Genomic DNA, 55705 nt, shown 5'->3' with positions numbered 1-55705 from the left:
TCTCCGCGACCGTCGGCAACCCCGAACACCTCGCGAAGTCGCTCGAATCGACCCTCATCGAGTTCGAGGAGCGACCGGTACCGATCGAGCGCCACGTCACCTTCGCCGACGGCCAGGAGAAAATGCGGATCGAGAACAAACTCGTCAGACGGGAGTTCGACACCGAGTCCTCGAAGGGGTATCGCGGCCAGACGATCATCTTCACGAACTCCCGGCGGCGCTGTCACGAGATCAGCCGGAAACTCGAGTACTCCTCCGCGCCGTACCACGCCGGGCTGGACTACGGGCGCCGGAAGAAAGTCGAGCGCCAGTTCGGCGACCAGGACCTCGCGGCCGTCGTGACGACCGCCGCGCTCGCCGCGGGCGTCGACTTCCCGGCCTCGCAGGTCGTCTTCGACTCGCTGGCGATGGGCATCGAGTGGCTCTCCGTCCAGGAATTCCACCAGATGCTCGGGCGGGCTGGCCGGCCCGACTACCACGACACGGGCAAGGTGTACGTCCTCGTCGAACCGGATTGCGCCTACCACAACTCGATGGAGATGAGCGAAGACGAGGTCGCGTTCAAACTCCTGAAGGGGGACATGGAGTCGGTGATGACCCACTACGACGAGGACGCCGCCGTCGAGGAGACCCTCGCCAACATCACCGTCGGCGGCAAGGCCGCCAAGGCGCTCAACGATCGGATGCTCGGCGACGTCCCGACGAAACACGCGATCGGGAAACTGCTCCAGTACGACTTTATCGACGGCTTCGAACCGACGCCGCTCGGGCAGGTCGTCACCGAACACTTCCTCGATCCCGGCGAGGCCTTCACCCTCCTCGACGGTATCCGAAAGGACGCCCACCCCTACGAACTGATCGCGGACCTGGAACTGCGCGACGAGGACCTGTAGTTCCGGCTGGATCCGGTTCTCGGGACTCGTCGCGAGGCCGAACCGGCGATCCGTCAGAACCCGTTTCGCTCCTGCTCGTCGTCGGAAGGGGAACGGCCGAAACTCGACGTTTTCGCCGTCCAGCACGGGCGCGAGCCCACGGCAGACCGGCACGGTTCCGTCTACTCCAGGAGCGATCGATCCCCAGCGAAAGTCTCGCTCGTCCAGTCCACGCGGCAGGATCCGGACGTGTGCCGAAAACGTCGTTCCGCCGGGGAGGACGCGATCGGAATCGACGCGAGAAAGACCGGGGCTGGATCACGCTGGCTCGGCTCGGCCGGGACAGTCCGGGTAGCCCAGCCGTTACGCGATACTCAGAAGGGTGAACATTCCCAGCGGGACGGCCACACCTATCGCGGCCGCTCCCCGGGAGATGTCCGCTTCTCGAGTGAGTCCGCCGGTGAGCAGGTACCACTGCCAGCCGGCCGTGACGAGGAAGACGGCCAGGAGAACTGGTTCCACCGGGGCCATCGCCGCCTCCAGCACAGCGACCCCTCGCTCGGGTTCGGTGATCGTCACGTCGGCAAGGGCGACGCGCAATCCGACGAGTCCGGCCGCGAGCCGAAGGAACTCCGGCAGCGCCGCCCAGCCCGCGAGTGCCAGTGTTCCCGGGAAGGACGGCGTGCCGCCCATGAACCGCCCGGCGGCGTACAGCACCACCCCGCCGACGATCCACGGGACGAACGGCCCGACCAGCGCGACCCAGAGGTAGTCGTAGACCGCCTCCCGGACCAGCGCGCCCGCATCGCGTTCGATCGTCTCCGGTTCGTCGCAGTTCTCGCCCAGGATCGAGTTCGGATCGTCCGGGTGCTGTTCGCAGATCCCTTCGGGCGGTCGATCGGGGTTGTCCATCGTTACCGTCGCATCGATCGCTCCGGCGAGCATCGATCCGACGAGCAAGATTCCACCGACGAGAGCGAGCGCGTACAGGACGACCAGCCCTGCCGCGATCGGGAGGGTTTCGGCCGGGGGCCGTTCGTCGAAGAACGTCGCCGGCGATACGAGGAGTTGCCAGAACGTGTAGCGAACAGGGACCATCGTACGCGAGTGTCTATCAGTTGTACATGAAACTCTTTCTCATCTGACTGGAACGTGACGAGACGATCGCAGTGACCAGCGCTCTCCGTCTCGATCACGTGCGCTCTCGCCGTGTCTCACTCCGTTCCGACGATCGATCGCGGCGGAGGGCCCGGATTGCGCCGGGAGGGGCGCTCAGGGGACGAAGGCGATCCCGAACAGCGACAGCAGGATCACCAGCACCGAACCGGGGACGCCGCCGATCGCCACGATCACGAGCGCGATCGGGGTGACGGCGATCGAGAGCCCGAAGACGACTTGCGCGAGGAACAACACCAGCAGTCCGACGGCCGCGTTGACGATGAAGGGGCGGACGGTCTCGATGATGGTCGAGGCCCCGAGCACGAATACGAGGACCAGAACCAGCAGGAGGATTTCGATTCCGGTAGCCATACCTGACTGTACGTTCTGGCCGGGTAAAGCGTTGGCCACTGTACCCACAGCGTAACGAAACCCTTTATGGCATCCGGGCAAAACGGTGGGTACGGGATCGTGGGTTAGCCTGGTATACTTCGGGCCTTGGGTGCCCGTGACCCCGGTTCAAATCCGGGCGATCCCATACGGTATATAAGTAAAGCGGGAAATTTTGCCGCTTTGCAGTCACCGTTCACACACCGATCGGCGACCGCTTTCTGGAGGTGGTCATGATGTCGGTAGAGTTCCGATCGGGATCGGTGACGGTAACAGTGATACCGGCACTCCCGTCGTAGAGTCGACCGTGCTGTGAACCAGTCGAATCCGGCTGTAGCTGTGCAACCGTGTTAGCGTGGGAGTGGGGCGGCAGGGAGCAGGAGTTCGGTTCTGTCACAGCCGGGGGTTATGAAGTGGTTCCCTGCCGTACTTCCTTGGTACGTGTACACACAGTTATGCGTGACTCCAAAGCAGTTTGGAATAACAAGTGCACTAATAAGTGTGGACTCGCCGCCCGCGTTACACGCGCCACCTCAGTGGACCACGTCGCTATGGGGAAAGAGTTCCCGTTCCGTTCGCTTCGCCTCTCGGCCCTCTTCGACGAGGGTCGGTTCGGTGATCGGCTCCGAGAACCGATCGGGATCCGGCTCCACGGACGTGAGCACGTCCGAAAAGACCGATCCGCGCCGGCCGCCCGCCGCGACGATGCCGCCGTACTTGCGCTCGTCGAACGAGGACTCGTCGGGGTGGGGAAACTGCTCGCGGATGATGTCCGCCGTCTCGCGGACGTAGGCCGCCGCCTGCCGCTGTGAGTACAGGCTTTCCTCGTAGTACGTCTCGGCGTGCTCGTCGTCCAGATCGTCGGTCGAGTGCTCGGGCGACTCGTAGACGACGGATTCGGGCGTCGTGTACGCGCTGGCAAAACGGATGTTCACCGTGAAACTATCGGGATAGCGCAGGATGAGCGGGGAGAACAGCATGTCCGTGACGGTGGTCCGCTGCTGGATCCGCCAGAGACCCTCGACGTAGTACGCGATGAGCGCACCGATCCGATCGTCGCGCTCGCCGCGGTGGTACGCGATCGCCGCTTCCTCGTAGTCGTCACCCGCGATCCGACGGAGTCGACGCTCGAACGTCTCGGCGAGGCGATCGAGTTCCGCCTCGTAGGCGGCCAGCAACGGGACGTCGGGGTCGGCGAGCAGGTCTGCTTTCCGCTCTCGGGCATCCGCGACGGCCATCATGTTCCGGTGGAACATCCGCTCGGCGTCCTCGTCCGGGAGCGGCGTTCTGACCGCTCGCCGGTGCAAAACCCTCGTGTCGCCGTTGAATCGGTCCTGTTGCTCACTCATGCGATGCGACGGTGATGCGGCTGGACAGCGGTTGCGAGGCGAATGCACGGCCGTCTGGCGGATTTTCACCACCTCCACGGCCGGGATGGAACCGGGAGTTACTCGCTTTCACAGCCCTCACCCGTGTACGTCAACAGGACGTGCGTCTCGTTCTTGTATGTGACGTCGTAGACGGCTGTCGTGTCCCAGTACCGGAATTCCGGGGCGTTCAGGCTCTGATTCGTGGTTTCGTAGTAACCGTCGGTGACGGCCCGGTCGAACACCTGCTGTGCCTCGCTGCTCAGGTTCTCGTAGCGGTACGTTTCGATCGTCGCACCGTAGTCGGCCGACGACTCGACCACCTCGTGCATCAGGTGACACGCCGGCGTCGATGCCCGATCGGCCGTACAGCCAGCGACGACGCCGGAGATGGCGAGACCAGTCACAGCGAGGACCGATTGGCGGTTCATACCACCGTCTCCGGCAGAAGCGAGTAAATGCTTTCTCCAAACTCACACGCCGATTTCACCGATTCCGATTCGCGACGATCGTCCCGAAGCGGGTCGCTCGCGTCGACGGGGGCAGGACCGGCCACGGCGTCCAGCGCCGGGATACTGCATCGTCCTCGACGAACCAGTACCCGTCACAGTTCGTCGCTCCAGACTCGCGGTTCCGATCGGGACGCTCGGCCGAGAGTTACCCGTTGGGATCCACGTTGAATGTGGGCGATCGCTGTGTACGTTGGCTCGCGATCGCTGTTGTCGCAGGGAATCACCCTGCGGTGCGATCGTCGATCGTCCACACCCGTTCCGCGGTGATCGACCCGTCGTCACCGATCACCCAGGCGATAATCGGACAGCCGTGACAGCCGCCGTCGAGAGTGAGCGAAGCGGTGTCTTCGGCACCGCTCACGTCGCTCACGCCGAGGATGCGGTCCGCGTGCCCGAGCCACCAGACGACGCGGTCGATGGCGCCGTCTGGGTGGGAGACGGTCAGTTCGAGTTCGGTCGTCCCATCGCGACCGACGCCGATCGATTCGTCGATCGGTTGGCGCTCCTCGATGACCGGCGCTGCGGTCCCATCCGGTGTCACGCGGACGTTCCAGATCGCCCGATAGTTCCGCTCGTCGCCGTCGACGGCCGCAGTTACCTCGTAGGTCCCCGGCGATTCGAACGTGTGGGTCAGGTACTGTGTGCCCTCCCGGCTGTAGTAGGCGGCGTGCCAGGGCCCCGCTGCGTGCCCCTCGTACGCTTCGTCGACAAACCAGTGCGTTCCCCCACCGTACTCGTCGAGGGTGTCGGATTCGACTTCGAACAGGACCGCTGTGCCGGGCTGAACCGCGATCTCTCGACCGGGCGTCGTCTGCGCGGCGTCCAGTTCGTCGACGGCGAGCACGTCGATCGTGCGTTCGGCCGCGGCGTTCGCCGTCTCGATTCGGACCGACAGGTCGTCGGGTTGGGCGACTGGATAGGTCCGATACGTACTGTGGTCGAGCGTCTCCGTTTCACCGGGTGCGATCGTCGTCTCGATCGTCGCTCGCAGCTCGCCGCCGATGCGCTGTTCGACTTCCGGTCGGATCGTCGTCTCGCCCCTGTTCTCGACGGCGGCGGTCACCTCGAGCACGTCCCCGCCCTCGACTGGCGCGTTCGTCTCGATGATCGTCACGCACACGTCGCTCGTCGGGCTCGTCGGGTCGGTCGTCGCGTCGTCCTCGTCAGTCGGACTCGTCGGGTCGGTCGTCGCGTCGTCCTCGACACCGAACACGTTCCCAGCGCCCAGTGAGAGGACGCTCAGCGTTGCGGTGCCGCCGGAAAGGTACGATCGCCGGTCGAGCCTCGGGTCGTCTGGATCGTTTCCGTCCATGACAGGTCGAGCCAACAGAGACGTGACCTTGAGTATGCACCGCCGGTCGCTGTCCACGAGGACTTCATCCGCCTCATTACAGCTCGCAGCGTTCTTACTACTTCCCTGGTATCTCCGATATCCACACTGTTTCGGACGGTCGTCGGCGACTGCACTCCGAGCGAAAACCGACGGGCTGCGCGAGGGGAACCGCTACTCGAATCGTCCCGCAAATAGAACGGCGTACTAACTGAACGTTCGAGTGACTGTCAGACCGCCCTATGAGTGCGTCACCGATCGCTCGGACGTCGATCGGACCGACTGAGAACAGGTCGGTCAACCCGCTGGTCAATCGTTCCACCATCTGCTCGATCACGAGGAACGACGCGAGCCGTGACCGACGGGAATGGCATCGATCACGGCGTCGTTATCGGCGGAATCTCACGCCGCAGCGGGCGTTACGCGGCTTCTTTCTCCGAGCACGTGGCCGGTTCGGGATCGAGAATCGAGACGTCACCGTCGCCCTCGACGCGAACCGTGTACCCCCGGTACGGAAATTCGACCGTTGGGGAGACCGCATCGGGCGTGGACGATCGAAAGAGCGAGTCGAGTGCCTCCGTATCGATGGCGTAGTGAAGTGGTGGCTGGAGGTTCTCGGGTGAAACGCCTTCGTGTTCGGCGATACGTTCGACGACTGTGAGACTGAGTGGTTGCCCCCGATCCATACCCGTCGCTGCCAGACTTACGTATATAAAATCAGGTGATCTTCTACTGACGCGCGTCGGCCGAATGTCTGACAACCGGAAGCCACGCACGGGGAGTTTCCGATCGACGATCGAATTCCAGCGGCCGAGCGCGATCGACGCCGGGGCGCGGGTAGCGTCGGAGCCCCTTCGGAACCTCCCAGCACGGGACGTCGGGTAGCGCTCCCGATCCCGGACGGCGCACCTGTCACTGGCGACGGACGATCGGTAGTTCTGTGTAGCCTGCCGACGGTGGACGGCACATGGATATCGACGATGCCGCCGAAACGTGCGCGGCAGTCATCGACGCGATCGAGGAATCGGTCGTCAGCGATCGGGCGTTCCTCGAAACCACGCTCCTCGGCCTGCTCGCTCGCGGTCACGTGTTACTCGAGGACGTGCCGGGGACGGGGAAGACGCTCACTGCCCGCAGCATGGCGACGGCACTCGGACTCTCGTTCTCGCGGGTCCAGTTCACGCCGGACCTGCTCCCCGCGGACGTAACCGGGACGCACGTCTTCAACGAACAGCACCGGGAGTTCGAGTTCCGGGAAGGGCCGATCTTCAGCAACGTCGTCCTCGCGGACGAAATCAACCGCGCACCGCCGAAGACCCAGAGCGCGCTGCTGGAGGCGATGGAAGAACGACAGGTGACCGTCGGCGGTGAAACCCGATCGCTGCCGGAGCCCTTTTTCGTCATCGCGACGCAGAACCCGATCGAACACGAGGGCACGTTCGCGCTGCCGGAGGCGCAGGTCGATCGGTTCCTCGCGAAGACCAGCATCGGTTACCCGAGTTTCGAGGGCGAGACGTCGCTCCTGAAGCGTCGCGCGGACCGCCACGAACGGAGTCCGTCCGTCGAGGCGGTGCTGACGCCCGATCGGGTCGACGACATCAGGCGGGTCCCGGAGACGGTGCGGGTCCACGACGACCTGATCGACTACATGATCGAACTCACGCGCGCCACGCGATCGGACCGCCGGGTGGCCGTCGGCGTCTCACCCCGCGGCTCGCAGCGCCTGTTCGAAGCGACCCGGGCCCGTGCGGTGATCGAGGGCCGCGAGTACGCCACCCCCGACACCGTGAAACGGGTCGCCCGTCCCGTGCTCACCCACCGGCTCGTCCTGACGGCGGACGCCAGAGTCGACGGCGACGAGAAGGAGGCCGTCGTCGAGGACGTGCTCGCAGAGACGCCGGTACCGACGGTCGACTGACGCCGTTCCCGTTCCCTCGCTCGCCGGGGCTCACTCCCGAACGATCGCCGCGAGGAGCACCACCGACGCGAGGATCAGGAGCAGCAGCGTCGACAGGGGCTGGCCGCCGCCGGCACCCTCGTAGAGCAGATAACCGGCCCCGATCGTGACCGCGCCGACGGCCGCGCTCGCGGCGATGTGGACCAGTTCGAGCCGACGGGTCGACGCCTCCCGCCCGAGTTGTCGTCCGATACCGATCGCCGAGGTTCCCAAGTCCCACGCGAGCACGGCGGCGGCCACGCCCACGAGGGTCGCGCCGACGGTCGCTCCCTGAACGCCCGCGACGAGCGCCGCGACGAACAGGCCAGCACTCCCGAACGTGACCCGCGATCGGGATCCCCTCGTGACGCCCGCGACGAGGACGAGGGTGCCGACGATCCCGACGGCGAGTCCGTACCACGAGTAGCGGCCGCTGGCGATCGTCGCCCCGCCAGCCGCGACACACGACGCGACGCTGCTCAGCCGTGCCGGTGCGCGGTCGATCGGCCTCATCCGTGACGCCCCCTCGCCAGCAGGCCGTCGAGCGAGTCGTCGGGGTCCCAGTCGAGGACCGGGATCCCCCCGCGACGCAGGTCGGTCATCGCTACCGTCCGGTACACTCGCATGAGCCGCTGTCCGGGCGTTCGATCGGCGGTCGGATCGGGGCTGACGACCGTCGTCGCGTGGCCCTCCGCGTCGAACTGGCGGATATTCCGGACCGTCAACCGGTCACAGAGCGGTGAGAAGACGATCAACTGGGCGGCGTCCGGAAGCCGCCGCCTGAGGCGACGTTTCCAGCGCAGCGAGAAGACGGCATCGTCGGGAACCGACGAAAACGCGGGGTCGGCGGCGAAGAGCGTCTGCCCGCGGACCCGATGGTCACGCCCGGCCCCCGGCGGGAGCCAGCAATCCGTCGCGCCCATCGCCGCGACGCCGACGCGATGGCCATCGTCCAGCAGACGGGTGAAGACGCGCCGCGCCGCCGCGACCGATCGATCGACGGCGTGGTCGTCCGGCCCGGGGGAGACATAGGCGGACGACTGGGCGTCGACGACGAGCACGACGGTTGCCGCCCGTTCCTGCCGGAACTCCAGCGTGGCGAGTTCGCCCGTTCGGGCCCGGTGGTGCCAGTCGATCCGGTTCAGCGCGTCGCCGGGCTGGTACCGTCGCGTGGTGTGAAACGCCACGCCGTCACCACCGACGTCCGTCTCGACGGCGCCGGTGTACTGGCTCGCCTGGTCGCGGAGGGGGACCCGTTCCCGCGTCGGGCGGAGCGACGGCACGCAGGTCAGCGCCGACGCCGCCCCGACGAGTACCTCCCGTTCGGTGGTTCCGGGGAGGTTTCGTGTGACGAGGAGCGTCGGCTGAAACTCGTGTCGGCCGCGACGCGCCTCGATCGTGTACGAAAACGTGGTCGATTCACCTCCTCGCAGGGCGGTCCCGTACCGGGGCGAACCGTCGGTGACGGCCAGCGCTTCCGGAACCCCATCTACGACCCGAAGATCGGGAACGAAACGGGACGAGTCGTTGGTGATCGTCACGGTCACCTCGACGTCGTCGCCCGGGTCCGGATCCCCGTCGCTGACCGATCGCTCGACGGACAGCCCGACGGGATCGAACGGAATCGAGCGAGCGTACGCCGCGTAGCCGATACCGACGACCCCCGCGAGGAGGACGGCCGGCTGTTCGGCGAGCAGTCCGACGCCCAGGGCGACGAACGCGACGAGACTGACGCCACGCCAGCGGCGCGTCGATCGTCGGATCCCGTGGTCGGGCTCCGGGCCGGATTCGGGCTGCTCGGCGTCGGCCGTCGTACCCGCCGGTGCTCCACCGCCGTTCGATTCGACGGATGCACCTTGCGAACCGGTCGACGTGATCGGCGTCCCGTCCGACGCGTTCGATCCGGCTGCCCGTCCCCGTGTACCGGACGCTCCGACTGCCTGCCGCACGCGCCGGCGGATCGTGTCGTCGCCGTCGACCCAGTCCGACGTCGGCACGTCCGCGACGGCCGCGATCGCGGTCACGGTGTGGCCAAGATCTCGTTCGTACGGCGATTCGTTCGCCAAGCGGTCCCGGAGTCGTGTGGTGATCCCGCGGGACGCTCTGCCGGTATCGTCCAGGAACGCCGCCGCTCGCGAATCGGACGTCCAGGTGCCGTCGTCGACCCGCTGGCGCGCTTCGGCCTCGGTACAATCGCCGTACCGGGTGAGCACTGCGATCGCTGCCGCTCGCAGCCCCCGTCTGGTCCGCGTGCTGGAGTAGATCGCCCTGGCGGGGAGAAACTGTGTGAGTACGTCGTCGAGGTCGTCGCCAGGAGCCGGTGTCGGTGTCGGAACCTCCGGGTCCGGCGTCGATGCCTGCCTGAGCGCCCCATCCTCGCTCGAGTGACGGACGTAGTAGGCGTAGATGAGGAGCAGCCCGCCAGTGAGGGGAACGGCACCGTCCCCGACCGGTACCGGAAGGGACCCGGGAACGAACATCTCGACGAGGGCCGCGCCGAAGAGCGAGAGTCCAACACCGAGACGGAGGCGGTGCCGACCGATCATTCGTCGTCGGCCCCGTACGCCCGTTCGATTCGGCGGAAGACGCGAACCGCGCGCCGTTCCCGATCGTCGGTCGGACTGTACTCCCCGTACCGAACGTCCTCGAACAGCCGCGTGAGTTCCCGGACGTCGTCGGGGTCCATCCCCGCGTCCGCGGCGACGGTCGCGAACTCCCGCGGCGTGGTCGTCTCGGGGCGGGACACGTCGAGCAGCGAGGTCATCTCCTGCCAGGCCCGGACGACGTCGTTGTCGACGTCGTCACCGCGCTCGATCCGGTCCGCCGCTCGTCCCGCTGCACGGCCGATCGCTGCCCGGTCGGTGTCGTCGGACCCGGTGTCATCGGCCGGATCGATCGATCCCGCTCCCGGGGTCGACGATCGAGCGATCACGAAGATCATCCCGAGTACCGCGACCGTGAGGACGAAGAGTGCGGCGAACGGGAGCGAGGTCGTGTCACCGAACCCCGTCGTCCCGTCCCCGCCACCGCCACCGTAGCCACCGTTGCCCATCGGCTCGCTGGCCGGTCCACCCGGCACCGCCGACAGGTCCCCCAGGAAAGTAAACAGTACCACCAGCAGGCCGACGAGCGCGGCGATTCCGACGGCCACCGGAACGAGTCCCCGCCAGTTGCGGACGGCGTAGACGAGCAGGACGAGGGCCGCGAGGAGCAAGAGAACCGCGACCAACTCCTCCACGAGCGGGACCTCGAACGCGTCGATCGGCCGTTCGTCCGGTGGCGGTGTCCCGAATCCAGGCCCCGTTCCCTCACCGGCACCACCCTCGCCACCGTCTCCGCCGACGCCGCTCTCCGGATCGACGGTCGACGGAAGTGTCGCCGCTGCCAGTGCGACCGCGAGGACGCCGACGGCTGCGACCACGGCGCCGATACCGGTGCGTCGGTCCACACCCTCACATCGTCGTCGTCTTGTTTATCGATTCCGAAAATCGAAGCACGATTACAGGATCGCCGCTGGCCAGAGCGGCGGAGACGTCGCGGGGACCGGAGTACCCAAAATACATTGGCTATAGATACATACACGAGTACCTGAAAGAGTCGACCGGCCACGCGAACGACGGAAGGGGATACAGAACACGGCGTGGACATCGCCAGCCCGACGCGTCAGACGATCGCCGGTACGGCGATCACCACCCGGTTGTTCGACGTGGCCGAACCGCCCGACTAGATCGGAAGCCACACTGCTCCCGCCATAGCTACCGGGGGCCTCTTTACACACGCTATCGGTCCTCACGCAGGACCGATCGGCGATCCGCACACGGTCGTCGATTGACCGATCAAATCCGACACGGTGGCGACGCTGGGCGAGTGTCGGCTACGGCGACGGGTCGATCGTCCAGCTGGTGACGAAGGCGACGGACCGATCGTCAATAGCACGATCGGGTGCGAGCACGGCCACGCTCACGGCGCAATCGGGGGTAACGCAACGCCGTCCGCAGCGCGGTCGCCCGTTCCCGGACGACCACTTCCACTCCCCTTTGCCACCATTTATACCCGATGCGGTCCGTACAACAGTGCAATGGCGCAAGCGGGCAATTCTGAACTCGTCGATTCCTTCGAGCAGTTCTTCCGCAACTACTACGACAGCGATATCAAGCAGCTTGCGCAGCGTTACCCCAACGAACAGCGATCGCTCCACGTCGACTGGCAGGACCTCTACCGGTACGATCCCGACCTCGCCGACGACTTCATCAACCAGCCGGAACAGCTCCAGCGCTACGCCGAGGAGGCGCTGCGACTGTACGACCTCCCGATCGACGTCAGCCTCGGCCAGGCCCACGTCCGGGTAACGAACCTCCCGGAGACCGAGTCGCCCGAGATCCGGGACATCCGCGCCCGGGACATGAACTCCCTCGTACAGGTGCGCGGGATCGTCCGGAAAGCCACCGACGTCCGCCCGAAGATCGAGGAAGCCGCCTTCGAGTGCCAGCTCTGTGGCACGCTCACCCGCGTTCCCCAGTCCAGCGGGGACTTTCAGGAACCCCACGAGTGTCAGGGCTGTGAACGACAGGGGCCCTTCCGGGTGAACTTCGACCAGTCGGAGTTCGTCGACTCCCAGAAGCTCCGCATCCAGGAGAGTCCCGAGGGCCTGCGCGGCGGCGAGACGCCCCAGTCGCTGGACGTCCACGTCGAGGACGACATCACCGGCGAGGTCACCCCCGGCGATCACGTCTCCGCGACCGGCGTCCTCCGGCTCGAACAGCAGGAGAACCAGGGCGAGAAGAGCCCCGTCTTCGACTTCTACATGGAGGGGATGTCGGTCGAGATCGACGAAGAGCAGTTCGAGGACATGGACATCAGCGACGAGGACAAGAAGCAGATCTACGAGATTTCCAACCAGGACGACGTCTACGAGCAGATGGTCGCCTCGATCGCGCCCTCGATCTACGGCTACGATCAGGAGAAACTCGCGATGATTTTGCAGTTATTCTCGGGCGTGACCAAGCAGTTGCCCGACGGATCGCGAATCCGCGGCGACCTGCACATGCTCCTGATCGGTGATCCGGGTACTGGCAAATCGCAGATGCTAGGCTATATCCAAAATATCGCTCCTCGCGCCGTCTACACCTCCGGCAAGGGATCGTCGTCGGCCGGTCTCACGGCCGCCGCCGTTCGCGACGACTTCGGCGACGGCCAGCAGTGGACCCTCGAAGCCGGCGCGCTCGTCCTCGCCGATCAGGGGATCGCGGCGGTCGACGAACTCGACAAGATGCGATGTGTGACGAGTGAAACAGTCGTCGAATTAGCCGATGGCTCGAACATTCCTATCGGAGACATAGCTCAACAGGCAGCAATTCATGGCGAAATCGAACCGCTCAGCAACGGACGAACAATCCGTGATATCGACGTCTCTGTCCGGACGATGACCAACTCCGGAACGATCGTCGAACGACCGGTAACCGCCGTTCACCAGTACGAGGCACCTTCTGAACTGATCGAAGTCATCACGAAAGACGGAAACCGACTTCGATCGACGCCCGATCATCCGTATTTCGTTCATCAACAGGGTAACATCGTCGAACGACAAGCAGAAGATCTCACGATCGGAGACCAGACGCTCGTACCACGTGGCCAAGATACGATCGCAGCAGACGGCGGCATCGGAACCAGCAATCCAGCACCCGACGCACATCTTCGCAACGTCGAGCACTCGGAGATTGCCGACGTTCGACGGATCGACAACAGTGACTGGGACTACGTCTACGATCTCACCGTCGAAGGAACCCATAATTTCATCGCCAACGGCATGGTCGTTCACAATTCCGAGGACCGATCGGCCATGCACGAGGCCTTAGAACAGCAGAAAATCTCCGTCTCCAAGGCGGGTATCAACGCGACCCTCAAGTCCCGTTGTTCGCTCCTCGGCGCCGCGAACCCCAAGTACGGCCGGTTCGATCACTACGAGCCGATCAGCGAGCAGATCGACCTCGAACCCGCCCTCATCTCCCGGTTCGACCTGATCTTCACCGTCACCGACCAGCCCGACGAGGAGAAAGACCGCAACCTCGCGGAACACATCATCACGACGAACTACGCGGGCGAGTTGACCACCCAGCGCGAGGAAATGGCCTCCCTCGAGGTCAGTACGGACGAGATCGCGGAGATGACCGACCAAGTCGACCCCGAGATCGACGCCGAACTCCTGCGCAAGTACATCGCCTACGCGAAACAGAACTGCCATCCGCGGATGACCGAAGCGGCCCGCAACGCGATCCGGGACTTCTACGTCGACCTCCGATCGAAGGGGACAGACGAGGACGCGCCGATTCCCGTCACCGCCCGGAAACTCGAGGCGCTGGTACGGCTCTCGGAGGCCAGCGCCCGGGTGCGCCTCTCCGATACCGTCGAGGAACACGACGCCAACCGCGTCATCGAGATCGTTCGGTCGTGTCTGCAGGACATCGGCGTCGACCCCGAGACGGGCGAATTCGACGCGGACATCGTCGAGGCCGGCACCTCGAAGTCCCAGCGCGATCGGATCAAGAACCTCAAGGGGCTCATCAGCGACATCGAGGAGGAGTACGACGAGGGTGCGCCGGTCGACATCGTCATGGAGCGCGCCGAGGAGATCGGCATGGATCAGTCCAAGGCCGAACACGAGATCGAGAAACTCAAACAGAAAGGCGAGGTCTACGAGCCGAGTACGGACAACCTCCGGACGACGTGAGCCGGGAGGATCGTCCGATCGCAGTCCATCAGTCCACGCCGAGTTCCGTCAGCGTCGTCGCCGTCGATCGGATCGTCACCGGGGCGACGTCGGCGACCTCCGCCGCGGCGGCCTGGGTGACCGACGACCACGCCTCGCGCTCGTTGGCGGCCCGGTAGAGACAGGCCGCCGCGACGCCGCTCGGGTTGCGGCCGCCGATCGCGCGGGCCTCGAGCAGGGTCTCGACGTGCTCGCGGGCCCGCCGTTCGACGGCCGGTTCGAGGTCGAGTTCCGAGGCGTAGCGCGGCAGGTACTGCGCGGGATCGATCGGACCGGTCGGCAGACCGAGGTCGCGGTTCAGCGCGTCGTAGGCGGCGGTGAGTTCGTCGGCGTCGGCGCGCGCGACGGTCGTAATCTCGTCGATCGTGCGGGGGATCGATCGCGTTCGACAGGTCGCGTAGATCGCCGCGGCGGCGAATCCCTCGAGCGAGCGCCCCTGAAACAGCCCTTCCGACTGCGCCGAGTCGAACAGGGCACAGGCCTGCTCCCGAATCGACTCGTCCAGCGAGAGTCGAGCGGTGATGCGTTTGATCTCGGTGAAGCCGTAGGCCTGATTCCGATCGGCCTTCGTCGCGATGCGTGCCCGGTTGTGCTCCCGCCGGAGCCGAACGATCTGGCGGCGCTTCCGACCCGTGAGCCGCGTCCCGGATCCGAAATCGGTGCCGGTGCCGTACCCGATCTCGGTCGAGAGGCCGCGATCGTGTCGCGAGCGGGTCAGCGGCGCACCGGTCCGGCGGGGATCGGTGTCGTCGTCGTCGAACGAGCGCCACTCGGGGCCGCGATCGATCGCGTCTTCGTCGCAGACGAGTCCGCAGTCCTCGCAAACGTTCTCCGTCTCCGTGCGTCGAACTCTGCCGCTACACTCGGGACAGACTGGGAAAGACTCCGCGTTCTCCATCGATAATCAGTATCTCTCATGCTGTTTGAACCCCGCTATCGTATTTAAACTGTAGGATTTTTGTCGAAATAAACGGGTGGGTCCCCCGGCCGCCCTGTGCGAACGACCGGGAGCAGAGATGGCGAGAGAGGGTGGAACACCCGCTCGTGAACGAACGTAGCAGCGGAGAGCTGGCAACGGCGAACTGGCAGTGAGAAACCGGTCGCCGGCGGTGCCTACCGGCGCTCGGGAACCAGGTGTCGGACGGTGTCGAGGACGCCGTCGACGGTCCAACGCGACGCGTCGCTGGAACACTGCTGCTCTTCGAGCTGGAGTTCGTACTGCCCGACGATCGCCTGTCGGCGGCACTCGCTCGCCACGAGTTCGCGCTCGAGGGCGGCGACCTGTGCGCGCAGGCGGACGCGTTCGATGCGAGAGGCCATCGGGCTCCCCCGTTCGGTAGTCGTCACGTCGATCGACGGCGTCGCGGGAGCCGAGAATGCGGGGTCGGGGCTGATTCGAGTGCGGGTCGACTCGCGGGTGCGGGGATCGCCGGATCGTTGCTCGGCGGACATGGCTACACCGGCAACGGAGGACGCCAAAAAACCCAGTCAGTCGGGCGTCAGACGCCGCAGACGGGCGTCAGACGCCGCAGACGGGCGTCGGACGCGCAGCAGACTACGTCGCCGACGCCCCGTCACGGTTCGCCCGATCGGACCGAGTTCAGCCCTGTAGGTACTCGATGACGCCTTGCGTATCGGCTGGCACCGGTTCGGGATCGCTCCCCGCAGCGGCGGCGGCGTCGGGGTCCTTGAGCAGGTGGCCCGTCGTCAGGCAGGCGACGCGCTCGTCGTCGTCGACGATCCCCTGGGCGCGAAGTTTGCGCAGGCCGGCTGCTGAAGCCGCGGACGCGGGTTCGACGCCGATCCCTTCCTGGGCGAGGTCGCGCTGGGCGTCGGTGATCTCCTCGTCGGTGACCGCGATCGCCGTCCCGCCGGTCTCGCGAATGCCGGGGAGGGCCTTCGGTGCGTTGACCGGGTTCCCGATCCGGATCGCCGTCGCCCGCGTCTCCACGTCGTCCCAGCGCCGGACCTCGTCGGCTCCGTTCTCGATCGCCTCGACCATCGGGGCCGCACCCTCGGCCTGCACGCCGGTCAGTTTCGGCACGTCGTCCTCGTCGAGTTCGCCCGCCTGGACGAGTTCCCGGAACGCCTTGTACAGCGCCGAGGTGTTGCCCGCGTTGCCGACCGGCAGGACGATCCGGTCCGGGAACGCTCCGTAGTCGTCGCGGAATCCCTCGAGGATCTCGAGGCCGATCGTCTTCTGGCCCTCCAGTCGGAAGGGATTCAGCGAGTTCAGCAGGTAGGCCTCGCCCCGTGCCGCGAGTTCCTGGACGATGTCGAGGCAGGCGTCGAAGTTGCCGTCGACCTCGAGGATGCGCGCGCCGTGGAGGCTCGCCTGGGCGATCTTCCCCGCCGCGACCTTGCCGGCGGGCAGGAGGACGAGCGTCTCCATCCCGCCGCGGGAACCGTAGGCCGCGAGCGCCGCGCTGGTGTTGCCAGTCGAGGCACACGCCAGCCGATCGACGCCGAGTTCCTTCGCGACGGCAACGCCGACGGTCATGCCGCGGTCCTTGAACGAGCCGGTCGGGTTCATCCCCTCGTGTTTGATCCGCAGGGTTTCGACCCCGATATCGTCCTCGAGTCGGGGGACCTCGTACAGCGGGGTCGCACCCTCCTGGGTCGTCACGCCCTCCTCGAACGGGAGCGCGTCGGCGTAGCGCCAGACGCCCTCGCCCGCGAAGTCGTCGAACGTCGGTAGCTCCGCGTATCGGACCTCGAGCAACCCGCCACACTCGTCACAGGTGTAGCGAACGTCGTCGAACGGCGCGAACGTGCCAGTGCACTCGATGCACTCGAGCCAGACGCCGTCGTCGGCGTCGGCCGGCGGCTCCGGCTGGGGAGCGGCAAGGCTGAGACTCATTGTCGAGCGGGAGGAGGCGAGGGACAAAAAGCACGCGGATTCGACGGTTACTCGCCGGTGGTCTCGGGGCCGGTCCCGGCCCCGGTCTCGCTCGATCCGCCGTCGAACTCGTCGATCACGTCGTGGACCGTCGCCGTCCAGGCGTCGAGTGCCTCGTGGAGGATCTCCTTGGCCTCGGGGAGCGCGACGGCCGTGTACTGGTAGACGTAGCCCCCACCGTCCAGCAAGCGCCGTTCCCGGCGAACGAGCCCTCGCTCGTGAAGCGTCGACAGTGCGCGGTTGACCGTACTCCGGTCGCGGTCGAGGGCAGCCGCCAATTCCTCGATCGTGCTGCCGGGGAACTCACACAGCACGAGATACGTTCGCGTTTCGTGGTCCTCGATCCCGAAGACGCAGCTCATCACCTTCTCGAACTGTGGGTTCGAATCCTCCAGTAACTCGCCGAGTCGGTGTCGGGGTTCGCTCGCCATACGCTACGTAGGGACTCCTGGCTCAAAGAACTGCTCACCCCGATTCCGGCGACTGATCGCTGGCGTATCCCATCTTCTGCACGCAGGTTCGCATCTCGCGCTCGCTCTCGTGACGGTGCAGCCTCGTCGGCGTGTCGCAGTAGTACACCGAGCCGTCGTACCGTAGCGTCACCTCGTGGTCCGTACCGAGCATCGTCGTCGTGACCACGATCCGCCGGCCGTTCTGCAGGGCGTCGAGAATCGCATCCTCCGCGAGTTCTCCCGCCTCGATCCGAAGGGGGTCCGCCATCGATTCGAACTGGGTTCGCCTGTTCAAAGAGCCTTTGTGTCCACGCGGGTCGGGATTCTGTCTTCGGCGGCTGTGTACGATCGATGCCCGACCGGGATACTGCTACACGCACCCGTACGGTATGCCCCCACATGGCATCGGAAGTACGAACGCGAACGGACGAACGGCTCGGAACAGCACTCGAACCCTGGCAGGCGGGGACCGTCGGCGGGATCGTCGGCGCGATCGTCTTCGGTGCGATGATGGCGATACAGACGCCCGCAGTCATCGAGATGGCGATCCCCTCGATGTACGGTCTCGAAGGCGGCCTCGCGGGAATGATCGTTCACGTGTCACACGGTGCCGTCCTGGGCGTCGTCTTCGCGGCGGCGCTCGCGGCTGCGGGGCGAACCGACGTCGGACCGCTCGGAGCCACTGCTGCCGGTCTCGGCTACGGACTGGTCGTGTGGGCGATCCTCGCCGTCGTCGTGATGCCGATCTGGCTCTCGGCAGTCGGCTTCGCGATGGCACCCGCAGTACCGAACGTCGCCGTCGAGAGTCTCATCGGTCACGCCGCGTACGGACTCGTCCTCGGGGCCACCTACGCGGTGCTGGCGCGATAGACCCGAACCGAAAAAGGGTATCCGCAACCCCCTGGTCGACAGCCGATACCTCCGTTTCCCCCCGTGCCCGCCTACACCAGATACAGTGCGATCAGCGCCGCTGGCCCCAACAGCATGAGGAGTACGGCGAGCAGCAGTCTGAACGGCATGCTGCTACTGCCGCTTCGACAGGTCCCTATTTGATTTCACCCGATCGTTCGCTTCGTGGGACAGTTATAGGCACCACTAAAGACAACGTTTCGACACGAAAAACGGCTCGTTTACCGGCACACGGCGCGGCCCGGGGCGACGATGCGCCGTGACGCGGCGCCGATCGCTCACCATCACGAACGTCCGTCAGTCGAGCGCCGAAAAGCCGATCGACTTACTACTCGAGCAGCCAACTCAATAGCGCCTTCTGGGCGTGAAGCCGGTTCTCGGCCTGGTCGAAGACGACCGATCGATCGCTCTCGATGACGTCGTCGGTGATCTCCTCGCCGCGGTGGGCCGGCAGGCAGTGCATGACCGACGCCCCGGGCGCGTGTTCGAGGAGGTCCGAACAGACCTGGAACCCCTCGAAGTCGTTCATCCGGACGTCGCGTTCGTCCTCCTGGCCCATACTGATCCAGACGTCGGTGTAGATGATGTCCGCGTCCGTAGCAGCTTCGACGGGATCGTGCGTAACTGTCGGATCGGCGCCGAGACCGCGGGCGCGATCGAGTACGTCGTCGTCGATCCCGTACCCCTCGGGCGTCGCGACCGTCAGGTCGATGTCCGTCAGCGCGGCACCGACGGTAAACGACTGGGCGACGTTGTTCCCGTCGCCGATCCAGGCGACCGACACACCGTCGAAGCCGCTGTTCGACGCGCCTCCGGACGGTTCACTCCCGGAACGCTCCTCGAACCCGCCCTCCTGCTCGCGGATCGTCAGCAGGTCGGCGAGCGTCTGGCAGGGATGGGCGTCGTCGGTGAGGCCGTTGACGATCGGCACCGACGAGTACTCCGCGAGCACCTCGATGTTCTCGTGTTTGAACACCCGGGCCATCACCGCATCGACGTACCGCGAAAGCGTACGCGAGGTATCCTTCAGCGGCTCGCCGCGGCCGAGCTGGATGTCGTCTTCCCCCAGGAAGACGGCGTGGCCGCCGAGCTGGGTCATTCCCGTCTCGAAGGACACCCGCGTCCGCGTGCTCGGCTTCTGGAAGATCATGCCGAGCGTCTGCCCCGCGAGATCGGGGTGGTCCTCGCCGGCCTGCTGGGCGCGTTTGTACGCCGCGGCCCGATCGAGGACGGTCTCGAGTTCGTCCGTCGAGAGGTCGTCGATTTCGAGGAAGTGACGGACGTCGCCGGACGACATCACTCGTCACCTCCGCGCAACGTCGTCGCGACCCGCGTCAGGACCGCGACCGACTGGTCGAATTCCGCGAGCGAGAGCCGTTCGTCCGGCGCGTGATCGAGTTCGGAGTTGCCCGGGCCGTAGGTAACCATCGGACAGTCCCACGCGCCTGCGTAGAGGTTCATGTCGCTGGTGCCGGTCTTGCGGAGGAGTCGAGGATCGCCGCCTTCCTTCCGGATCGCGGCCCGGAACGCCCGGGCGACTTCGGTCCGCGGGCTCTCCATGACCGGCGGGATCGGCTCCGCCCAGGAGACGGTCCCGATCTCGAGTTCGGCTTCGGCGGTCTCGCGGACCGTCTCGGCGTCGAGGGACGGCGGAATCCGTAACTGGACGTCCAGCGTCGTCTCGACGGAGAGGCCATCCTCGCTGATCCCGCCGTCGATCGCGACGGGTTTGGCGGTCACGCGCTCGAAGACGGGCGTGTACTCGTCGTGTTCGAACGCGTCCTCGACGGTCGTCCACCAGTTCGTCGCGTGCTGGATCGCGTTGGGTTCCGGCCGCGAGGTGTGGCCGGATTCGCTGGTCGCGACGTAGGTGCCCGCGAGGAAGCCGCGGTAGCCGAGCGTGATCCCCGTCGCGCCGCTCGGTTCGCCGTTGACGACCGCCTCGGGTTCCTCGCGGTCCGCGACGAGATGGCGTGCGCCGCGTGAGTTCGTCTCCTCGCCGACGACGCCGACGAAGGAGACGCCCGTGCGAACGGCTGCGGCGGCCATCGCGGCCAGCGGGCCGGTCGCGTCGACGCTGCCCCGGCCCCGGAGGACGTCAACGCCCGTCTCGTCGGCGACGTCGGCAGCCACGTCGTCTTCGTCGGCCGGCTCCACCTCGACCGGGATCTCGCCGGGGACGGTGTCGACGTGGGAGGTTAGCAGGACCGAATCGTCGGCTGGCGCGCGAACGTTGCCGACCTCGTCGATCCACGCCTCGCGGCCGTAGGCCTCGAAGAACTCGACGAGTCGCCCTGCTGCGTCGGCTTCCTCGTCCGACGGCGACGGGATCGACACGAGGTCGATCAGCAACTGCCGGGCGGTCACGGCCGAGACGTCGGCTGTGTCCTTCATCGTCGCGCTCATGATTCGGACTCGGCTTTCGGTGCGAGGACGTCCGCCAGTGCGGCGACCACGTCGTCCGCGTGACGCTCTTCGAGGACGAGCGGCGGGAGCAGACGCACGACGCTCCGACCGGCCGGCAACGCGAGCACCTGCTGCTCGAGCGCGAGGTCTCGCAGCACGCGGTTCGCACCGCGTTTGACCTCGACGCCGATCATCAGCCCCTCGCCGCGGATATCTCGGATCGGGACGTCGAGCGCCGCGAGTTCGGTCTGCAGGTAGTCACCGATCGCGGCGGCGTTGCCCGGCAGGTCCTCCTCGACGACGACGTCGAGCGTGGCGTTCGCTGCCGCGGCGACGACCGGGTTGCCCGAGAACGTCGAGCCGTGCGGGCCCGCGTTTTCGGCGATCCAGTCCGCACAGAGCGTCGCGCCCATCGGCAGGCCGCTGGCGACGCCCTTCGCCGTCGTCACGACGTCGGGCGTGACCCCGTAGCCCTCGCAGGCCCAGAGGTCGCCCGTCCGGCCGATCCCGGTCTGGATCTCGTCGAAGACCAGCGCCGAACCGGTTTCCTCGGTGATCTCGCGGGCCGCCGCGAGATAGCCCTCCGGGGCGGGGTGGATGCCGCCCTCGCCCTGGATCGGTTCGAGGATGACGGCCGCTGTCTCGTCGTCGACCGCGTCCGCGAGTTCGTCCTCGTCGCCGTAGGTGACGAACTCGACCTGGTCTTCGAGCAACGGCTCGAACGGCTTCTTGTACTTGGGTTTCCAGGTCGCCGAGAGCGTCCCCATCGTGCGCCCGTGGAAGGCACGCTTCGCGGCGACGATCTTCGTCCCGCCCGTCGCACTGCGGGCGAACTTCAGCGCGGCTTCGTTGGCCTCGGTCCCGGAGTTACAGAGCCAGACGTTGTCGATCGAGCCCGGGGCGAGCGCCCCCAGTTTCTCGTGGAGAGTGGTCCGCGATTCGACCGGATACGATCCCTGTACGTAAAGCAGGTCGGCGGCCTGGTCCTGGACCGCCGCGACCACGTCCGGGTGACAGTGGCCCGTCGGCGTGCAGGCGTAGCTCGCGCCCATGTCCAGGTACTCGGTGCCGTCCTCCGCGACGAGGGTCGCGCCCTCGCCCGACTCGATGCTGATCGGTTTCTCCGAAAAGACGAATCCGCTCATTGCTCTGGAACCTCCGTTTCCGCGCGGTCGTCCGCGTCGTCGGCGACCGCGCCGGGTTCGATCGTCGTGCCCTCGCCTGCGAGCGCGCTCGTGATCGGGGCGTCGGCGTTCGCCGAGGCGACGATCACCGAGGCCGCGCCGCCCTCGAGGGCCTCCTCGGCGGCCATCACCTTCTTCGTCATGAACCCTTCCGCGGCGTCCTCGACGGCCGCGAACTCCTCGGGGGTCGACGCCGAATCGATCTTCGTGGACTCGTCGTCGGGGTCCTCGTAGATTCCCGAGACGTCGGTGAGGACGACCAGATCGGCTGCCAGCGCGCCGGCGATTGCGGCGGCGGCCCGATCGGCGTCGGCGTTGACGGCGGTGTAGCCGCCGTCCTTCTCCCTCCCGAGCACCGGAACGGAGACGACGGGCGTGTAACCGCCCGCGAGGGTCGTCTCGAGCAGGTCCGCGTTGACCGACTCGATCGTCCCCGAGTGGTCGCCGCGCTTGATCTTCTTCTTGCCGTCCTCCTCGACGCGGACGGCCGACTTGCGCTTGCCCTCCAGCAGTTTGCCGTCGGTGCCGGAGAGGCCGACAGCGTTCACACCCTCGTTGTGCAGGCTCTCCACAAGATCGGTGTTGAGCTTGCCCGGCATCACCATCTTGAAGACGTCCATGGTGCGTTCGTCGGTAAAGCGCCCGACGACGCCGCCGGGCGTCTCGACGTACGTGGGGTCCTCGCCGAGTTCGTCGAGGGTCTCGTCGACGGCGGTCGAGCCGCCGTGGGTGAGCACGACGTCTTCACCGTCTTCGACCAGCGAGGCGACGTCCGCGAGTGCGCCCTCCGGATCGACGGCGCGAGCGCCGCCGATCTTGACTACGACCGTCATCTCAGGGCGCCCCCACGGGGTGTAACCCCGTGAATTCGAGTCCGGCCGTCTCCTCGAGACCGAGCGCGACGTTGGCCGCGTGGACCGCCTGGCCCGCCGATCCCTTCATCATGTTGTCGATCGCCGAGAAGACGACGATCCGCTTGTTCGAGGGGTCGAGTTCGAAGCCGACCTCGGCGAGGTTGGTCCCCGCGACCGCCTTGGGTTCGGGGTAGCGGTAGACGCCGGAGCCGCCGGCGGCCATCCGGACGAACGGCTCGTCCTCGTAGCAGTCGCGGTAGGCCCCCCAGAGATCGCCCTTCGAGACCGGCCCCGATGGGAAGACGTGACTCGTCGCGCTGGCGCCGCGAACCATATCCACGGCGTGACACGTGAACGCGACGCTCGTCCCGAGGAACTGCTCGATCTCGGCCTCGTGACGGTGGCCCGTCGGCGCGTAGGGACGGACCACGCCCGATCGCTCCGGGTGGCTCGAGGCCTCGCCGCCGCCGGCGCCGCCTTCGGAGGAGCCGACCTTGACGTCGACGACGACCTGCTCACCGCCCTCCAGGAGATCGTGCTCGAACAGCGGGTAGAGCCCGAGGATCGTCGCGGTGGCGTTACAGCCGCCGCCGGCGATCAGTTCGGCACCCTCGAGGTTGTCGCGGTTGATCTCGGGGAGCGCGTACTCGGCCGTTTCGAGGTACTCGGGCGCGTCGTGGCCGTCGTACCACTCGTCGTACTGGGCCTCGCTGTCGAGGCGGAAGTCCGCCGAGAGGTCCACGACCGTATCGGCAATCTCGAAAAAGTCGTCGACCCGTCCCATCGAGACGCCGTGTGGCGTCGCCGCGAACAGGACGTCGACGCTCGCCAGGTCCTCGGGTTCGGTAAACCGCAGGTCCGTCCCCCGCAGCGGCGGGTGGACGGAGCCGACGCTCTTGCCGGCCTTCGATCGGCTGGTCACCTCGACCAGTTCGAAGTTCGGGTGGCCTGCAAGCAGACGAAGCAGTTCGCCGCCCGTGAAGCCCGAGCCGCCGATGACGGTCGCGGTGACGGTCTCGGCGTTCTCGTCGGCGCTGACGTCGGTTCCGACCGCCATCAGGCCGTCACCTCCAGCTGTTCGTCCGCCGCGTCGGCGGCCTTCTCCTCGAGCCAGTCGACGACGGTGCCGGCGACGTCGGTGTCGACCGCGCCGTCGAGCGCCTTGAACTCGACCGTGTGGTTGACCTCGTGGACGGTGTACGAATCACCCGTCTCCATGAGGTCGACGCCCAGGAGACCACCGCCGACGGCGTCGCTGGCCTTCTGGACCAGTTCTTTCGCCTCGTCGTCGAGTTCGAACACCTCGGTTTCGGCACCCTTGGCGGCGTTCGTGATCCAGTGGTCCGACGAGCGGACCATCGCGGCGATCGGTTCGCCGTCGGTCGCGAGCACGCGGATGTCGCGGCCGGGCTTCTCGACGAACTCCTGGACGTAGAACACCTTGTGCTCGTAGTGGCCGAGGGTGGCCTTGTGCTCCAAGATCGCCTCGGCGGCGTCCGGCGAATCGATCTTGGCCATCAGGCGGCCCCACGATCCGACGACGGGTTTGAGCACGCACGGGTAGCCGAAGTCCTCGATCGCCTCCATCGCGGTCTCTTTCGTGAACGCGACTTTCGTCGCGGGCGTGGGCACGCCCGCCTGCTCGAGTGCGAGGCTGTTCTTCACCTTGTCCGCACAGATCTCGGCCGTCTCGTGGCTGTTGACCACGGGGATGCCGTACGCCTCGAAGAATTTCGTGGCGTACAGGCTCCGACTCGTGGCGAGACAGCGATCGACGACGAGATCGAGGTTCGCGAACTCCTCGGGGGTCTCGCCGACGTCGAACTCCTGTTTGCGGACGTCGATCTTCACGACCTCGTGGTCGCGCTCGCGAAGTTCGTTGAGCAGGAGCTTCTCGTCCTTGCGGATCCGGGAGTAGAGGATTCCTACTTGCAAGGTCACTCACCCCAGTCCTCTTCGAGCTCCGGGGCTCGCTCGAGGACTGGCGGCTCAGTGTCGACGACTTCCAGTTCGGCACCGCAGGTCGTACAGTCAACGATCTCTCCCACTTCCAGATCGTCGTGCAGGGACACTTCTGCCCCACACTCGACGCATTCGGTCATTGTACCTGCAACTGGGAGCCGGTATCCCTTAAATCCTTCGAACCTAACAGCAAAATTATACTATCGACACCGTTGTCTAACGGTGCAAAAGTGCGTTTTTCCGGCAGATTTTGTTTGATATATCACGTATCAAGTAATTTGTCCCCTCGCGGGGACGGCGGTCGCGGCGGCCGCGGCAGCGGTGTTACCGGGAAGGAGCGTCCGACCTCACACATACCCGTTCACCTCCTCGCGAAGCGCCTCGTGGGCCGTCTCGAGTGCCTCGCTCGTCACCGCGAGCGTCTCCTCGTCGGCCGCGAGCGCATCGCGCGCCGCCTCGATCTGGTCGGCAACGGCCCCGGGAGCGGGGCCGCCCTGCGAGTCCCGACTCGCGACGCTTTCGGCGGGATCGAGCGCGTCCGCGACGGCAGCGGGGTCGACGTAGTTCTCGAGTGGCTCGCCGAGAATCTCCTCGGCGGCGGCCTCGATCGCGTCGTAGTCGGCGCCGTTCTCTGCAGCCACTGCGACCACCTCGTGTGCCGTCCGGAACGGCAGTCCGTTCGCGGCCAGCAGATCGGCGACGCCGGTCGCCGTCGAGAACCCCGCGCCGGCTTCGGCGGCGAGGGACTCCTCGTTCCAGTCGGCCGTCGCCACTGCACCCGCAGCGACCTCGCTGGCCTCCGTCACCGCGTCGACGGTCTCCCAGGCGTGGGTCGTCGCCCGCTGGAGGTCGCGGTTGTACGCGCGGGGCAGTCCCTTGAGCGTCGTCGTCAGCCCCTGGACGCCCCCGGCCGCGTCGCCCGCGACCGCACGCACCAGTTCCAGCGTGTCGGGATTCTTCTTCTGGGGCATGATCGACGACGTCGACGAGTAGTCGTCCGCGAGGTCGACGAAGCCGCGGTTCACGAAGACGATCACGTCCTCCGCCAGCCCCGAGAGCGTCGTCGCGTGCGTCGACAGCGCCTGGACGGTCTCGAGCAGGAAGTCCCGGCTCGCGGCGGCGTCCATCGAGTTCGCTACCACGCCATCGAAGCCGAGGAGTTCGGCAGTGCGCTCGCGATCGATCTCGAACGTCGTCCCCGCGAACGCGGCGCCGCCGAGGGGCGACTCGTTGATCCGATCGTACGCCTCGAGCAGCCGCGCCGCGTCGCGACGGACGGCTCCCTCGTAGGAGAGCGCCCAGTGGGCGACCGTGATCGGCTGGGCGGGCTGGAGGTGCGTGTAGCCGGGCATGATCGTCTCCCGGTGGTCGTCGGCCACCCCGATCAGGGACTCGCGCAACGCGATCGTCGTCTCGATCGCAGCGAGGACGTCCTCGCGAAGGCGGTAGCGGATGCAGGCCGCGACCTCGTCGTTGCGCGAGCGCGCGGTGTGCATCTTCCCCCCGTCGGGGCCGATGCGCTCGATGACTGCCGTCTCGATCGCCTCGTGGACGTCCTCGCCGTCGGGCAGGGCGTCGTGGCCGTCAACCTCGATGGCGTCCAGCGCGGTCAGGATCGCGCCCGCGGCGTCGTCCTCGACGACGTCCTGTTCGGCGAGCATGACGGTGTGGGCTCGATCGACCTCGAGGTCGGCCTCGAAGATTCGCCGATCGGCCGCGAGCGAGGAGAGGAAGCTCCGGGCGGGGCCGCCGCTGAAGCGGTCCCGACGGACGACGCCCTCGTCGCCGCCATCAGTGCGCAGGGCCGTCTCGTCCGCTGCTGGCACGCGATCGCCGTCGTGAGCGCTCTCCTCGGTCATCGTTATTCGTCGTCGTCGACCGCGTCACCGCCGTCGGTAGCGAGTTCGACCTCCTCGTCGTCCTCGTCCACCTCGTTCGCGGCGATCGATTCGTTCGCGAGACGGCGCTGGAAGCCGTGGTACTTTGCGACGCCGGTGGCGTCTTCCTGCTCGATCTTGCCGACCGTCTCCGTGTCGAAGGAGGCGTGTTCGGCCGAGTAGGCGGCGTACTCGCTGTCGCGGGCGACCGGACGCGCCCGGCCACCCTCGAAGCGGATCGTCACCGTCCCGGTGACCCGCTGCTGGGTCTCGTCGATGAAGCCCTCGAGTGCGTTCACGAGGGGCGCGTCGATCAGGCCCTCGTAGCCCTTCTTGGCCCACTGCTGGTCGATCTGCTGTTTGAACTCGCGTTCCTCCTGCGTGAGCACGAGCCCCTCGAGCGCCTCGTGGGCGTTCAGCAGCGTCGTCGCGGCGGGGTGCTCGTAGTTCTCGCGGACCTTCAGGCCGAGCATGCGGTCTTCCATCGTGTCCGTGCGACCGACGCCGTAGGCCCCGGCCACGCCGTTGAGATGCTCGACGAGGTCGACGGGCTCGTACTCCACGCCGTCGACGGCGACGGGGTATCCCTCCTCGAAGGTGATCTCGATCTCCTGGCTGTCGCCGGTGGGCGCCTGGGTCCAGTCGTAGATTTCCTCGGGCGGGACGTAGTTCGGGTCCTCGAGTTCGTCCCCCTCGACCGAGCGACTCCAGAGGTTGGTGTCGATCGACCAGTCGCCGCCGCTGCCACCCTCGACGGGGAGGTCCTTCTCGTCGGCGTACTCCTGTTCCCACTCGCGGGTGAGGCCAAGTTCGCGCACGGGGGCGATCACTTCGAGGTCCGAGTCACGCCAGACGGCCTCGAACCGAAGCTGGTCGTTGCCCTTCCCCGTACAGCCGTGGGCGATGCCGGTACAGTCCTGTTCCTCTGCGACCTCGAGGATCGCCTCGGCGATCACGGGACGGGCCAGCGCCGTGCCGAGCGGGTAGCCCTGGTAGGTCGCGTTCGCGCGAACGCTCTCGAGACAGAGGTCGGCAAATTCCGCTCGCGCGTCGACGACGTAGTGTTCGAGGCCGAGTGCCTCGGCCGTTTCTTCGGCCTCCTCGAACTCCGAGGCCGGCTGTCCGACGTCGACCGTGACGCCGATAACGTCGTCGTATCCGTATTCCTCCTCGAGCAGCGGGACACAGACGGTCGTGTCCAGTCCGCCCGAGAACGCGAGTGCAACGCGTGTCATGTCGTATTCGAGTGAAACGGCAGGAGGGACTTAAGCTCATTGGTTTAAGTTCCGAAAATTATAGTTAGAGCGGCTGCTAACCGAAAATTCTGCGATCGCTGGAACGTTGGAACGAACCGAGGACGTGGGGTAGAGTATAGTACGGGCTCAAAGGCCCGGTCGCGGTCGTCGTGGCCGCCGCGGCGAAACAGCCCCGCCGGTATCGAGAACGATGACCGGACTGCCGTCGGGGCGCCTCATTGGTAGCCCCAAAGCCCCGGGCACTATTAAAACCTACCGGGGTGGCAAATGTTACACGCGTCGGGCGAACGGACGTCCTCCGAGTCGAGGACCGTCTCAGGAGGGGTTCTCGTCCTCGGTCGGCAACGAGAGGACGTTCTCCCGGCCGATCCGGAAGACCTCGATTTCGTCGTCTTCCCGCAGGCCGCTGACGACCTGGCTCGTCTTGGCCTCGGTCCAGTCCAGTTCCGAGACGACTTCCTGCTGTTTGATCCGGCCGCCCCGTTCCTCGAGCAACAGCAGGACCCGTTCCTCGTTGCTGAGCAGTTCGGGCGGCGGGCCGTCCGGACCGTCGGGTTCGGCTGCTCCGTCGGCGACCGGCGGCGACGGCGTACTGGCCGGGTCCCGCGTGCGAACCTGCTGGCCCCTGATCCACCAGCCCGCAGCGCCGACTGACGCGAGCAGGAGGAGGGCCACCACCACCGCCAGCCACGGCATCGACGGCTCGTCGCCGGTGGCATTGGGATCCCCGTCGGTCGTCCCCGGTTCGTCGCCGGTGGTGTTCGGATCGTCGGTCCCGTTCTCGATCAGCACGATGCGGGGCTGTTCGGACGCGAACTCGGTCCCCTCGCCGTTCCAGTAGACCGAATTGTCGTCCGAATCGTCTGGTGTGGGGTCCGGTTCCTCGTTGAGAGCGTACGCGTCCGGCCAGCGGAACTGCAACGTGGTACCGTCGGGAATGGTAAACCCGTATATCGCGTCACCGGCCTCGATCCGGTTCAGTTCGACGTGGGCGAACTTCGACCACTCGAACGTGAACGTGACGTGTCCTAGCTCCTGCGGTGCGGCCTCGTGCTCCGTGCTGACGGAAACGTTCGAGATGTTCATGTTCCGATCGGTCCGGTTCGCACCGTCCGCGACGGTCTGGTTCCACCGTTCTTCCTCGGTCGCAGCGTACGCGTTCGCGTTCTCCTCGACGTCGCTCTGGATCTCGTCCCACTCCTCGGTTGTCGTGTTCTCCTCGTCGATCACGTACCGGTAGTCGACGGTGAACGTCGCCGAGCCGTTATCGTGGAGGAGGACGTCGATGTGAATCTCGTCCGCGTCCTCGAGCTGTGCGCTCTCGTCGGCCCCTTCCTGGAGCGCCGGCTCACTTTGGCCCGCGTCGACCCCACCGACGGTCGACGCGATCGGTAGCAGCGCGAGCGAACACCCGACCACCACGAGCACGCAAAGCAGGGCCCAGCGCCCCTTCCCATCCATTGCATAAACGTGACAGAGCCGCCTAAATAGGTCTTTCCGACTCCGGCAACGGTGTGTTTTTCAACGTTCACGCCAACGTGAACGTATGATCGACTCCCGCGGCGAACTCGAGGTCGAAACGCTGCTGAAAATAATCCTCGGGCTGATCGCACTCTTGCTCCTCTTGCGGATCGTCGAGGCGCTGATCAGCGGGATCGCGAGTCTTCTCGGACCGTTTTTCCTGCTCGTCCAGCTCGCGATCGCCGCGCTGATCGTCCTCTGGCTGGTCGATCGGATCTGAAAGGCCCGGTAGTCGACGTCGACGGACGGACCATCAGACTGATACGCGCCCTACTACTACGAGAACCCACGTGTACAGCGTCAACGTTCCCGTCCCCGGGCGCGTTCGCGAACTCGCCGCAGACCTCTACCCGTCCCTGGTCGGGTTCGACAGCGTTCGCGAGGACCACTCGTGTCTGCTCAAGCGACTCGGCGACGCCGACCACGTCGCCCCGCTCCAGCAGCGCGCCCACCGCGCCCTCGAGGGGGCCCCCGCCGTCGAAGCCGAGATCACCGGCATCGACTACTTCGCCGAGCCGCCGCTGGGCTCGGCGCCCGTCGTCTACCTCGCCGTCGAGAGTCCCGGTCTCGAACGGATCCACGCCGATCTCGCCGACAGCTTCGAGCCGATCGAGGGACTCGAGGGCAGCGACTACGTTCCTCACGTCACGCTGGCCCGCGGCGGCGACAGCGCGACCGCGGCGCGACTCGCCGACCGGGAGATCGAGCCGATCCGGTGGACCGTGACCGAACTCGAGTTCTGGGATGGGACGTACAAGTTGCCGGTGAGTCGCATCCGCCTTCCCGCCTGAGGCCCGGCCGATCGGCACCGTTCCGACTGATCAGTACCGTTTCGACCGATCGACGCCCGCCCGATCGACCCCCGTCGCCACATCCCGCGCTCGATCGGTCAAAACCCGGTATACCGGCGGTATCACGAGCAGCGTCGACCCCCGGCGACTCACGGTGTCGGCTGCTCTTCCCCGTAGGCGTCGTGATCGGCGTAGAAGTTCAGCATCGCGAACTTCAACTTCTCGGGGCCGATGTCGATCAGGTCCTCGCGCTCTTCGTGTGGGAAGGTACTGTTGACGCTGTACTTCCCCAGGTCCGACTTCGCCGCGCGCGAGTAGCGCCGATCGAGCAGCGCGCGGACGCCGACGTCCTCGGGCGAGCGGATGACTCGCCCGAGCGCCTGTCTCGTCTTGCGAACGGTGGGGATCTCGACGGCGTACCGCCAGCCGGTGTCGGTCCCCTCGAACGCCGCGTCGTAGGCCTCCTGGACCGCTTCCGCGCGATCGTCGAGGTGCGGATATGGAACGCCGACGACCAGCACCGTCTCGGCGGCGTCGCCGTCGAAGCTCACCCCCTCTGCCAGCGTCCCCCACAGCGAGGTACACAGCACGGCGTCGTCGGCCGCGACGAACTCCTGACGGAGGTCCTCGACGGCGACGCCGGGTTCGTCGAGGTACACCGTCCCGTCGGAGCGGCCCTCGAGCCGATCGGCGTACCGGTTCGCCTCGCCGTAGTTGGGGAAGAAGGCGAGCGTGTTGCCGGGCGTCATGCGGACGGCGTCGTGAATCGTCTCGGCGACCGTCTCCTGGACGTCGGGGTCGTCCCGCTCCGAGGAGAACAGCGGCGGGGTCTCGACGGCGTAGGTCCGCCGGTTGTCCGCGGGGAACTGGAGCCCGTAAGCCATCGTCACGGGGTCTTCGAGGCCCAGCACGTCCTCGGTGACGTCGAACGGCTGGAGCGTGGCGCTCATCAGGACCGTCGCGTAGACGTCGTCGAAGAGGCGGCCCGTGACCTGCCGCGGGAGGCAGGTGTACAGTTCCGCCCGGCCGTAGACCTCGTCCGTTCCCGCGTCGCGGGTGACCGAGACGACGGGGTAGAGCCCCTCTTTCGAGCCCTCGTTCAACCACGCGCTGACGAACGCCGCCGCCTCCAGGGTCTGACACTCCGTGCGCGTGGCCGTCTCGCCCTCGCGGTAGGCTTCCTCGTACCGTTCGTCGAGTTCCTGCCCGAGTTTCATCGCGGCCTCGAGGTCCGCGTCGATCCCCCGCCCGGAGTACCGCTGGAGGAACGCGAGGGTGAGGTCGTCCCGGCGGTCTTCGTTGGCTATCGGGACGTCCGTCCAGTTCTCGCCGATCGCCTCGCGATCGCCGAACCCGAAGGAGTCCTCGTAGGTCTCGACGAGCGCGCGGTGAAACGCCGAGAGGACGTTCACGGCGTGTTCCGAGCGCGGATCGTCGGTCTCGGCGAGTTCGTCCAGGGCGGAATCGAAGGTTCGCTCGGAGCAGGTCCGGGTCGCGTGCTCGCGGGCGGCGTCCTCGACGTTGTGAGCCTCGTCGAAGACGGCGATCACGTCCTCGGGATCGCGGCCGAGCCACCGGAAGAACTGCTCGCGGATGACGCCGTCTAACAGGTGGTGGTAGTTACAGACGACGAGGTCGACGCCCTCGATTCCCTCCTTCAGGAGTTCGTAGCCGCAGAACTCCTGTCGCTCGGCGTACTCGTAAATTTCGTCCGGCGTGCGAACGTCCTCGAAGAGCCAGCCGAAGAAGTCGTCCGTGTTCCCGGTCAGGTTGTTCCGGTAGTAGTCACAGACGTTCTGCTCCTCCAGATCCTCGAGGCGCTCCTCGATCGATTCGAGTTCGTCCATGACGGCGCTGCGGGCGTCGGCCGCGCTGCCGTCGCCGTCCTGACTCTCCGCTAAGAGTTCCCGCTGGCGGCGCTCTAGCTGGTCGCGATCGCGTTCCGCGTCGACGACGGCCCGGGTGTTGTCCCGCAGCGCCTGACACTCCTCGTAGCCGACGTCGATGTGACACATCGACGACTTTCCCTTGAACACGATCGCCCGAATATCCTCCTCGCGGGTGATCGCGCGGGCTTCGGCGACGAACTGGCGCATCTGCTGATGGACGTTCGTCGTGATGACGACCGTCTTGTCCCGCTCGCGGGCGACCTCGAGCGCGGGGACGAGCGACGAGAGGGTCTTGCCGGTCCCGCAGGCCCCCTCGAAGAGCACGTCCTGGCCGCGGACGAGGGCGTTGTGGATACGGTCCATCGCCTCACGCTGGTTCGCGTAGGGCTGCTCGTATGGGAAGAACCGCATGTACCCGCCTGTGTCGGACACAGTACGTGATAGGTTCCCGCTTCGATAAAAGGATTCGTCTCGATTCGGCGATCGTATTTACGTCCCCGTCGACACGGCTCGCCGGGTGTACGCGACGACTACCAGTGGCCGGCGTACGCGCGGTACAGCGCCAAATAGGTCGAGCGCTTCGCCCCGGATATGGCCATCCCCGGTTACGATTCCGACACCGCCGCGGAGGACACACTCGAACAGGCGGGCGCGAGCATCGCCGTCGTCGCGGGCGTCGTCCCGGACGAGTTCGGTCTCGCGAAAAGCGCGATCGACCCGCCGATCGACGCGCTCGGGGACCCGGTGGACGTCCGCGGACTCGACGGCCTGAAAGCGGTCGAGGCGATCCAGTTCACGCTCGTCTACGATCCCTCGGAACTGCCGCCCGGTGCGAGTCCCACGGACGTCGCGGTCGCCGTCGAAACAGAGACCGACGCCGCGGGGAACGGGGCCGGCGATCGCAACTGGGTGCCGCTCGAGTCGACCGTCGACCTCGAGGAGACGACGGTGACCGCGGTGCTGAACGATACTCCTCCGGGGTCGACGATCGTCGCCGGATACGACGACAGCGCCGAGTGACGACGACAATGGCGAGTGACGACGACAGCGCCGAGTGACGACGACAGCGGCTGTGAGAACCCCTATCCGCGAGGATCGTGACGGAACCAGCTACGGCGATCGGGTTTCGGGTTCGATGTAGATCTTCTCGATCTGGTCGTCGTGGTCCATCAGGGCGAGTTCGATCTCGGTGATGCGTTCGTCGATCGTCCCGGCATCGAGGCCGGACTCGAACTGCACGTCGGCGGTGACGAGCAATTGTTCGGCGCCGAAGTAGACCGTTCGGAAGTCGATGAGTTCGGTGACGCCCTCCCAGTCGGCGACGATCGCGCGGAGTTCGTTCTCGTCGGCTTTCGGGAGGCTTTCGCCGAGGATGAGCCGCTTGTTCTCCCAGGCGAGCGCGAGCGCAAAGCCCATGAGCATGATACCGATGACGAGGGCGGCCCCGGCGTCGTACACCGGATTTTCGGTGACGCGAGTGAGGTAGATCCCGAAGAGGGCGATCCCGGCACCGGCGAGCGCGATCGTGTCTTCGGTGAGCGCGGTCAGGGTCGTCACGTCGCTGGTCTTCCGGAACGCCTCGCGGAAGGTCGTCCAGCCGTACTCGTCCATCTGGTGACTGATTCCCTGATAGGCCTTCCAGAACGCGTAGGATTCGAATGCGATCGCCCCGAGCAACACCGCGTAGTTGACGTAGACCGGGTCGAACGACGCGCCGAACAGGGTCACCGGCTCGTTCGCGCGGTGGACGCCGCCCTCTCTCAGCGCGTCGTAGCCGTGGCGGGCGCTCTCCCAGCCGGCGATGCCGAACAGCATGACGCTCACGAGCAGACTGTAGAAGAACTGCGCCTTCCCGTGGCCGAACGGATGGCTGCGGTTCGCCTCCTGGGCACCGTAGCGGATGCCGACCAGCAGGAAGATCTGGTTGCCCGTATCCGAGATCGAGTGATACGTCTCCGACAACATCGCGGGGCTCCCGGTGAGCAGGAAGCCGCCGAACTTGAGGATCGCGATCGCGCCGTTCGCGAACAACGCGGCGAGAACGACGGAGGTACTGCTTGCCATCGGCGAAAGATACGCACAACCGGATCAAAAGAGTAGGTGCCTGCGACGTCGCAGGCAAGGCCGTATCCGCCAGCGAGAACGGCCCGGAATCGATCGACTGACGCCACCGATCGGGACGACCGTCGTTCGGGCACGATCGCGGGTCGAAAGTATCGTCCCGCTCGCGTTCGAACCCGCGTCTATGATTGCGATCTTTTCGGACACGCACAGCGAGGGCGGCCATCGACTCGAAGGGGAGGCCCTCACCGCCGCACGTGAAGCCGACACCGTGATCCACGCCGGGGACTTCACCAGTTCGACGGCGCTTGCGGCCTTTCAGGACGAGTGTGACGCGCTCTACGCCGTCCACGGCAACGCCGACAGTGCGGCGGTCCGGGACCGGCTCCCCACGGCGCGTGTCGTCGAGGCGGGCGGCGTCCGGTTCGCGGTGACGCACCGCCGCGACGGCGGCGCGACGGGACTGGCGATGTTCGGCCGATCGCGGGACGCCGACGTCGTCGTCTCGGGCCACACCCACCGGCCGACGGTCGTCGAGACGGACGACGTGCTCCTGGTGAATCCGGGAAGTCACGCCCAGCCGCGTGGGAACCGCCCGGGCTTCGTCGTCCTCGAGGAGACCGCGCCACGCTCCGCGGAAGACGCGGGACTCGCGGGCGAACTCCGCGAACCGGACGGCGCGGTCATCGAGTCGTTCGATGTCCAGCCGCGGGCGTAGCGACGGGAGGTAGAAGAGGGCGACGATGGGTGTGTCGGTGTGAACGGGCGGCGAGTAGCGTCAGCGGTGGGATGACGTCGATCGCCTCGGACAACGGGAGGGCGACGATCGCGTCAGCGGGATCGGGTGGATCAGGTGGACGACGCGCCGGCGGGGGTAGCCGATCGACGTCGGATCTGGAGTGGGGTCGCGAAGGCGGGTGGAGGGTGATCGGGGACCAGCAGTGGTCTCGAAATCGTCGAGGGGGGACGACGATCGAGACGCACTCGCAGCTACGTACCACCGGGCAATATAGTCAGCGTAAGGTGAAAAAACGATTTTACCGTCGGAACTGGCCGCGGGAACGACGTGTCGTCCCGGACCCGACGAACGGGCCTGAGCCACCGTAACCGACCGCGTCGACCGTTTCACTGCGAAAACCGGGGCCGATCGACGTCGAAACGGTTTTGCGCGCTGATAGTGTACCAGCGTCGTATGCTGGGCCTCATCCCCGACGATCCAGTCATTATCGTGATCGTCCTGATCCTGCTGGCGCTGATCTTCTTCTTGTACCTGCTCATCCGCCGGACGGTCCTCGAGTTCCGGGACGGGATGCGCGGGCGGTGACGGATCGCGTTCTGTGTACTCCGTCCTTGATTAAACGGGTCGACGCGGACGGACGGCCGTCAGGCGATCGCCGTCTCGATGCGTTCGAGCGCGCGATCGACGTCGTCGCGTGAGACGTCCCTGTGCGTGCAAAAGCGAATCGTCGCCGGTCCCATCGGATTCGCCAGCACGTCCCGTTCGCGGAGTCGATCGACCACGGTCTCCGTCTCGAGACCGGTTCCCGAGACGTCCGCGAGGACGATGTTCGTCTCGGGTTCCCGAACCGTGACCCCCGGGACGTCCGAGAGGCCAGCCGCGAGTCGACGGGCGTTCTCGTGGTCGATCGCGAGGTCGGCGACGTTCTCGAGGGCTCGCAGTCCGGGCGCGGCGACGATCCCTGCCTGTCGCATGCCGCCGCCGAACAGTTTTCGCGTCCGGCGGGCGTCCTCGACGAACTCGGCCGGGCCCGCGAGCATGGACCCGATCGGGGCCCCGAGCCCCTTCGAGAGACAGAACATGACGGAGTCGACGGGATCGGTGAGGTCCGAGGCAGGAACGTCGAGCGCCGTCGCGGCGTTGAACAACCGCGCCCCGTCGAGGTGTACCGGGACGTCGCGATCGTGGGCGGCCGCCGCCGCGGCGGCGACGGCGTCGTGGTCGATCGCGAGGCCGCCGCGCGCGTTGTGCGTGTTCTCGAGACAGAGCAAGCCGGTTCCGGGGCGGTGGAGGTCTTCCTCGACGGCCCCGGCCGCGATCTGGTCCGGGGTCGGGACCCCCCGATCGGCGTCGAGCATCCGGACCTGCAGGTCGGCGTGCTGGGCGAGGCCGCCGAGTTCGTACCGTACGACGTGGCTCTCGCGATCGGCGAGCACCTCCTGACCCCGATCGGTGTGGACCCGCGCCGCGATCTGGTTGCCCATCGTTCCGGTCGGGACGTAGAGTGCAGCCTCCATTCCGACGGCCTCGGCCGCGCGGGCCTCGAGTTCGTTCACCGTGGGATCCTCGCCGTAGACGTCGTCGCCGACGTCGGCGGTGTGAGCGGCCTCGCGCATCGCTTCGTCGGGTTTCGTCACCGTGTCCGATCGCAGATCGATCATGTCGGGAGGTGGTCCCGGAACCGCCCTAATGGTGTCGTTCTCCGAGAGCCGAACTCGCGACCGGCGGCGGCCGATCGACCGAAGGGTACAACTGCAACCGGTTTATTTGCTGACGTATGGTCCCCGATACCCCTGGCTCCGGCGCCGGTTCCGACGGCTACTCGCCGCCTCCACCCGGTGGTCCGGGAGACGATCCGACGGCCGCAGGTGATCCGAACGACTCGCCGCCCCACTCGTTCCCGTGGCACGTCTCGCGCGTCACCGATCGACTCGACGCGATACTGCCGTTCGCGCTGGTTCCGCTGCTGACCTCCCTGCTCCAGGTCGAGCACGTTCGCCGGGCGATCGATCCGGCCGCCAGCGGCGTCTCGATCAACGTCGAGTTCGCCTTCCCGTCGCCGCTCCTCGATCTGTGGACCTTCGCGGATCCGCCCGCGCCGGCCGTACGAGTCGGACGGCGCGCCGTCGGCGGCGATTCGCTGCCGGGCGATGATCCGTTCGCCGACCCGTCCGGTCCGGCCGGCACAACCGGTTCCGGTGGCGCCGACGTCCCCGTCACCACGCCGCTCGACGGCGTGGGCATCCCGATCGAGAGCATCGGCGCCGCCACCGGCGCGTGGGTCGCGCTCGCGATCCTCGCGTACGTGACGATCGTTGCGGTGCTCGCGGCAGTCTACGTCGGCGGACTCGATCGACGACTCCGCGGCGATCCGGCGGCAATCGTAGCGTGTGCCCGCGAGTACGCGCCGCGGTTCGTCCTGTACAATCTCGTCGCCATCGGCGCGATACTGCTGCTCGTGCCGTTCGCGCTGGTTTCCCCGGTCCTGCTCATCCTCGCGCTTCCCGCGGTCGTGGTGGTCGGCTACCTCTTCTACGCCGTGCCGTTCCTGTTCGTCGTCGCGGATGCCCCCTTCGTCGAGGCGTTCCGTCTATCGTACGGATTCGCGGTCGGAGAGCGTGCATACCTCGCCTTCGGTCTCTGGCACGTCGGCGTCGCGGTCGTGTCTTCGATCGTGCTCTCGCTGCTGGTCAGCGCCGGCGGCGGCGGATTTCTGTTCGCACTGGCCCTCGCGGTACTGCTCTCGGTCGTGTTGACCGCCGCGACGGTGTCGTTCCTCCGGGAACTGGTCGACGCGAAGGCGGAACCGGGACGTCGACAGGCGTAACGACGCGTATCGGTCACGTTTCGACGGTGGGTCAGTATTGTCCGCCGACTCGACGCAGTCGCACTCGACGCGAGCGGGGTCGGCGGGACGATCGCGTACCAGCACGTCTGCATTTCGATTCGAAAACGGTATGGCCGCCGTGGCAGAATTTGCGTCACATGGACCCACGCATCCGCGAACACGCCGAGATCATCGCGAACCACTCCGTCGACCTCGAGGCGGGGGACAACGTCGTCGTCGACGCCCATCCCGTCGCCGAAGACCTCGTCGTCGCGTTGCACGAGGTGATCGGCGATCGAGGAGCGAACCCGATCACGACGAGCCAGCGCACCGGCAAACGGCAGCAGCGAGCCTACCTTCGCGCCGCGGGCGACGGTGGCGAGGCGCGTGGCGCCTCGGAGAACGCGAGCGGTGAAACCGCGAGCGTCGAGTTCGACACGCCCGAACACGAACTCGCGCTCATCGAGAACACGGACGTCTACATCGCCATCCGCGCGAGCGACAACGTCACTCAGACCAGCGACGTCGATCCCGAAACCCAGTCGGCCTACCAGCAGGCCCAGCGGCCGATCCTGGAAGAGCGACTCTCGAAGCGCTGGTGTCTCACGCAGTTCCCCGCGCCGGCGAACGCCCAGCTCGCGGAGATGAGCACGGAGGGCTACGAGAACTTCGTCTGGGACGCCGTCAACAAGGACTGGGAGGCCCAGCGCGACCATCAGGAGCACATGGTCGAACTCATGGACCCCGCCGAGGAGATCCGCATCAAAAGCGGCGACGAGACCGACGTGACGATGTCGATCGACGGCAACCCGACGATCAACGACCACGGTGAGCACAACCTTCCCGGCGGCGAGGTTTTCACCGCACCTCAGCCCGACAGCGTCGAGGGCGAGGTGCTGTTCGACATGCCGCTGTACCACCAGGGCCGGGAGATCACCGACGTCTACCTCGAGTTCGAGGGCGGCGAGGTCGTCCAGCACTCGGCGGCGAAAAACGAGGCCGTCCTGACCGAGGTGCTGAACACGGACGACGGCGCCCGCCGACTGGGCGAACTGGGCATCGGAATGAACCGCGACATCGACCGGTTCACCTACAACATGCTGTTCGACGAGAAGATGGGCGACACCGTCCACATGGCCGTCGGCCGCGCCTACGACGACACCGTCGGCGAGGGCAACGAGGCCAACGACTCCGCGGTGCACGTCGACATGATCGTCGACATGAGCGAGGATTCGTTCATCGAGATCGACGGAGAGATCGTGCAGCGTGACGGTACCTTCCGGTTCGAAGAGAACGAGGTCTGAGCCTGCGGAGACCTCGAGTCGGAACGGCGAGCAACGCGAACCGTGGAGACGGCTTCAAGGAATGATGACCGCGACGAACGGAGTCGAACGGACACCAGCATTCAGGCATCGCATTTCGTCGCCGGATTCGATCGCCACGCTATCGTCTGGGTTTATCAATCCGGACTGGGTAGCTCCCGTATGGTAGTACTCGTCGCGTACGACGGCTCCGAGCCAGCACAGAAGGCGGCAGAGCGAGCATTCAGCGAATATGCGGACGAGGAGATCGTTCTACTCCGCGTCGTCGAAGCGGCCGACGGGTCCACGGGCGCGGGGATCGAACTCGCGAAGGACTTCTTCGGGAAACGAAAGGAAAAGGCCTCCGAGGAGATCCAGGAGGAGGTCACGGACCTCGCCGGCGCCGACGACGTCGAGTTCCGAACGGAGATCGCCGTCGGGAACCCCGTCCGCGAGATCCTGCGGTACGCCGAGGAGCACGACGTCGATCTCATCATCGTCGGCAACCACGGCCGATCGGGCGTCTCCCGCGTGTTGCTCGGGAGCGTGGCCGAGAAGATCGTCCGTCGGGCCCCCATTCCGGTGACCGTCGTCCGCTGATCGTCGCGAGGCTACGCGGAGTCGAGCAAGACGACGTCCCCTCGTTGCCGGGCCTGCTGGTACTCACAGCGGTAGGTCTCCATTTCGGCCATCGCCTCGATCGTGAGCGTCTCCGTCTCACCCTGGACATCGGTGCCGGGGGTCGAGTACTCGTTGACCACGTCGTGGTCGGCGTCCCAGAACGCGAAATTGTGGTGGATGCCGTCCATGTTCTCCCAGGTGATCTCGTACTCCCGGCCCTCGACGAGCACCAGCGTCGGGTTCTCTACGTCCGCGATCGGCTCGGGCTCGACGCCGACCCAGCCGCCGACCCAGCCGTCGAACTGGAGCGACTCGACGTCGGCCCACACCTCGGGATCGGTGTTCCCTTCGGTGGTCTCCGCGACGTCGACGACCGGCTCCGTGGTGTCCTCGTCGCCGTCGTCCGTGCTGCCCAGACAGCCGGTTACGAGGGCGATGCCGAGCGTCGCAGTTACCCCAGATAGAAACCGCCGTCTCCCCGCGTCGTGTGCGGCCATCGCGTGGTCGTAGGGCGTTGAGAGACATAAGTTCCCGGCTTCCGTGGATCGGGCTTCAACGAAGCGGTTGGGGCTCACCGAGATACTACGACCCCCCTGCGGCTCCGTATCGATAGACCCGCCGTCGATCGGGAATCGATGCTTTTCGTCAGCGGAATCCGACCACCACACGGGAACACGACCGGCGCACGCAGGCTCAACCGCTTCACCTCGCTCCTCCCTACCAAGGTTTCGACAGGCAATCTCGATGAACGGCCTCCCGCCCGATCGTCTCCGGCGGTCGAACAGATCCGGCGATCGGGTCAGTCGTCCGTTGCCGACGCCCGTAGTACTGGTCCGGTGACGGCTCGCCCGAGGGCCACGCAACAACCGCAGTCCAACGGAGCCACCCCCATGAAAACCAGCCTCGAAGTAGAGTACTGGGTCGTCGACGACGACGGTGATCTGGTGCCGCCCGAAACGCTCCTCGACGTCTCGGACCACGTCGATCCCGAGTTCGTCGAGCCGATGGTAGAGATCAAGACCACGCCCTGTTCGTCGATGGCCGAACTCCGCGAGGAGTTCGTCGATCGAATCAGCCGAGTCGTCGACGCGGCGCGACGGCAGGACAAGCGGCTCGTTCCGCTGGCGACACCCCTCAACGCCTCACCGGCGGAGATTCCGTACCGCGAGACAGCCGGTACCGACCTGCAGCGACGCATCGTCGGGCGGGCGTTCGACGACGCGCGCGTCTGTGCCGGGACGCACGTCCACTTCGAACAGTCCAGCGTCGTCGACCAGCTCAACGCGCTGACCGCGATCGATCCCGCGTTCGCCCTCGTTAACAGCTCGTCGTACTACCGGGGCGAGCGGCTCCTCGCGTGCGCCCGACCCTACCTTTATCGACGCTGTTGTTACGAGACCTGCCCCGAACAGGGCCAGCTCTGGCCCTACGTCTCCAGCGTCGCCGAATGGGAAAGCCGACTCGAAACAGCCTACGACGGCTTCCGCGAGCGCGCCCTCGATCGGGGCGTCGACGGGGCCGCGTTCGACGCGGAATTCGACCCCTACGACGCGGTCTGGACGCCCGTCCGGCTGCGCGACGCGTTCCCGACGGTCGAGTGGCGATCGCCCGACGCAGCCCTGCCGAACCAGATTCTCCGGCTCGCCCGCGACGTTCGATCGATCGTCGCCGATGCGGACGATCGCGGCACCGTCGTGGCGGGAGCCGACGCAGCGCCGACCGACGACGAGATGATCCTCCCCGAATTCGAGACGGTCGAACGGATCACCGACACCGCCATTCACGACGGCGTCGACGATCCGGACGTGCGACGGTACCTCGAGACGCTCGGGGTCACGCCGTCGGCGTTCGCCCCGCTCGCCGATCGGACCACCGACGCACGACTCTCGAAACAGGAGGCTCGCCGCCTGCGGCTCGCGGCAGCCGAGCGGCTCGAAGCGGACCTCGAACGGCGACTCACCTACGCCTGAGGCGTCACGGGCGATCCGCCCGCGATCACGGACCGTTCACCGGCGTCACGGGGTCGCACCACGGCTCATTCGCCGGCGTCACGGACCCGATCGAGCCACCGCCGTCCCGTCCGAAACTCGGGCGGCACTTCCTCGCCGAACGAAAACCGCGTCCGGTCGCGCTCGCAGGGATTGCCCATCACGACCTCGATCTCCGGCGAACCGCCTTCGAAGACCGCCGCACTGGCCGTGGTCAACTGGCCGAACGCGTGCGGGTCGTCCGTCTCGGGCTCCGAGTGGCGACAGATCGAGTCGTCGCCGGGGCCGTTCGCGTGATCCGCCGCGACGGTCCACAGGTCGGCCCGATCGAGTCGGTCCCCGGCCTCGTCCGCGAGTAGCGTCCTGGCCCGATCGCGTCGCCGCTTCGAACTCTCAGTCACGGTCGAGGCCCCGTCCGCGAAGTGGTTCGTCCTGACGACCACCCGATCGTCGTCGACGGCGATCCGTTCGCCCGCGGGATCGATTTCGAGCAACGCGGCGTTCGTCCCGTCGGCCAGGAACAGCGTCTGGGCCATTAGCTGCCGCGTCGGGTGCGACTCGAGCAGCGATCGCGCCTCGGCGACCGTAGCGCACTCCTCGAGTAGCCGCCGGACGACGGTCCCGTTCCGGAGTTGCTCGCCCGGTTCGAGGTCCTCCCGGTTCGAGTCGATGTAGGTGTTCGCTGCGACCAGTCCCCGGTCGTTGACGCCCTTGAACACCATCACCGTCCCGCAGGTGTCAACCGTCAGGAACCCGTGGTAGTCGTCGATCGGCGGCTGCTCGACGATCGACTTCGGTCGCAGACCCCGGCCCGCGATGTCGCGGTTCTTGAGCACGAGCGGGCCGTCCGCGACGGTGACGGGCGGCGAGGCGAGGGCGTTCGTACACCCCTTCGGATGCTTCTCGGTCCGGCACTCGCCCTCGGCCAGTCTCTCACAGAGTTCCGAGTAGGCGAAGACGTACGCCTCGTAGAGGTCCCGATCGACGTCGAGCACGTCCGCCATCGCGTCGTACGCGCGCAGGTGACGATCAGGCAGGCTCGGCTGACTCTCGCGAGCGTATCCGAGCACCGGTTCGAGGTCGACGCACCGGGCGGCGACCAGGGTCTCGAGTTCGTCGATCGCCCACTCGACGACGTCGCGTTCGGTCTCGGCCCGGCGGCGCGCCTGCTTGGCGAACGAATCGACCGCCGGAACTGTCCCCCAGTTCGTGCTCGGGCCTTCGACGTCAGTCTCGTCCATGGCCACACGAACGGTTCGATCGGTTTGTATCGCCGGCCTGTACTAGCTGACGTCCCGCAGTACGGATGTTCGATCGGGCAAGAAGTCGGAACTCGTCGGTGACCGAGTCGACGTGCGAAAACGCTGGGTCTACGCGGTCGGCAGCGGGGGTGGCGATGTCGACTGTGCCCCCAACCAGTCCCCGTGTGATGCCGTCTATCGGCTCTGCCGACACCCCCATTGTTTTGCCCGGTGTGAAATGAAACTAACGATTCGGAGCAGTATCGATTACGAACGGACGGGTTCGAACACGTCGGCCAACTCGAACGCGTCGAGCGTCACGTCGGGACGGATCGACCGACGCACTGCCCTCGCGACTAGCCACCGGCCGCAGTGGACACCTCGCGAGGAGGGTTTCGCATCGACGAACTCTAGCGACATCACCACGACTCGGTCGTCGAATCGATCGATTCGGGCCGTGCTGCAAACACCGTCATTCACGCCGACTGTCGACAGCGCGACGGAACCTGCGTCTCCGGCCGAACCACGCCGAGACGGGGTCGCGTCGCTGCGTGCGACTCGTCTTCATCGAATCGCGCGTAGTCGCTGTGTTCCTCACAAGCGTTCGTCGCAGAATCACGGGCACGATGGGACTGGGTGATGTCGCTGTCTGCGACGGCCGTTGTGGCGTTCATGTCTTTCAAAGATCTGGAAGGTAGTTGCTGCGCTGTTCAGCCTGTTCTCGGTCGGAACGACGGTCGTAGTGCCGATCGAGGATGTCCTCACTGGCGTTGAGTCGATCCTTGACGATCCGCCGTGGGACGTCCTCTCGTCGATAGTAGGTCACGCGACCACTGCGAAGGTCGTGGGGTGACCGCGAGGACGGGCACTTACTCGCATGATCGAGGTGAGTGGCGTCGCACGTGTCGACGTCACGATCGTGGGGGCACGATTCACCACGCCAGCAGGGCCGCGTGACGCGGTAGAGCGTCTTTCGCAACGTGTTCCCTGCGGGACGACCGTACTCCGTCGTGAGCAACGGTTTCCGGCCATGCTCGTCCGTCACGTCGGGCCGGTGGTACTCGATGTAATCCTCGATGTACCGTGCCGCTTTCTCGCTAATTCGGTTCCATCGCGTCCCCTGCTCCTGATTCTTGAGCGGGGTTCCAGTCTCCGGACGGTGAACGAAGTGAACAGCGGGGCCAGAGACGCGCGGATGCGAGCCGTCGAGGTCGAGATCTCGAAGGTCGAGCCCACGAATCGCGCCCGTTCGCGCCCCCGTCCGCCAGAGGAGCATCACGATGATGTGATCCCGCGAAGCCGGTTGTGCGTGTTCGAGGTATTCGAGGATCGCGACCGCTCGGTCGGGTTTCAGCGTCGAATCCGATACGTCCTCGCCGTTTTTCATCGTCGGCAGCGTGACTTGCTCGTACAGTTCCGGGTGCACGGCGTCGATGTTCGCCGCGAACCGCAGGAACCGACGGACCGTCGCGAGTTGGCCCTTGAGTGTGACCAGCTTGATCGGTTCTCGATCGTCTCCGTGACCCTCGCGACGCCACGTCCGGTACTTGTAGATGTCCCGGCCGGAGAGGTCGTTCAGGTTCTCGATGCCGTGTTCGTCACAGAACTGTACGAACGCCCGAAGTCGGTGTTTCGCGCTCCGACGTGTCGACTCCGCGTGTTCGTCACGCATCGCATCGTGGTACATCTCGATCGCTTCATGCGGCGCGATCGGCTCCAAGTCGTCACTCACCGCTGATCACGCTCCTGCCAGTTCTCGGCGCGACCGAGCGAACTCATCGGACTGTCCTCCAGGTCGTCGCGTTCGAACAACCGATCAGCGATCGCCGTCTGGAGCGCGGTGCCGGATTGGTTCCGCGGTTCGGTATCCGAGTAGTGGTGATCGTCGACGCGCGCGGCCAGCTGGTCAATTGCGTCGATCGTCTCGCACAGGGCCGCGTTCTGGTAGCGGAGTTCCGTTGCGATCGCCTCGAGGGCGGCCGCCTGGCGTTCCATCGCCGCGGCGCGTCGATCGCGGTCGGTCTCAGACATAGACCCGCACCTCCGCGTCGATCGTCGCCCGCAGGCTGTCTTCGCAGCTGTCGCAGACGGTGATCTCCCCGTCGGGATTCTCGACTTCGACCTCGCGAACGCGGCCGACCGTCAGCCCGCACCCGTCACAGGGTGGGACGTCGCAATCGGTGGCGCTCATCGGCCCACCTCGCGAGTATCGTGCTGGTTACAGTATCCGGTATGCTTACTGTGGTGGCGTGTCTGACTTGGCATGGTCTCACTGTTGTGGGACCGCGGACTCACCGCGCGCGCCGTTTGTTGGACCAGGGGGCGCGCGCGGTCGCCGTCCGTCGGTGGTTCGTAACGAGTGCACCCCGCCCTCTTAGTAGTCGGAATGTAGATTCCGAAATTCCGATAATTCAGGCTTCGATGAATGACGCCGGTTCGGGCGGGTTTTGCATCCATTCCGTCATTTCCGAAGCGGTTCTGAGAACTGTCTGTAGCAGCCGTGGGTTGTGGGCCGTGGTTCGATCGGTGCGGTCGATCGGGGGACTTTTCCCCCGTAGCGTTCTGCGGTAGCATGCTTCCGTACTCACTTACGGAAGCCAGCGGGCCGGTGCCCCTAACACCGGGTCCGCGTTCTCACATGGACCCGACCGGGCAGCGGCGGGTCCGTCTGGCTTCCGTTGCACTCACTCAGGAACGGGGAGTACTTCAAACTAGTGCATCAAACAATGCACCACAAGGAATCAAATAGCGCTCAAATACCATCGTACCGAGCATTCTAACATGGTGTTCCGTGTCTTACCGAGAGCATGCGACGACCACGGGTGGACTGGATGACGCGAGCCGACGATGCGATCCTCGAGTTCCTGCTCAACGAGGGCAACGAGCCGATCGTCGCGAATCCGTCCACCGTCGAGGCAAATATCGATTACAAAATCTCGCACGTCCGCCGTCGACTCCGGGCACTGCAGGATGGCGGACTGGTCGAGTACTACGACGAGGACCGAGGTCTGTACCGAATCTCCGATCGGGGACGAGCCTATCTCGGAGGAGAACTCAACGCCGAAGACTTGGAGTGAGGCTCTGTTGAAATCCTCACTGGTTGATACAAATGGCGTGCTGAATAGAGAGGATGAGTTCAGCACGACGACTTCGTTTGTGTCACGTCGAAACCGGTGACCCACCCCGCACACTACACGTGCGCACTGATCAACCCGTCCGAGGAACTGGATGCCCGAGCGAGGATGACAACAGCCGATTTTCTTCATGAGTTTATGGTACAGAAAACACTTATTGGTCTTTCAAGATAGTGTAGTATGTCCGATTCAGTATTGTCTCGCTCGTCGGTTGCCGACCTGGACAGGCTCACGTTTGCTGGCTTGCTGGGCGGCATCGTCGTGCTCGGGTTGGCATTGCAGGTGTTCTTATCGACACAAACGACGACTTGGTCGATCGAACTGGGACGTATCGTCACTTTGGCGCCCATCGTGGTTGCAACCCTCGCGTACGTCCGCAACCGTCCGACAGCGGCCGCCTGGGAAATCGGTGCCGTCGCAGTATGGGGGTTCCTTGCCCAGCGGATTGCGGGTATTGCCTGGTTCATCGCCGGACCCGCATTAGCGGGAGAGGTCCGGGTCTCTGCCATCCTGTTGTCCGGTGGCGCTGAACTCCGTCTGGCGGAACTGTTACGGTATCTCGGAACGGTCGCCGTCTTTGCCGGGTTCTACACCGCAGCGGCGTCTCGACGCGATCGACCGATCGTGAGCGTGATCACGCTGTTTGCCGTTCCGGTCGTATTGGTCGTTATGTATGCGATCGTATAGCATCGCTTGACATCTTGGGAGGGCTCCATCACATGGAGAATGACAATTATACGGCCGCTGTGAGTAACTCCCACGCTGTAAGGTACCGATCCGGACTTCGTGGAGAGGCCAACTAAACGGTACATAGATATCCTGTACTGACCGATCACTACCCACGTAGATAGACTCTCAGTCGGTGCCACATTCGCGCTCTGTATTCAGCACGGCTGCTAAAACCTATCACCATTTTAGGGTTTCAACAAGGCCTGGAGTGAGTTCAGAAGCCTTCTCGGGCGAACCAATCCTGTTCGATCCCAAGCGCTCGCGCTGCGTCAGCAGAGATCGTGATCGATCGGTCGCCGAGCGTGACCGGCGCACCGGCGACGTCTTCGAGCAACGCTGCCAGTGACTTGCGATAGGACTGTGATCGATCCTCTATAATCTGTATTCGTGCACTCTCTCGATCCCCATATCCGCGGTTTGCGATGTAGGAGTGAACGAACATCTCGCGGACGTCTGTTGGTGCGTCGTCCAGGTACCAGGGGAGCGTTATGTCGTCGAGCTCTGACTTCTTGCCGATCGGCGCACCCAGAACACACAGTACTCGTCCGAGAATCGCTCCGTCGTCGGCCGGCCGGATCGTCGGTCCACTGTTCTCGTCGGCCTCCTCGTGTGTAGTATATCCGACGTCGGCCAACTCGAGCGCATCGACGATGTAGGAGTGGTATCCCTGTTCGTTGAGCGTCCACTTTGGAATCCAGTTCGTTCGAATGATCGATCCGCCGGAGAAGATTCCCGCGACGAGTGCGTTCAGTGCAAGAAATGCGTCGTCCTCGTACCCGACATCGATCCAGCCTCGATCCCGTGCGGTTTCGATCCCGGCAACGACGTTCGGCGTCTTGCCGTCGGTCCAAGAACGGACCCGTCCTTTCGGTAGGTCAAGTGCGTTCGCGATCGCGGTGTATCCTTTGTCCGGGTTCTCAGTTTGGTATCGGATGACGTCACGATACTCCCGGACTGCCATCCAAGCGTCGTCGTACACGCCACCGTCATAGGTGCGCGCCAAGTCTTGGTCGGTAAGGAGTGCATCCCCATCGGCCATGTGCGATGAGAGTGACGAACGGGCATAACAGTTATTGACTCGTTTTCATTTCGAGAGAATCGCAAGACAGCGGCGCTTCAAGTCACCGCTGTAAATCTTCCATTGAGTTCTGATTATCAACTTTGAAAGCCTTATCAATCTCTGAGAAGGTCACGATCCCTTATCTATAAGTGGGGTCGGTCAACTCCTATCAGTTGACCCCGAAAGAATGGCACGGAAAGGCGACGCACAAGAGGGCTGTCCCAATCCCCTTATAGGCGTCATGCGGTGGTTTCATACTGCTACCAATAACTTTTCCGACCGTTCAGGGGTGCTGTGAAACCATGAACCTTGAAAACTATCGCAAAAAGTTGATCGGAAACGAGGAAGAACGGGCAGTAAGCCCAGTTATTGGCGTGATCCTGATGGTCGCGATTACGGTTATTCTCGCGGCCGTGATTGCGGCGTTCGTGCTCGATTTGGGAGGCGGATTGAGTGAAAACGCGAACGCAGGTGTTGACACTGCAGTAGATAATACAGATGGAGAAGTCACCGTTTCTGTAAAGTCAATGGGAAACGCTGAAGAGATCGTTCTCCGTGGAGATGTCGATGATTCGCTAGTTGATGAAGTTGATGGATCCACTGGTGACTATGACGAGACCAGTGACGCACTGACACAAGCAGGAACGTCAATTACACTTGGATATACTGCAAGCGATGGTGAGTCAGGTACGGTCACAGTAGTTGCAATCACGGCAGATGGTACTGAAACCCAGGTCGCGAGCCAAGAATTTGACTTCTCAAGCTGATTGATGATGCATTGGCAATCAAAACAAATCGGCGACAAAGAAGAGCGCGCAGTGTCACCGGTCATAGGTGTCATACTGATGGTAGCCATTACTGTTATCTTGGCTGCCGTTATTGCTGGGTTTGTGCTTGATCTGGGAGGTGGATTGAATGAAAACGCTAACGCGGGTGTCGACTTTGATGTTGATAATTCAAATAATGAGATCACAGTGACAGTCGCATCCATGGGCAACTCCGATCACATTGAACTTCGCGGCGATGCCGATACAAGCAAAACACTTGATAAAGTAGGTAGTTCCGTTACGCTAACTGGCAGTGACCGTAGTAGTAGCAGTGGTACGATAACAGCAGTTGCCATTACCGAAGACGGTACCGAGACCCAGGTTTCGAGTCAAGACTATAACTTCCCAGAAGCCCCCGAGATCTCGTTCTCAGACGATACAACTGATGATGAAGTAGACATCTCGGTGTCCAGTTGGGGAGACGCAAATAGTCTTACAGTTGAATCCAGCACGGACACTATTGAGATCAGTTCTGGGACTAGTAGTGGAAGTGTTGACGTCTCCAGCAGTGGTGAAGAAGTGACGGCAACAGCCAACTTCGACGATAGTAATACAGAAGTTGGAACTCATATCTACGACAACTAGTAGGCTTTTTGCGGCTCACTTTTTTAATCGGCCTGACGTGAAGTGGATCTCCGGGTCTGTAATATACTAATGTAAATCGAATTCTGGCCACCGTCATTATACTCTCGTCAGGTACTAAATTCCGCACAATTACCGATCAGACAGACCTCTAAGCTCAAACCCAGCTTGATCACTAGCCAATTACGCAAGAAGATATGTATCCCAACTATCCTTGCAAAGTGTGTGCAGCAGGGTTTGACGTGACACTTGTGTCGGACACAAAGAAATTGGAGAAGAGAACACAACTCCATCGGTTTCGATCATATGTCGATTCCACTCACAAGTTCAAGTGTCCACTCGCCCTCGTCAACGTGGCGAATATGGACGTAATGCTCACCCTCAAGATCGTCGTTCTCGTCTAACAGTCCCTCGATGCGCACGTCGTCTTTTGGGAGCGTGATCCCGATCGAGTCCTGGTCTAACTGACGAAGTTTGTTCAGTGCCATATCCGGCGGGCAACCCCCCATCTCATAAAAGTTGGTGAGTATCAGGAATCCATCGGGATTCCCGAGGTTATCCTGACGCTTTCAACGAGGTGGGTGGATCTGACAGCGTTGCACTATGGCAACGGCAAGATTCGGTTCGATCAAGAATCACAAAGGCGTCGACCTCATCGACGCCGTGCTGGCCCCGCTGTTCGTCGCGGCAACGCTCGCGATGAGCGGGATCGGCACGATCGGTATCGACAACCCCATCACGTTCTACATGAGCGACGCGCTGTACTCGGCCAGCGGGACCGAGATCACGTGGGGCTTCGCGATCGCCATGATCGCGGTGGGTATCGCGTGGTTCTCGAATGAGGCGCGCGAGTGGGACGACTTCAGCCAGGAGCAGGCCGCGCTGGTCACCGGGATGGTCGTGATGAACGTCGCGACCGCGCTGGTGCCGGCGGTCAACGACGCGATGAACGGCTATTGGTACGCTGGCCTGCTGTTGGTCATGCTCAACGGGGCGGGCTACTACCTACTGGCGTACTACTGAGGTGGTCAAAGTGAGCACTACCTACAGTCGATCGACGACGACGGCGATCGCGGTGATCGCGCTGGTCGCGATCGCGACGGCGCTGATCGGGGTGGCCGCAGCGCAAACGGCCAGCCTGGACACGATCGAGAATAGCACGATCGAGACGACGAACGAAACGGAGTATGTCGAACTCGACATCGAGTTTGCGGATAGCTTCAACGACACGTCCGAGGAGTCGGTCGAGTTCACCAGCTATCAAGAAGCGGCGTGGCAGGACAACGGGACGGAGGTCGGCAACTACACCGGCACCCTGAACGGGACCACGCTCAAGGTCCAAGACGAGATTCACGACCACGCGACCTACGCGGTCGAACTGAACCAGTCGGCGACGACGGTTAACGTGAACGGGACCGAGTTCGCGAGTGATGGGACGGTCGACTTGACGACGGTGACCGCCGACTCGATCACGGCGGACGACACGGTGCTGTCACTCACGATCACCGCTGATACGGTCGTGACCGACACGGTGACCGGCGGTCCATCTGACACGGTGAACGTTCGGTACCAACTGAACACGACCTCCTTTGAGCAGCAAATGGAGTACCGCGTCTTCGTCGAAACCGGCGACAAGAGCAATATTCAGAGCGGATACGTGAGTCCTGACGACGCGACCATCGGGGGCGGGTTCTTCGACGGCGACGATGCCCAGCCCGGATTCGGGGTCGGCGTGGCGATCGTCGCGATCGCGGTCGCGGGCGTGGTCGCTCGCCGGAGGGGGTCCTGATGTCAACGGACACCGGGTCGGGTCCCGATCGGGACGCCGGCCCACAGCCCACGGCCCACGAAACTGGGGGTGCGACACTGTCGCGGCCCGGCTGCACGCTGACGCGACGGGACGCGATCAAGACCGGCGCGATCGCGGCGGGTTCCACAGTTACGGGGGTAACAGCATTCGGGACCGGTCGCGTTCGGGCCGATCTAGTCGACGGCGTTCGATCGGCGATCGCGGGTGTCGCGTCCACAGAGGGATACGGATACGCGGTTGCGGGGGCGACTCCGGCGGGTCTCGCGGGTCTCGTCGGCTATCACTTGCTTCAGAGTTCGCTGAATGAATCGCCCTCGGCAGATCAAGCGATTCTGCATAATCTCTGTACCTCAGAATTCGAGTCGCTGACGGCCCACGAAGTGACGTTCGGAAACCATCTAACGGACACTCCGCCGATTGCGTCTCTGGAGGCGCGAAATGGGATTGCGGGCGCGTGGGAGGATGGCGAATCGTCCGCGACGGCCTACGACCGTGCTATGCAGCGAATTCGGCAATACTACGAATTGCCGGAGTTCAACCACTACCACGTTACCGTGAAGAGTTTGCTCCAGTTGAGTTTCGCGGCGGGATCGGCTGCGGCGACCGGCTATCCGGACTGGGTGGCAAATACTGGGGATCGCGTCTCTGACGGCACGGCGATCCAGGTGCGGGTCATCGACCAGCGGCAAGAGGTCTCGATTTCGCTGCATGACGGCACGCAAATCTCGAATGTCAGCGAGGGTGAGAAAGGCGACGTTCTCGGAAGTAACTACGAGAATGCGGCGCTGAAGGTTCCTATGGTCGAGTTGCGGGATACGTCCGCGTCAGATCTAGAGTCGGATTCCGCGCTGATCGACACGATCCCGATGCTCGATCAATCGGTTGTCGACTCGTGGGACGCCACGAACGAGATCGTCACGCTCGAGGCGTCCGACGGCACACAGGTCGAAACGGACCTTCGGTTCGTGATTCCGAACGTGGGTTCGGATTTGCCTTCGTCCCGTGTCTTTGACGGCGTGGAATTCTTCACGCTGCTGGATGAGATTCACAGCAAGTCGGATTCGGTGGTTGCCAACTATTCGGAGACGTTCGTTTCCGACCTTTACGCGGAGTTAGACGCCGGAAACATCACCCCGACGCAAGTGCGCTCGCCGGAGGGAATGGCACGGTTTCTGTCGGGGACTGACGACCCGACAAACGCGCGTTTCCGGATCGCTATGCTCCAGCAGTTCGGAATGGAACAGCCGGATTTCTCGCTGGTTTCCGGGATGACTGTCTCGTGGACTGGCGCGACCGATCAATGGGTCGATCCCAATCCGAATCTCGACGCTCGCCACGTCTACCCGGACGGCTACGTATCGGGCAAGTCGTACTCTGGTGTGCTGTTCGGCTCGGACGTGCCTGACGGCGGATTCCAGTCCGGCGAAACCTATGGCGTTGGACTCCCGCTATACTATGCCGGGAGTAACGACCTCGCTGTCCAAGACGCTGTGTCCGGAGAGGTCTACTGGCAACGGAGTATGCCCAACCGAACGAACGCGCTGACGGCTGTTCTGTCGGAGAACCGCGTTTACGCGGCTACCCACTCCACTGACTCCACGCTGTACGGCTACGACACGACTACCGGAGAGCAGGTACTGGAGTATCAGGGCCACGGAGACGCTGTGTACGCGCTCGATCGATCTGCCGATGGCCTCACCATCTACACTGCGTCGTATGATGGTGAGGTCCACGCCGTCGATACTGAGACCGGTAATGCTGACTGGACGTACACGAGCGGCCCGTCGGGCGGTGGTGCTGTCGGCGTAGCTGCCGACGAGTCGGGATCTGCCGTCTTCACGATTTATAGTGATGGCGTCGATTTCGACTCGCAGATACACGCGATCGATCCCTCGGACGGGTCCCAAATGGACACGTACGCCGATGCTAACTGGAACCTCGAAACTGTCGCCTGTACTGGTGACGGTACTGTCGCCTACGTTGGCGGTCGCAATAATCTGGTGATGGCACTGCCGTTCGACGGCGCGACGATCGCCTCGCCGGACTGGACGTACTCGACTCCAGACCGCGTATTCGCTCTCGCGCTGTCGCCTGATGAGACGGTCCTGTACGCGGCTGTAAGCCTGTCGTCGTCTGGCGAGATTCACGCTATCGACGTGGCCGACGGTACGAACATCTGGACGTATTCCGGTTTCACGGATGGCCTCGAAGATGTCGTTGTCTCGCCTGATGGCGGTCGCGTTTACGCTGGCAATCCTTCCGCTGGCGAGTTGCACGTCGTCGACGCGCAGGATGGCAGTGCGGTCCGTACCGGGACGCCGATGGGTTCGATCTACTCGCTTGCGCTGCCTCCGACCGACGGCTCGATCGACGGACTGGCGGCTGCCTCGCTCCTGTACGACGAATCGAACAACAGGGAAGTTCGATTCTCTCACGGTACTATCGACGTGAACGAGATGTACGATGCTGGCGGCGCGACGATCACCCACGTCACGGACGAGACCATCACGGACATCGAATCGGTCGTCGGCAAGGGTATCGAATCGATAGTGGACGAAATGTCGCAATTCGACAGCGTAAGCGACATCAAGTACACGAAACACGTTCTCGACATTCTCGACTTCTACGGGATCAATGCGACTGTCGGGGAAAGCGATTCGGACGATATCACGGTCACAGAACCGGATTACGACACTCCGAAATACGATACCTACGACAGTACCCAATTCGCGGATTACATCAACACGCTAGAGACCTACATCGAACAGTTAGAGGCTGAGGAAACGACGGACGAATCCGGATGGGGATTCGCGCCGTTCGGCGACTGGTCGAGCGGGGAACTCCTCGGCCTTGGAATCATCGGACTGGTCATCATGTGGATGGTAGGCGTCGCGACTGACCTGATACCCGGCGTGGGGAACTGACCATGCGACGACGCTGGATTTTCATCATGGGCGCAGTGCTGCTGGTCGCGATGGGCATGGGCGTCGGCACGATCGCGGCGCAAGAGAACGCGACCAACGAGACCGACGAAGTGTACCCCGGCGATCAAGGTCCGAACTCTCCCGACGATCGCGATCGCGACGCCGACCAGGACCAGCCGGCCAACGAGAACGAGACGGTAGCCGAGACCGAAGACGACTATCTCCGGGAGATAGACAGCGGGACCCGGATCACCAACTGGTCGTATGCGCCGGGAATGTTCACGATCACCATCGAAGCCGACCAGGATACGAAGGTCTCAATGACCGAAGCCGGCGACTTTGAGGAAGGTACAGGGTCGTTCAACTACCAGGAAGTCGAACTGACCGAGGGAAGCAACACGGTCACCATGCCGGTTACCGATCGACCCGGCGCGGGCGTCGCGATCGCGACCCGGCGATCACTCTCGCAGGGAAGCGGCGTATTCGTGTCGGTCGGCCAGTTGGAGCGGAACCCATTCCGGCACTTCGGCGGGGAATCCGGCCTGTTTTCCGGCGTTGCGCTATCGGTCTCACTCGCGGCGATCGGTGCAGCCTACGTCGTCCGGTCGGAGAATAGCGGGGTGATCGAAGCATGAGCGAAACGAGCGGCACCTTCGACTCTTGGAGCGATCGGCTCACCTACGTCGTCGCCGAAGCCCAGTTACTCGTCGCCGGGGTCGTGATGTCGATCGCGGTCGCGTTGATCTGGCTTCGGCCCGAACTCCCCGGCATTCCCCCGATCGTTCACGGCTGGATCGCGGCGCTAATGCTACTCGGCCCGCCGCTGCTGGGCCTGTTCATCACGGGCGCGAAGAGGCTACGGCAGCGGAATATGGTCGAAGTGTACCACATCAACGGCGTGACCGACACCCGCGAGAAGTACTACGTCGAACCGGGCGTATGGGACGGGAAGACCGTCGAAGGTCCGAGTCCCTACCCGGTCAACGACGGCGATTCGTTCGAGGTTCGGGAATTCGACTGGCACGCGGATCAGGGAGACAGCGGGACGCTGATCGTTACCGGCTGTTACTTCAGCCAGATGGCCGACTCGAAACTCATTACGACGAAGACCATGCTCGAGGATATTCACGGCGACCTCGTCGAGGCGTTCCTCGAGTACAACCGACTCCGCGGTCGGATCAGCAAAATGGGGCTGCAGATCCAGAGCGACGTGATCAACGAGGAAGCCGAAGCCGACGAACGTGGGCTGATGAATCCGCGAACGGCGGTGAAGAACCGCTTTGAATCGGCCAAGAAGGACGCCGAAGACCGGGATATTGACGAGATCAAGGACATCACCGAGTATGTCGACGACTACACCGATGAGCACGGCATCGAGACGACCAGCGGACCCCCACAGACCAGAGCACAGGCAGCCGAGCAGGCCGCGACCGATGGAGGGACCGATCGATGAGCGACGAGCAGGATAACTACACGGTCGGTGGATTCCGCGAGTACCAGAACAACAACCTCGAACGTGACCCCGACGAG

57 protein-coding genes and 1 tRNA gene (2 of these 58 only partly in view) are annotated in these 55705 nt (G+C 64.7%); 24 read left to right on the top strand and 34 right to left on the bottom strand.

The annotated features are described in order from the left end of the window. Nucleotides 1–893: the 3' portion of a DEAD/DEAH box helicase gene (locus tag MUG98_RS22590; RefSeq protein WP_265109666.1), read on the top strand. It extends 1174 nt beyond the left edge of the window; only the last 893 of its 2067 coding nucleotides appear in the window; the start codon falls outside the window, past its left edge; its stop codon occupies nt 891–893. A gap of 342 nt (nt 894–1235) precedes the next feature. Here the strand turns inward: MUG98_RS22590 and MUG98_RS22585 are convergent, their stop codons facing one another. Together MUG98_RS22585 and MUG98_RS22580 are read right to left on the bottom strand one after the other, a co-directional pair. Further along, on the bottom strand, nt 1236–1970 hold the full coding sequence (locus MUG98_RS22585) for a Yip1 family protein (protein WP_265109665.1): 735 nt from the start codon (nt 1968–1970) through the stop codon (nt 1236–1238). 174 nt (nt 1971–2144) lie between these two features. Then, nucleotides 2145–2402 carry a pro-sigmaK processing inhibitor BofA family protein gene (locus MUG98_RS22580; protein WP_265109664.1) on the bottom strand — a complete coding sequence of 86 codons (258 nt, stop codon included), beginning with the start codon at nt 2400–2402 and terminating at the stop codon, nt 2145–2147. Nucleotides 2403–2495: 93 nt separating this feature from the next. Between MUG98_RS22580 and MUG98_RS22575 the strand changes: the two genes are divergently transcribed. After that, a tRNA-Pro gene (locus tag MUG98_RS22575) sits at nt 2496–2568 on the top strand. 385 nt (nt 2569–2953) lie between these two features. On the opposite strand, the gene MUG98_RS22570 is transcribed toward MUG98_RS22575, so the two are convergent. The 4 genes from MUG98_RS22570 to MUG98_RS22555 all read right to left on the bottom strand — a co-directional run bounded on the left by MUG98_RS22570 (nt 2954) and on the right by MUG98_RS22555 (nt 6315). Continuing rightward, nucleotides 2954–3769 carry a hypothetical protein gene (locus tag MUG98_RS22570; protein ID WP_265109663.1) on the bottom strand — a complete coding sequence of 272 codons (816 nt, stop codon included), beginning with the start codon at nt 3767–3769 and terminating at the stop codon, nt 2954–2956. Between the two features lie 98 nt (nt 3770–3867). Next, the gene (locus MUG98_RS22565; RefSeq protein ID WP_265109662.1) at nt 3868–4218 is read right to left on the bottom strand and encodes a DUF7979 domain-containing protein; all 351 of its coding nucleotides are present in this window, start codon (nt 4216–4218) and stop codon (nt 3868–3870) included. A gap of 301 nt (nt 4219–4519) precedes the next feature. Further along, a complete protein-coding gene (locus MUG98_RS22560; protein ID WP_265109661.1) occupies nt 4520–5611 on the bottom strand; it encodes a hypothetical protein in 1092 nt (363 codons plus the stop codon). A 437-nt stretch (nt 5612–6048) separates the two neighbouring features. Then, nucleotides 6049–6315 carry a HalOD1 output domain-containing protein gene (locus MUG98_RS22555; protein WP_265109660.1) on the bottom strand — a complete coding sequence of 89 codons (267 nt, stop codon included), beginning with the start codon at nt 6313–6315 and terminating at the stop codon, nt 6049–6051. Between the two features lie 281 nt (nt 6316–6596). On the opposite strand from MUG98_RS22555, the gene MUG98_RS22550 reads away from it, so the two are divergent. After that, nucleotides 6597–7547, top strand: a complete 951-nt coding sequence (locus tag MUG98_RS22550) for an AAA family ATPase (protein WP_265109659.1) — start codon at nt 6597–6599, stop codon at nt 7545–7547. A gap of 30 nt (nt 7548–7577) precedes the next feature. On the opposite strand, the gene MUG98_RS22545 is transcribed toward MUG98_RS22550, so the two are convergent. From MUG98_RS22545 to MUG98_RS22535, 3 genes are read right to left on the bottom strand one after another with little or no spacing between them, the layout of a single operon-like run. Beyond that, nucleotides 7578–8078 carry a DUF7519 family protein gene (locus MUG98_RS22545; protein WP_265109658.1) on the bottom strand — a complete coding sequence of 167 codons (501 nt, stop codon included), beginning with the start codon at nt 8076–8078 and terminating at the stop codon, nt 7578–7580. Then, complete coding sequence (locus MUG98_RS22540) at nt 8075–10111, bottom strand: DUF58 domain-containing protein (RefSeq protein WP_265109657.1); 2037 nt, start codon at nt 10109–10111, stop codon at nt 8075–8077. The genes MUG98_RS22545 and MUG98_RS22540 overlap by 4 nt, the downstream gene beginning before the upstream one ends. After that, nucleotides 10108–11013 (bottom strand): DUF4129 domain-containing protein, encoded by a 906-nt coding sequence (locus MUG98_RS22535; protein ID WP_265109656.1) that lies wholly within the window; start codon nt 11011–11013, stop codon nt 10108–10110. Before MUG98_RS22535 ends, MUG98_RS22540 begins: the two co-directional genes overlap by 4 nt. A 630-nt stretch (nt 11014–11643) precedes the next feature. Here MUG98_RS22535 and MUG98_RS22530 point away from each other — a divergent pair. Beyond that, entirely contained in the window at nt 11644–14292 is a 2649-nt protein-coding gene (locus MUG98_RS22530; RefSeq protein WP_265109655.1) for an AAA family ATPase, read from the top strand. A 28-nt stretch (nt 14293–14320) separates the two neighbouring features. Here MUG98_RS22530 and MUG98_RS22525 read toward each other — a convergent pair whose 3' ends face one another. From MUG98_RS22525 to MUG98_RS22505, 5 genes are all read right to left on the bottom strand, one after another. After that, nucleotides 14321–15229: a transcription initiation factor IIB gene (locus tag MUG98_RS22525; RefSeq protein WP_265109654.1), complete on the bottom strand. Its 909-nt coding sequence runs from the start codon at nt 15227–15229 to the stop codon at nt 14321–14323. 215 nt (nt 15230–15444) lie between these two features. Continuing rightward, on the bottom strand, nt 15445–15783 hold the full coding sequence (locus MUG98_RS22520) for a hypothetical protein (RefSeq protein ID WP_265109653.1): 339 nt from the start codon (nt 15781–15783) through the stop codon (nt 15445–15447). Between the two features lie 148 nt (nt 15784–15931). Then, the gene (gene thrC, locus MUG98_RS22515; protein ID WP_265109652.1) at nt 15932–17191 is read right to left on the bottom strand and encodes a threonine synthase; all 1260 of its coding nucleotides are present in this window, start codon (nt 17189–17191) and stop codon (nt 15932–15934) included. Nucleotides 17192–17238: 47 nt separating this feature from the next. Then, nucleotides 17239–17661: a helix-turn-helix domain-containing protein gene (locus MUG98_RS22510; RefSeq protein WP_265109651.1), complete on the bottom strand. Its 423-nt coding sequence runs from the start codon at nt 17659–17661 to the stop codon at nt 17239–17241. A gap of 34 nt (nt 17662–17695) precedes the next feature. Beyond that, nucleotides 17696–17950, bottom strand: a complete 255-nt coding sequence (locus MUG98_RS22505) for a DUF8001 family protein (RefSeq protein ID WP_265109650.1) — start codon at nt 17948–17950, stop codon at nt 17696–17698. A gap of 131 nt (nt 17951–18081) precedes the next feature. Here MUG98_RS22505 and MUG98_RS22500 point away from each other — a divergent pair, with 131 nt between their 5' ends. Continuing rightward, nucleotides 18082–18552 carry a histidine kinase gene (locus MUG98_RS22500; protein ID WP_265109649.1) on the top strand — a complete coding sequence of 157 codons (471 nt, stop codon included), beginning with the start codon at nt 18082–18084 and terminating at the stop codon, nt 18550–18552. Between the two features lie 367 nt (nt 18553–18919). Here the strand turns inward: MUG98_RS22500 and argF are convergent, their stop codons facing one another. The 10 genes from argF to MUG98_RS22450 all read right to left on the bottom strand — a co-directional run bounded on the left by argF (nt 18920) and on the right by MUG98_RS22450 (nt 29591). Further along, nucleotides 18920–19888 (bottom strand): ornithine carbamoyltransferase, encoded by a 969-nt coding sequence (gene argF, locus MUG98_RS22495; protein ID WP_265109648.1) that lies wholly within the window; start codon nt 19886–19888, stop codon nt 18920–18922. After that, a complete protein-coding gene (locus MUG98_RS22490; protein WP_265109647.1) occupies nt 19888–20997 on the bottom strand; it encodes a [LysW]-lysine hydrolase in 1110 nt (369 codons plus the stop codon). The genes argF and MUG98_RS22490 overlap by 1 nt, the downstream gene beginning before the upstream one ends. Beyond that, on the bottom strand, nt 20994–22142 hold the full coding sequence (locus MUG98_RS22485; protein ID WP_265109646.1) for an aspartate aminotransferase family protein: 1149 nt from the start codon (nt 22140–22142) through the stop codon (nt 20994–20996). Before MUG98_RS22485 ends, MUG98_RS22490 begins: the two co-directional genes overlap by 4 nt. Beyond that, the gene (locus MUG98_RS22480) at nt 22139–23014 is read right to left on the bottom strand and encodes an acetylglutamate/acetylaminoadipate kinase (protein WP_265109645.1); all 876 of its coding nucleotides are present in this window, start codon (nt 23012–23014) and stop codon (nt 22139–22141) included. The genes MUG98_RS22485 and MUG98_RS22480 overlap by 4 nt, the downstream gene beginning before the upstream one ends. A 1-nt stretch (nt 23015) precedes the next feature. After that, entirely contained in the window at nt 23016–24092 is a 1077-nt protein-coding gene (gene argC / locus MUG98_RS22475) for an N-acetyl-gamma-glutamyl-phosphate reductase (protein WP_265109644.1), read from the bottom strand. Beyond that, nucleotides 24092–24976, bottom strand: a complete 885-nt coding sequence (gene lysX / locus MUG98_RS22470) for a lysine biosynthesis protein LysX (protein WP_265109643.1) — start codon at nt 24974–24976, stop codon at nt 24092–24094. Before lysX ends, argC begins: the two co-directional genes overlap by 1 nt. Further along, on the bottom strand, nt 24973–25137 hold the full coding sequence (lysW, locus tag MUG98_RS22465) for a lysine biosynthesis protein LysW (RefSeq protein WP_005554620.1): 165 nt from the start codon (nt 25135–25137) through the stop codon (nt 24973–24975). The genes lysX and lysW overlap by 4 nt, the downstream gene beginning before the upstream one ends. A 207-nt stretch (nt 25138–25344) precedes the next feature. Beyond that, a complete protein-coding gene (gene argH, locus MUG98_RS22460) occupies nt 25345–26856 on the bottom strand; it encodes an argininosuccinate lyase (protein WP_265109642.1) in 1512 nt (503 codons plus the stop codon). A gap of 2 nt (nt 26857–26858) precedes the next feature. After that, on the bottom strand, nt 26859–28109 hold the full coding sequence (locus tag MUG98_RS22455) for an argininosuccinate synthase (protein ID WP_265109641.1): 1251 nt from the start codon (nt 28107–28109) through the stop codon (nt 26859–26861). A 336-nt stretch (nt 28110–28445) separates the two neighbouring features. After that, a complete protein-coding gene (locus MUG98_RS22450; protein ID WP_265109640.1) occupies nt 28446–29591 on the bottom strand; it encodes a helix-turn-helix transcriptional regulator in 1146 nt (381 codons plus the stop codon). Between the two features lie 85 nt (nt 29592–29676). On the opposite strand from MUG98_RS22450, the gene MUG98_RS22445 reads away from it, so the two are divergent. Together MUG98_RS22445 and MUG98_RS22440 are read left to right on the top strand one after the other, a co-directional pair. Continuing rightward, the gene (locus tag MUG98_RS22445; RefSeq protein ID WP_265109639.1) at nt 29677–29871 is read left to right on the top strand and encodes a DUF7554 family protein; all 195 of its coding nucleotides are present in this window, start codon (nt 29677–29679) and stop codon (nt 29869–29871) included. 70 nt (nt 29872–29941) lie between these two features. Then, nucleotides 29942–30442: a 2'-5' RNA ligase family protein gene (locus MUG98_RS22440; protein WP_265109638.1), complete on the top strand. Its 501-nt coding sequence runs from the start codon at nt 29942–29944 to the stop codon at nt 30440–30442. A 149-nt stretch (nt 30443–30591) separates the two neighbouring features. Here MUG98_RS22440 and MUG98_RS22435 read toward each other — a convergent pair whose 3' ends face one another. Beyond that, nucleotides 30592–32763 carry an ATP-dependent DNA helicase gene (locus MUG98_RS22435; protein WP_265109637.1) on the bottom strand — a complete coding sequence of 724 codons (2172 nt, stop codon included), beginning with the start codon at nt 32761–32763 and terminating at the stop codon, nt 30592–30594. 159 nt (nt 32764–32922) lie between these two features. Between MUG98_RS22435 and MUG98_RS22430 the strand changes: the two genes are divergently transcribed. Then, nucleotides 32923–33351, top strand: coding sequence for a hypothetical protein (locus MUG98_RS22430; protein ID WP_265109636.1), 429 nt, complete (start codon nt 32923–32925; stop codon nt 33349–33351). A 90-nt stretch (nt 33352–33441) separates the two neighbouring features. Here MUG98_RS22430 and MUG98_RS22425 read toward each other — a convergent pair whose 3' ends face one another. Then, nucleotides 33442–34395 carry a cation diffusion facilitator family transporter gene (locus MUG98_RS22425; protein WP_265109635.1) on the bottom strand — a complete coding sequence of 318 codons (954 nt, stop codon included), beginning with the start codon at nt 34393–34395 and terminating at the stop codon, nt 33442–33444. 181 nt (nt 34396–34576) lie between these two features. Here MUG98_RS22425 and MUG98_RS22420 point away from each other — a divergent pair, with 181 nt between their 5' ends. Beyond that, a complete protein-coding gene (locus tag MUG98_RS22420; RefSeq protein WP_265109634.1) occupies nt 34577–35110 on the top strand; it encodes a metallophosphoesterase in 534 nt (177 codons plus the stop codon). A gap of 474 nt (nt 35111–35584) precedes the next feature. After that, the gene (locus MUG98_RS22415) at nt 35585–35716 is read left to right on the top strand and encodes a DUF7859 family protein (RefSeq protein ID WP_265109633.1); all 132 of its coding nucleotides are present in this window, start codon (nt 35585–35587) and stop codon (nt 35714–35716) included. Between the two features lie 59 nt (nt 35717–35775). On the opposite strand, the gene MUG98_RS22410 is transcribed toward MUG98_RS22415, so the two are convergent. Continuing rightward, nucleotides 35776–36792 (bottom strand): threonine aldolase family protein, encoded by a 1017-nt coding sequence (locus tag MUG98_RS22410; protein WP_265109632.1) that lies wholly within the window; start codon nt 36790–36792, stop codon nt 35776–35778. 116 nt (nt 36793–36908) lie between these two features. On the opposite strand from MUG98_RS22410, the gene MUG98_RS22405 reads away from it, so the two are divergent. The 3 genes from MUG98_RS22405 (at nt 36909) to MUG98_RS22395 (ending at nt 39859) form a co-directional block, all read left to right on the top strand. After that, a complete protein-coding gene (locus tag MUG98_RS22405) occupies nt 36909–37958 on the top strand; it encodes a hypothetical protein (protein WP_265109631.1) in 1050 nt (349 codons plus the stop codon). A gap of 158 nt (nt 37959–38116) precedes the next feature. Next, nucleotides 38117–39262, top strand: a complete 1146-nt coding sequence (locus tag MUG98_RS22400) for an aminopeptidase (protein ID WP_265109630.1) — start codon at nt 38117–38119, stop codon at nt 39260–39262. Nucleotides 39263–39442: 180 nt separating this feature from the next. Further along, on the top strand, nt 39443–39859 hold the full coding sequence (locus tag MUG98_RS22395) for a universal stress protein (protein WP_265109629.1): 417 nt from the start codon (nt 39443–39445) through the stop codon (nt 39857–39859). An 11-nt stretch (nt 39860–39870) separates the two neighbouring features. Here MUG98_RS22395 and MUG98_RS22390 read toward each other — a convergent pair whose 3' ends face one another. Further along, a complete protein-coding gene (locus MUG98_RS22390) occupies nt 39871–40377 on the bottom strand; it encodes a hypothetical protein (RefSeq protein ID WP_265109628.1) in 507 nt (168 codons plus the stop codon). Between the two features lie 393 nt (nt 40378–40770). On the opposite strand from MUG98_RS22390, the gene MUG98_RS22385 reads away from it, so the two are divergent. Further along, nucleotides 40771–41850, top strand: coding sequence for a glutamate-cysteine ligase family protein (locus tag MUG98_RS22385; protein ID WP_265109627.1), 1080 nt, complete (start codon nt 40771–40773; stop codon nt 41848–41850). Nucleotides 41851–41915: 65 nt separating this feature from the next. Here MUG98_RS22385 and MUG98_RS22380 read toward each other — a convergent pair whose 3' ends face one another. From MUG98_RS22380 to MUG98_RS22365, 4 genes are all read right to left on the bottom strand, one after another. Beyond that, nucleotides 41916–43109, bottom strand: a complete 1194-nt coding sequence (locus MUG98_RS22380; protein WP_265109626.1) for a C45 family autoproteolytic acyltransferase/hydrolase — start codon at nt 43107–43109, stop codon at nt 41916–41918. Nucleotides 43110–43788: 679 nt separating this feature from the next. Continuing rightward, complete coding sequence (locus MUG98_RS22375; RefSeq protein WP_265109625.1) at nt 43789–44841, bottom strand: tyrosine-type recombinase/integrase; 1053 nt, start codon at nt 44839–44841, stop codon at nt 43789–43791. After that, nucleotides 44838–45140, bottom strand: coding sequence for a hypothetical protein (locus MUG98_RS22370; protein ID WP_265109624.1), 303 nt, complete (start codon nt 45138–45140; stop codon nt 44838–44840). The genes MUG98_RS22375 and MUG98_RS22370 overlap by 4 nt, the downstream gene beginning before the upstream one ends. Further along, the gene (locus MUG98_RS22365; RefSeq protein WP_265109623.1) at nt 45133–45300 is read right to left on the bottom strand and encodes a hypothetical protein; all 168 of its coding nucleotides are present in this window, start codon (nt 45298–45300) and stop codon (nt 45133–45135) included. Before MUG98_RS22365 ends, MUG98_RS22370 begins: the two co-directional genes overlap by 8 nt. Before the next feature lie 616 nt (nt 45301–45916). On the opposite strand from MUG98_RS22365, the gene MUG98_RS22360 reads away from it, so the two are divergent. Beyond that, nucleotides 45917–46186, top strand: coding sequence for an ArsR family transcriptional regulator (locus tag MUG98_RS22360; protein WP_345779782.1), 270 nt, complete (start codon nt 45917–45919; stop codon nt 46184–46186). 237 nt (nt 46187–46423) lie between these two features. Then, nucleotides 46424–46930, top strand: a complete 507-nt coding sequence (locus MUG98_RS22355) for a hypothetical protein (RefSeq protein WP_265109622.1) — start codon at nt 46424–46426, stop codon at nt 46928–46930. 256 nt (nt 46931–47186) lie between these two features. Here the strand turns inward: MUG98_RS22355 and MUG98_RS22350 are convergent, their stop codons facing one another. Then, nucleotides 47187–48011, bottom strand: a complete 825-nt coding sequence (locus MUG98_RS22350) for a hypothetical protein (RefSeq protein WP_265109621.1) — start codon at nt 48009–48011, stop codon at nt 47187–47189. Between the two features lie 323 nt (nt 48012–48334). Between MUG98_RS22350 and MUG98_RS22345 the strand changes: the two genes are divergently transcribed. Next, complete coding sequence (locus MUG98_RS22345) at nt 48335–48799, top strand: type IV pilin N-terminal domain-containing protein (protein ID WP_265109620.1); 465 nt, start codon at nt 48335–48337, stop codon at nt 48797–48799. Between the two features lie 78 nt (nt 48800–48877). Then, nucleotides 48878–49444, top strand: a complete 567-nt coding sequence (locus tag MUG98_RS25450) for a type IV pilin domain-containing protein (protein ID WP_345779781.1) — start codon at nt 48878–48880, stop codon at nt 49442–49444. A 299-nt stretch (nt 49445–49743) separates the two neighbouring features. On the opposite strand, the gene MUG98_RS22335 is transcribed toward MUG98_RS25450, so the two are convergent. Then, nucleotides 49744–49929, bottom strand: a complete 186-nt coding sequence (locus tag MUG98_RS22335; protein ID WP_265109619.1) for a DUF8053 family protein — start codon at nt 49927–49929, stop codon at nt 49744–49746. 115 nt (nt 49930–50044) lie between these two features. On the opposite strand from MUG98_RS22335, the gene MUG98_RS22330 reads away from it, so the two are divergent. The 6 genes in view from MUG98_RS22330 to MUG98_RS22305 are tightly spaced (at most 10 nt apart) and all read left to right on the top strand, a layout consistent with a single transcriptional unit that may run on beyond the window. After that, entirely contained in the window at nt 50045–50464 is a 420-nt protein-coding gene (locus tag MUG98_RS22330) for a DUF8023 family protein (protein ID WP_265109618.1), read from the top strand. Nucleotides 50465–50474: 10 nt separating this feature from the next. Beyond that, nucleotides 50475–51230, top strand: coding sequence for a PGF-CTERM sorting domain-containing protein (locus MUG98_RS22325; protein WP_265109617.1), 756 nt, complete (start codon nt 50475–50477; stop codon nt 51228–51230). Beyond that, nucleotides 51230–54175: a WD40 repeat domain-containing protein gene (locus tag MUG98_RS22320; protein WP_486606248.1), complete on the top strand. Its 2946-nt coding sequence runs from the start codon at nt 51230–51232 to the stop codon at nt 54173–54175. The genes MUG98_RS22325 and MUG98_RS22320 overlap by 1 nt, the downstream gene beginning before the upstream one ends. Nucleotides 54176–54177: 2 nt before the next feature. Further along, nucleotides 54178–54810: a DUF8063 family protein gene (locus tag MUG98_RS22315; RefSeq protein WP_265109615.1), complete on the top strand. Its 633-nt coding sequence runs from the start codon at nt 54178–54180 to the stop codon at nt 54808–54810. Beyond that, nucleotides 54807–55628 carry a hypothetical protein gene (locus MUG98_RS22310; RefSeq protein WP_265109614.1) on the top strand — a complete coding sequence of 274 codons (822 nt, stop codon included), beginning with the start codon at nt 54807–54809 and terminating at the stop codon, nt 55626–55628. Before MUG98_RS22315 ends, MUG98_RS22310 begins: the two co-directional genes overlap by 4 nt. Beyond that, nucleotides 55625–55705 carry the beginning of a CpaE/TadZ family protein gene (locus MUG98_RS22305; protein WP_265109613.1) on the top strand. 1095 nt of this gene lie beyond the right edge of the window, so 81 of the gene's 1176 nt are visible here — the first part of the coding sequence; the start codon lies at nt 55625–55627; its stop codon lies beyond the right edge, outside the window. The genes MUG98_RS22310 and MUG98_RS22305 overlap by 4 nt, the downstream gene beginning before the upstream one ends.

This window comes from Halosolutus halophilus (genome assembly GCF_022869805.1).
Taxonomy (GTDB): Archaea; Halobacteriota; Halobacteria; order Halobacteriales; family Natrialbaceae; genus Halosolutus; species Halosolutus halophilus.
This window is presented reverse-complemented; position numbering and strand designations above follow the sequence as displayed.

What these genes read in the sequence shown, in the direction of transcription:
- MUG98_RS22585 (WP_265109665.1), bottom strand. Translation starts at nt 1,970, where the DNA reads ATGGTCCCTGTTCGCTACACGTTCTGGCAACTCCTCGTATCGCCGGCG.
- MUG98_RS22580 (WP_265109664.1), bottom strand. Translation starts at nt 2,402, where the DNA reads ATGGCTACCGGAATCGAAATCCTCCTGCTGGTTCTGGTCCTCGTATTC.
- MUG98_RS22570 (WP_265109663.1), bottom strand. Translation starts at nt 3,769, where the DNA reads ATGAGTGAGCAACAGGACCGATTCAACGGCGACACGAGGGTTTTGCAC.
- MUG98_RS22565 (WP_265109662.1), bottom strand. Translation starts at nt 4,218, where the DNA reads ATGAACCGCCAATCGGTCCTCGCTGTGACTGGTCTCGCCATCTCCGGC.
- MUG98_RS22560 (WP_265109661.1), bottom strand. Translation starts at nt 5,611, where the DNA reads ATGGACGGAAACGATCCAGACGACCCGAGGCTCGACCGGCGATCGTAC.
- MUG98_RS22555 (WP_265109660.1), bottom strand. Translation starts at nt 6,315, where the DNA reads ATGGATCGGGGGCAACCACTCAGTCTCACAGTCGTCGAACGTATCGCC.
- MUG98_RS22550 (WP_265109659.1), top strand. Translation starts at nt 6,597, where the DNA reads ATGGATATCGACGATGCCGCCGAAACGTGCGCGGCAGTCATCGACGCG.
- MUG98_RS22545 (WP_265109658.1), bottom strand. Translation starts at nt 8,078, where the DNA reads ATGAGGCCGATCGACCGCGCACCGGCACGGCTGAGCAGCGTCGCGTCG.
- MUG98_RS22540 (WP_265109657.1), bottom strand. Translation starts at nt 10,111, where the DNA reads ATGATCGGTCGGCACCGCCTCCGTCTCGGTGTTGGACTCTCGCTCTTC.
- MUG98_RS22530 (WP_265109655.1), top strand. Translation starts at nt 11,644, where the DNA reads ATGGCGCAAGCGGGCAATTCTGAACTCGTCGATTCCTTCGAGCAGTTC.
- MUG98_RS22525 (WP_265109654.1), bottom strand. Translation starts at nt 15,229, where the DNA reads ATGGAGAACGCGGAGTCTTTCCCAGTCTGTCCCGAGTGTAGCGGCAGA.
- MUG98_RS22520 (WP_265109653.1), bottom strand. Translation starts at nt 15,783, where the DNA reads ATGTCCGCCGAGCAACGATCCGGCGATCCCCGCACCCGCGAGTCGACC.
- thrC (WP_265109652.1), bottom strand. Translation starts at nt 17,191, where the DNA reads ATGAGTCTCAGCCTTGCCGCTCCCCAGCCGGAGCCGCCGGCCGACGCC.
- MUG98_RS22510 (WP_265109651.1), bottom strand. Translation starts at nt 17,661, where the DNA reads ATGGCGAGCGAACCCCGACACCGACTCGGCGAGTTACTGGAGGATTCG.
- MUG98_RS22505 (WP_265109650.1), bottom strand. Translation starts at nt 17,950, where the DNA reads ATGGCGGACCCCCTTCGGATCGAGGCGGGAGAACTCGCGGAGGATGCG.
- MUG98_RS22500 (WP_265109649.1), top strand. Translation starts at nt 18,082, where the DNA reads ATGGCATCGGAAGTACGAACGCGAACGGACGAACGGCTCGGAACAGCA.
- argF (WP_265109648.1), bottom strand. Translation starts at nt 19,888, where the DNA reads ATGTCGTCCGGCGACGTCCGTCACTTCCTCGAAATCGACGACCTCTCG.
- MUG98_RS22490 (WP_265109647.1), bottom strand. Translation starts at nt 20,997, where the DNA reads ATGAGCGCGACGATGAAGGACACAGCCGACGTCTCGGCCGTGACCGCC.
- MUG98_RS22485 (WP_265109646.1), bottom strand. Translation starts at nt 22,142, where the DNA reads ATGAGCGGATTCGTCTTTTCGGAGAAACCGATCAGCATCGAGTCGGGC.
- MUG98_RS22480 (WP_265109645.1), bottom strand. Translation starts at nt 23,014, where the DNA reads ATGACGGTCGTAGTCAAGATCGGCGGCGCTCGCGCCGTCGATCCGGAG.
- argC (WP_265109644.1), bottom strand. Translation starts at nt 24,092, where the DNA reads ATGGCGGTCGGAACCGACGTCAGCGCCGACGAGAACGCCGAGACCGTC.
- lysW (WP_005554620.1), bottom strand. Translation starts at nt 25,137, where the DNA reads ATGACCGAATGCGTCGAGTGTGGGGCAGAAGTGTCCCTGCACGACGAT.
- argH (WP_265109642.1), bottom strand. Translation starts at nt 26,856, where the DNA reads ATGACCGAGGAGAGCGCTCACGACGGCGATCGCGTGCCAGCAGCGGAC.
- MUG98_RS22455 (WP_265109641.1), bottom strand. Translation starts at nt 28,109, where the DNA reads ATGACACGCGTTGCACTCGCGTTCTCGGGCGGACTGGACACGACCGTC.
- MUG98_RS22450 (WP_265109640.1), bottom strand. Translation starts at nt 29,591, where the DNA reads ATGGATGGGAAGGGGCGCTGGGCCCTGCTTTGCGTGCTCGTGGTGGTC.
- MUG98_RS22445 (WP_265109639.1), top strand. Translation starts at nt 29,677, where the DNA reads ATGATCGACTCCCGCGGCGAACTCGAGGTCGAAACGCTGCTGAAAATA.
- MUG98_RS22430 (WP_265109636.1), top strand. Translation starts at nt 32,923, where the DNA reads ATGGCCATCCCCGGTTACGATTCCGACACCGCCGCGGAGGACACACTC.
- MUG98_RS22425 (WP_265109635.1), bottom strand. Translation starts at nt 34,395, where the DNA reads ATGGCAAGCAGTACCTCCGTCGTTCTCGCCGCGTTGTTCGCGAACGGC.
- MUG98_RS22420 (WP_265109634.1), top strand. Translation starts at nt 34,577, where the DNA reads ATGATTGCGATCTTTTCGGACACGCACAGCGAGGGCGGCCATCGACTC.
- MUG98_RS22415 (WP_265109633.1), top strand. Translation starts at nt 35,585, where the DNA reads ATGCTGGGCCTCATCCCCGACGATCCAGTCATTATCGTGATCGTCCTG.
- MUG98_RS22410 (WP_265109632.1), bottom strand. Translation starts at nt 36,792, where the DNA reads ATGATCGATCTGCGATCGGACACGGTGACGAAACCCGACGAAGCGATG.
- MUG98_RS22405 (WP_265109631.1), top strand. Translation starts at nt 36,909, where the DNA reads ATGGTCCCCGATACCCCTGGCTCCGGCGCCGGTTCCGACGGCTACTCG.
- MUG98_RS22400 (WP_265109630.1), top strand. Translation starts at nt 38,117, where the DNA reads ATGGACCCACGCATCCGCGAACACGCCGAGATCATCGCGAACCACTCC.
- MUG98_RS22395 (WP_265109629.1), top strand. Translation starts at nt 39,443, where the DNA reads ATGGTAGTACTCGTCGCGTACGACGGCTCCGAGCCAGCACAGAAGGCG.
- MUG98_RS22390 (WP_265109628.1), bottom strand. Translation starts at nt 40,377, where the DNA reads ATGGCCGCACACGACGCGGGGAGACGGCGGTTTCTATCTGGGGTAACT.
- MUG98_RS22385 (WP_265109627.1), top strand. Translation starts at nt 40,771, where the DNA reads ATGAAAACCAGCCTCGAAGTAGAGTACTGGGTCGTCGACGACGACGGT.
- MUG98_RS22380 (WP_265109626.1), bottom strand. Translation starts at nt 43,109, where the DNA reads ATGGACGAGACTGACGTCGAAGGCCCGAGCACGAACTGGGGGACAGTT.
- MUG98_RS22370 (WP_265109624.1), bottom strand. Translation starts at nt 45,140, where the DNA reads ATGTCTGAGACCGACCGCGATCGACGCGCCGCGGCGATGGAACGCCAG.
- MUG98_RS22365 (WP_265109623.1), bottom strand. Translation starts at nt 45,300, where the DNA reads ATGAGCGCCACCGATTGCGACGTCCCACCCTGTGACGGGTGCGGGCTG.
- MUG98_RS22360 (WP_345779782.1), top strand. Translation starts at nt 45,917, where the DNA reads ATGCGACGACCACGGGTGGACTGGATGACGCGAGCCGACGATGCGATC.
- MUG98_RS22355 (WP_265109622.1), top strand. Translation starts at nt 46,424, where the DNA reads ATGTCCGATTCAGTATTGTCTCGCTCGTCGGTTGCCGACCTGGACAGG.
- MUG98_RS22350 (WP_265109621.1), bottom strand. Translation starts at nt 48,011, where the DNA reads ATGGCCGATGGGGATGCACTCCTTACCGACCAAGACTTGGCGCGCACC.
- MUG98_RS22345 (WP_265109620.1), top strand. Translation starts at nt 48,335, where the DNA reads ATGAACCTTGAAAACTATCGCAAAAAGTTGATCGGAAACGAGGAAGAA.
- MUG98_RS25450 (WP_345779781.1), top strand. Translation starts at nt 48,878, where the DNA reads ATGGTAGCCATTACTGTTATCTTGGCTGCCGTTATTGCTGGGTTTGTG.
- MUG98_RS22335 (WP_265109619.1), bottom strand. Translation starts at nt 49,929, where the DNA reads ATGGCACTGAACAAACTTCGTCAGTTAGACCAGGACTCGATCGGGATC.
- MUG98_RS22330 (WP_265109618.1), top strand. Translation starts at nt 50,045, where the DNA reads ATGGCAACGGCAAGATTCGGTTCGATCAAGAATCACAAAGGCGTCGAC.
- MUG98_RS22320 (WP_486606248.1), top strand. Translation starts at nt 51,230, where the DNA reads ATGTCAACGGACACCGGGTCGGGTCCCGATCGGGACGCCGGCCCACAG.
- MUG98_RS22315 (WP_265109615.1), top strand. Translation starts at nt 54,178, where the DNA reads ATGCGACGACGCTGGATTTTCATCATGGGCGCAGTGCTGCTGGTCGCG.
- MUG98_RS22310 (WP_265109614.1), top strand. Translation starts at nt 54,807, where the DNA reads ATGAGCGAAACGAGCGGCACCTTCGACTCTTGGAGCGATCGGCTCACC.